The organism is Kitasatospora sp. NPDC092039 (assembly GCF_044756065.1).
Classification (GTDB): Bacteria; Actinomycetota; Actinomycetes; order Streptomycetales; family Streptomycetaceae; genus Kitasatospora.
The window spans coordinates 83240-139247 of the sequence record NZ_JBIVSD010000001.1 but is presented as its reverse complement, the minus strand read 5'-3'; the positions used below and the strand labels follow the sequence as shown (position 1 = coordinate 139247).

Genomic DNA, 56008 nt, shown 5'->3' with positions numbered 1-56008 from the left:
ACTCCCGCGGGTGCGGGGAGGAGGTCTCGGCGCGGGACTCGACGTTGCGGAGTTTCGGCTGACCCCCGCGGGTGCGGGGAGGAGGGCCTCGCCCACCTTGCCCGCGCCGCAGGCGACGGCTGACCCCCGCGGGTGCGGGGAGGAGTCGGCAGCAGCGCGTGCTGCGGCAGCCGCTCCTGGCTGACCCCCGCGGGTGCGGGGAGGAGGCGTCCGCCACCGCCGCGACGCCGGACATCGACGGCTGACCCCCGCGGGTGCGGGGAGGAGCGGGCGTGCTCCTCGCGCTTGTGCCACTCGGTCGGCTGACCCCCGCGGGTGCGGGGAGGAGGCCGCGTTGAGGCCGAGCACGCGGGCGTGGCCCGGCTGACCCCCGCGGGTGCGGGGAGGAGGCCCGGCAGACGAGCAGCAGCCGGCCGTCCTCCGGCTGACCCCCGCGGGTGCGGGGAGGAGGACGATGCAGGACACCACGGGCAGCGGCAGGGCGGCTGACTTCCGCGGGTGCGGGGAGGAGGCCTCCTGGCTGGGTGCCCGGACCGTGATCGACGGCTGACCCCCGCGGGTGCGGGGAGGAGACGACCCCGTGCTTCTCGGTGTGGATGAACACCGGCTGACCCCCGCGGGTGCGGGGAGGAGGATCAACGCGGGGTTGGCGCTGTGCTGAGCTGCGGCTGACCCCCGCGGCTGCGGGGAGGAGACGGCCAGGGCCTCGGTGATGACGGCCCGCTCCGGCTGACCCCCGCGGGTGCGGGGAGGAGAGGTGCGCGGCGCCGTCGAGCTGTCCGCCGGCCGACTGACCCCCGCGGGTGCGGGGAGGAGGCGGAGAACGCCCGCCGGGACCGCCTGGACGACGGCTGACCCCCGCGGGTGCGGGGAGGAGGACCGTCGACCGCTGGGCCTTCGTCAGCCGGTCGGCTGACCCCCGCGGGTGCGGGGAGGAGACCGGCATCACGAAGGCAACCGAGTTCTCCACCGGCTGACCCCCGCGGGTGCGGGGAGGAGAGGAAATTCGGTCAGTAGATGTAGGCCATGGCCGGCTGACCCCCGCGGGTGCGGGGAGGAGGAGCGCGGGGCCCAGTTCGAGGTGCTCAAGGACGGCTGACCCCCGCGGGTGCGGGGAGGAGCGCAGGGTGCCGGAGCGGATGAGGTCGTAGACCGGCTGACCCCCGCGGGTGCGGTGAGGAGGCTCGCCGACACCCTGATCCTCGCCGTCAAGCCGGCTGACCCCCGCGGGTGCGGGGAGGAGCCGACGACGCCGGACACGGCTGGCCCGAGCACCGGCTGACCCCCGCGGGTGCGGGGAGGAGCTCAACGTGGACGTCCCCCGCCCCACCTCGCCCGGCTGACCCCCGCGGGTGCGGGGAGGAGGCGTCCCTTCTCCGGCCGCTCGGCCTCCGCAGCGGCTGACCCCCGCGGGTGCGGGGAGGAGCACCACGCACCCCCGTCTCCGGGCGTCGTCCACGGCTGACCCCCGCGGGTGCGGGGAGGAGGTCGCCACTTCCACGCCCTGAAGATCCCCGTGCGGCTGACCCCCGCGGGTGCGGGGAGGAGCACGGCAATGTGCTCGTCCCGGACGTCCCGGACGGCTGACCCCCGCGGGTGCGGGGAGGAGAACCAGGCCCGCGCGCAGGAGGGCCGCAACACCGGCTGACCCCCGCGGGTGCGGGGAGGAGGCCCTCGCCACCATCGACCGCGGCTGGCACGTCGGCTGACCCCCGCGGGTGCGGGGAGGAGCCGAACGACATCTGGCCCGAGCCCGAGCCTGACGGCTGACCCCCGCGGGTGCGGGGAGGAGGCCGCCGGGCGCGGCGCCTTGTCGGCCGGGTCCGGCTGACCCCCGCGGGTGCGGGGAGGAGGCGCGACTTCGGCGCCGCCCACCCAGGTACGCCGGCTGACCCCCGCGGGTGCGGGGAGGAGCCGAAGAACAGATCGAGTCGGGCGCCGGGAATCGGCTGACCCCCGCGGGTGCGGGGAGGAGATGGTGTTGGCGACGAAGCTGATCAGCTGGTTCGGCTGACCCCCGCGGGTGCGGGGAGGAGAGGCCGCTAGCTTCCTGGGAACTCGATCGCCCCGCTGACCCCCGCGGGTGCGGGGAGGAGGATGCGTCGAAGCGTGTCCTCGCTTGCGCCGGCCGCTGACCCCCGCGGGTGCGGGGAGGAGCGGTTCAACTCCCGTGTCGCTCTTCGGTCTTCTCGCTGACCCCCGCGGGTGCGGGGAGGAGGCGGACTCCTTCTGGTAGGCGACCAGTACGGGCCGCTGACCCCCGCGGGTGCGGGGAGGAGGTCTCCTTCGCCTGGCCCGACGACACCCCGGTCCGCTGACCCCCGCGGGTGCGGGGAGGAGTGCCCCTTGGGCGCCTGCGACTTGGCCGCCGGCCGCTGACCCCCGCGGGTGCGGGGAGGAGGCAAGCGTATGGCCAAGAAGAAGCACCGCAAGCCGCTGACCCCCGCGGGTGCGGGGAGGAGCAGCCATGCCGGAAGTACTCTCCCGGGCCGTACCGCTGACCCCCGCGGGTGCGGGGAGGAGCGGCGGCGAAGATCTGCACCATGGTCGTTGCCCCGCTGACCCCCGCGGGTGCGGGGAGGAGCGATTGTGCGGCGAACTGACGGCCCGGCAGTTCCGCTGACCCCCGCGGGTGCGGGGAGGAGCCGTACGAAAATCGTTGGTGAGGCAGCAATAGCCGCTGACCCCCGCGGGTGCGGGGAGGAGGGCACCACCAGCACCGGCGGGATGTGCCCGGCCCGCTGACCCCCGCGGGTGCGGGGAGGAGATCAGCCCCTCGGTGCGGAGCAGGTCGAGCGCCCGCTGACCCCCGCGGGTGCGGGGAGGAGCCGAGCGCCTTGAGCAGCACGGTGACGGACTGCCGCTGACCCCCGCGGGTGCGGGGAGGAGCCGTTCTCGGTGACGGTGATGGGCGGTAGGGCCCGCTGACCCCCGCGGGTGCGGGGAGGAGGTGCCAAGGCATCCACCGTGCGCCCTTAAAAACCGCTGACCCCCGCGGGTGCGGGGAGGAGCAGACCAGCTGCACCGGTCCGCCCCGGCGGCGCCGCTGACCCCCGCGGGTGCGGGGAGGAGACCCACTGGTCGAGCGCGTAGCCGTCCAGCACCCGCTGACCCCCGCGGGTGCGGGGAGGAGGCTTCCTGACCTGCGGCGCAGCGATGGCTTTGCAATTTCTTGACCATGTTGGCGAGGCGTCTGATGCCTTGGCCAGGTCAGGTGCGCCGTTCGGTGTCGAGGTGTCAAGGATCGCTCACATGATGCCATGGGCGGTTCGGAGCCCGGGGTACGGCAGTGCGCGGGTATGGGAGGGGGCTGCCGAGCTCGACGATTGGGGCGGGAGCGGCCCAGTCCTGATCAGCGGCGGCAGGTCGGTATCCGTGTACTCGTGATGGTGGGCTCATTGCGCCTGGAGGCCGGTTCGATCGCCGAGGTCCCCGGTGCCAGGCCAGGTTCGGCGGTAGCCAAAAGTTCCAATCTAACGGGTGGCTCAGCCCGTTTGGTGGTGTCTGGATCGTTACACGAACTACCCGTCGATGCCCTCCTGGTGCCTATGAGCTCGGGTGATGCGCCTCAGCCCCCGTCCGCCGCGTCCTCGTCTGCCATCGATTCCGATGAGAGGGCCGCGAGAATTGTCAGTGGCAGCTGATACATCCTCAGGCATGAGCGAGAACAAGTCTGTTGGTGGCTTCGAGTCGGTCGATCCCGACTCCCGCCTGTGGGGTAAGAGTGCCGGCCTGCCCGGTCCGTACCCCGTGGTCTGCCACCTCCTGGACACTGCCGCCGTCGCGGGTGCGCTGTGGGACGCGGTCCTGAGCGACCGCGTGCGAACGCGGATCGCCGGGGCCATGGGCGTCAGCGAGGCCGAGGCCCGGAAGATGGTTATGCTGTGGGCCGGGCTCCACGACATCGGGAAGATCTCGCTGCACTTCCAGCAGCAGGTCACCGACGAGTTCGCGAAGCTGATGGGGGACCCGGCGTATGCGGAGGACAATCCGGCGGCGAATCGCAGCGGGTACCTGAGGCACGAGACGGCCACGCACTGGGGGCTGGTCGAGTTCTTCAGGCAGTGCGGCTATCCGCTCGGCAAGCCGGTCAAGAAGTCGCCGGCCCACCAGATCGCTCAGTTGCTCGGCGGGCACCACGGGTGCTTCGCCCCCACGCTGCAGGTGAAGGAGATCAACAGGCCGTCGGGCTACCAGCCCGCTCTCGGCACTGCGGAGGGCTGGCGGGAGCAGCGCCTCGCGCACACACACGCGGTCCGTCGGACGGTCGGGGCCGACAAGCCACTGGAGTCCGTGCTGCCCGGTGAGCTGGCGGTGGTGGTCGCGGGGCTGGTCGTGGTGGCCGACTGGTTGGCCAGCCAGGTCGACGTCATCGAGCCGCGGATGCCCGGGGAGGGCTGGAAGACCGGGGACTCAGAGCTCGCCGAGCACTTCGAGACGGCAGCCAAGGCCGCACCGGGGTGGGTCCGCGAAGCCGGTCTCGGGCGGGCGGCGTTTCCGGACAAGCCCTTCGCGCAGCAGTTCCCGTTCCTCCCGAACAAGCTGCAGGCCGACGTCGCGGAGTGCCTGCCCGGGGTGGTGAAGGGGCCCGGACTGTTGCTGGTCACAGCCCCGACCGGCGACGGCAAGACCGAGACCGCCCTGCATGCCGCCTCCGTGATCGCGAGGGCCTCGGGTGCCTCCGGGCTCTACTTCGCGCTGCCGACGATGGCCACGGCGGATGCGATGTTCACCCGGGTCCGCAGGTTCGCCGAGGACAACGTCGAGGGCGATCGCGCGCTCACGCTGCTGCACAGCATGGCCTGGCTGAGCCCCGACTACGTCCTCGGGGAGGGGGCGACGGACGGGACGGCCGTCCTGGCGGACACCGAGGCCGGCCAGTGGCTGCGCACGGGGCGTCGGGGTCTGCTCGCGCCGCTCGCCAATGGCACCGTCGACCAGGCGCTCACCGGGGTACTGCCGGTCCGCTACGGCTTCCTGCGGCTGTTCGGACTGTCGGACAAGGTGCTGGTGGTGGACGAGGCGCACGCCTACGGCCCGTGGATGCACAGCCTGCTGGTGCGGCTGCTGGAGTGGCTCGGCGCGTTCGGCGCGCCGGTCGTGCTGCTGTCGGCGACGCTGACCGGCAAGGCGGCCTCGTCCCTCGTCGACGCCTACCGACGCGGCGCGGGCTTCCGCGAGCCGTCCACGGTGGAACCCTGCTACCCGGGATGGCTGTTCGCGGACGCGGGCAGCGGAGAGGTGTCCACGCCGCGCGAGGTCGGCAGCAGCCGCGCCCGGACCCTGCGCCTGGAGACCCGCCGGGTCCACTGGGACGTCCGGGACCAGGACGTCGCGAAGAAGCCCGGACGGCAGGGGCGCCGTGAGGCCCTGCGCGAGATCCTCGCACCGGTCACCGCCGAAGGTGGCTGCGTCCTCGTCTGCTGCACCACCGTGGACGAGGCCCAGCGCACCTACCGCTACCTGCGGTCCGTCCTGCCCGAACTCGCCGCGCGCGACGGCGGCCTGCGGCTGCTCCACTCCCGCTACCCGGCCCACGAGCGGCAGCGCATCACCACCGAGTGCGAAACCGCGTACGGGAAGCCCGCGGACGACACGGCGGCGGCCACCCCGCGCGAGGGCTCGATCCTGGTGGCCACCCAGATCGTCGAACAGTCACTCGACCTCGACTTCGACCTGATCGTCTCGGACCTCGCGCCGCTCGCGCAGCTCCTGCAGCGGGCCGGCCGCGGCAAGCGCCACGAACGCCCCAACCGCCCGGCCTGGACCGGCGAGGCCGCCGAGCCGCGCATGATCGTGCTGGAACCGCTCGACGACGAGGGCCGCGTGGCAGCGCCCCGCTCCTGGGGCACCGTCTACGACGCCTCCCTGCTGCGCCGCACCAGCCTGCTGCTCGCAGATCGGTCCAGCGGTGCGGTCGAAGTCCCGGGAGACGTCCAAGAGCTCGTGGACGACGTCTACGCGGACGACTTCGGAGCTGGCCTGGAGAAGGCCGCCGCCGCGGAGCTCGACCGGATGGACGCCGAGCGCATCGCCTCGGAGGCGGCCGAGGAGCAGATGGCGGAGATCACCGTCATCCCGGCGCCGTGCGACGTGGTCGACGACCTGTCCGAGCTCAGCGAGCGCAGCTTCGTCGTCTCGGACGACCTGCTGACCACCCGCCTCGGCGCGGACAGCGGCCGTGCCGTGTGCGTCTTCGAACGGGAGCGGGGCTGGAGCCTCGCTCCCGGCCGCGATGTTCCGCTGCCCGTGGCCGCGGCGAACCGGGATGAAATCGCGTTGATCATGCGGCACACCGTGCCGCTGCCCGGCCGCTGGCTCGCCGGCCGCACGGACGAGAACGCCGTGCCGAAGGCCTGGAAGGACCGGCCCCTGCTCACCGACCTGGCCATGCTGCGCATGCGTCGTGACGGCGACCAGTGGACGGGCCGGCTGGGGGAGAGGCAGCTCATGTACTCGAACGTGGGAATATCCGAGAACTGACGTCATAGGCGCCGCACTTGACGATACGTTGGCTACGCCGGTCCCGGGCAGGGCTGTCGCCCGTCCGGGACCGGCACGACCCCCGCTCGAGCGGGGACAGGTCTGCCGACACGGCCACTTCCTAGGCGCCGCACGGCTCACCCCCGCTCGATCGCGGGGACCGCGCAGAGCCTACCCATCCTGTGCTCACCCGTACTCGCCTCGCCGGAGGCCGCATGCCATCCGCACCACTCGCACCACCCGCCTACAACCTCCTCGACGAAGCGTGGATCCCCGTCCGCTGGATCCCCGGCAAGGAGACGAACGACTCGGCGGATTCCACGACCGCCTACCCGCCCAAGGCCGGCCTGCGCGAGCTCCTTCTGCGCGCACACGAGATCGAGCGGATCGCGGTCGCCGACCCGCCGGCGCTCTCCGCGCTGTACCGCGTCCTGTATACGATCACCGCCCGTGTGACCGAACTCGACGAAGCCGGCCCCGGCGACTGGTCCGACCGCCGCTACGGTCTGGTCGACCAGGGGCGCTTCGACGAGAAGCGGATCGCCGAGTTCACCGAGTGCAACCACGGCCGCTTCGACCTCTTCGACCCCGTACGTCCCTTCCTCCAGGACCCGAGGCTGGCCGAGCAGTGCGACCAGGCGAACACCGCCGGCGTCGATAAGCTCATCACCACCCGCCCCTCGGGCAACAACCACTCCTGGTTCCAGCACGTCAACAGCACCGCTCCCGAGCTGCCCACCCCCGACCAGGCCGTCCTGCACCTGCTCGTCTGGCACTACTACGGTCCTTCCGGACGGTGCTCCAGCCGTACGGTCGGCGGCACCAAGGCGGCCAGCAGCAAGGCCGGCCCGCTGCGGAGCACGCTCTCCTACCACCCGGAGAGCGAGACGCTCTTCGAGACGCTGCTGGCCGGACTTCCCAAACCCCGCGAGAGCGTCTCCCGTGTCAGCGACCTGTGCCCGTGGGAGCGTGAGGAACTGCCCGACCCCGCAGCCGCTCCACCGCCGCTGAATGGTCCGTGCTCGGGCCTCACGGCCCGCTCCCAGCACGCGCTGCTCCTGGTGCCCGATGCCACCGGCCGGTACGTCCGCGACGTGTTCATCACCTGGGCGAACCAACTCAAGATCTCCCGCGAGGGCGACCCGTACCTGATCTGGCAGACCAGCAAGGAGGGAAACCCCTACCCCCGCCCCGCCGACTCCCGGCGCGCACTGTGGCGGGATCTGGACGCCCTGCTGCTCAACAACCCCGCGGGCACCACCCGGCCGTGCCGCCCCGAAGTGTTCCGCACCGCGCTGGAGGTCTCGGAAGACCTGAGGGTGCGCGCGCTGGGGTTCGAACAGGACGGACAGGCGAAGGACATCCAGTTCGTCGACGCGGTCACCCCACCGGTACTCGGACTCGCAGAGGACAAGGAACCCACGGTCGCGGTCGAGATCGGCCGCCTGCGCGTCCTGGGGGAGCGGTACGGGAACCGGCTCGACCGGGCCGTCAAGAAGGCCTGGGCCGGTTTCACCACGGCCCCCAAGATCCGCGACTGCACCTGGGCCGTCGACGCCGCGGCCCGCTACTGGCCCGCAGCCGAGGCCGAGTTCTGGAAGCGCCTCGACGAACGCGACTTCGACGGCGCCGCCACGGCCTTCCGCATCCTCGCCGAGGAGGCCTACGACACCGTCACCTACGGCGCACTCGGCACCATGCGCGGGGCCAAGGCCTGCACCACCGCCCGCATCGAGCTGTACGGCGGGCCGGTGAAGCGCCCGGCCAGGACCGGCGGCGCCGACGGTACCGGCCGCAACACCAGTACGGAGGACGCATGAGCACGACCAGCACCATTCCGGGGCCCGCCAAACCGGCGGACGACGCGGTCGGCACACCGAAGGAGCCCGCCCTCATCCCCTCGCTGGGGCGGGCACGTGCCTTCACCGCCAGGATCGACAAGCGCAGTCACGAGGATCCCGGTGTCCGCGCGGCCCTGCGCCGTGGCGTCGGCAAGGACCTGGACGCGGTGCCGTTCATGCACCGCTACGTGGCCTCCTGGCTCACCGACGAGCAGACGCGCAGCCGCGACGTCCAGCGCGCCTTCTACACCATCGCCTCCCTGATCGCCGCGCAGCGCCGCGACCAGTACGCCGCCGCGAAGGCCGAGACGTCGAGGAAGAACGGGTCGAAGGAGCAGCCGAAGGAGCAAGCGCAGGACGAGGAGGCGACGGCCGCCGGATCGGCGCCGGGCGCGCCCGGCGCCCCGACCGACCGCGGGGAGGAAGCGGACCCCGGGACCGCCGAGCGGATCCCTCCGCGCAGCCTCGGCCAGGCCTTCGCCGACGGTGTCATCAAAGGCGGCCAGGCAGGCGGTCTGCGCGAGACCTCGGCCGAGACCCGCCTCAACCTGCTGAGCCGGCAGAGCGTCGACGGCCTGCACCGCCACCTGCCCGGAGCCGTCCGCCAACTGCGCGGCAGCGACGTGGAGATCGACTGGGCCCAGCTCCTCATCGACCTCTGCCAGTGGCGCCGCCGCTCCGGCACCGTCAAGCGGATCTGGCTCCAGGACTACCACCGGACCCTGCAGAAGGACGGCGAGCGCCGGGCCCGCGAGCACGACGACGACCAGAGCGAGGCCGCGGACGCCGCCGAGACCGACGGCACGGACAGCGCCGCCTCCGAGGCCTGACCGCCACCCCGACCCCGTACAGGCCACCACCACGAACCATCCGACCCCCAGGAGCAGAGCATGCCCGGCCCCGACCGCACCACCGCCCGCTTCCTCGACATCCACGTCGTCCAGAGCGTCCCGTTCGCCAACCTCAACCGCGACGACAACAACTCCGTCAAGACCGTCCGCTACGGCGACACCGAGCGCACCCGCGTCAGCAGCCAGTCCTGGAAGCGCGCCGTGCGCGAGTACTTCCAGCAGAGCTTCGGTGAGCAGGCCCTGCGCACCCGCCGCATCGGCGCCCGCGTCACCCGCCTCCTCCAGGAGCAGCACGGTTGGCCCGCCGAACTCGCCCAGCGCGCCGGACAGCACGTCGCCGCCGGCAGCAGCATCAAGTTCGAGACCAAGGACTCGCCCGTCGTCACCACCAACGCCATGGTCTACGTGCCCGAGACGGCCGTCGCCGAACTCGCCGCCATCGCCCAGGAGCACCGCGCCGAGCTCGAAAGCGCCAAGGACATCAAGAAGACCAGCGACAAGAGCGTCCTGCCCAAGGAGGCCGTCGACGCCGTCCTGCGCAGCCGCAACGGCGTCATCAACCTCTTCGGCCGCATGCTCGCCGAGGTCGACGACGCGGGCGTCGACGGCGCCGTACAGGTCGCCCACGCCCTCACCACCCACGGGACCGACGTCGAACTCGACTACTTCTCCGCGGTCGACGACGTCACCTCCGCCTGGGGCGACACCACCGGCAGCGCCCACATGGGCCACGCCGAGTTCAGCGCCGGCGTCTTCTACCGCTACGCCACCGTCGACCTCGCCGACCTCGCGGCCAACCTCGGCGGCGACCGCGCCGCCGCCCGAGAGCTCGCCGCCGGATTCGCCGAGGCCTTCATCCTCTCCCTCCCGCGCGCCAAGAAGACCGCCACCGCCCCGCACACCATCCCCGACCTCGTCCACATCGCCGTCCGCAGCGACCGCCCGCTCTCCTACGCCGCCGCCTTCGAACAGCCCGTCGCCTCCCACGAGAGCGGCGGCTACGGCCCCGCCTCCCGCACCGCCCTCGCCCGCTACGCCACCGCCGCCAACAAGCTCCTCGGCAAGCGCGGCACCGTCACCGCGGCCTGGGCCAGCCTGGAGGACAAGGACCTCCAGGGTCTGGGCACCCGCGTCGACTCCTTCCCGCAGCTCATCGACACCGCCATCGACGCGGCCTTCACCACCGACCGCACCGGCGCGGACACCGCTGCCCGCCTCGACGCCGCCTCCGTCACCGCCGGGGCCGGAGCATGAGCACTCCCACGCGGGGACTGCTGCTGCGCCTGGCCGCGCCGCTGCAGTCCTGGGGCGAGACCGGCCAGTTCAACGAACGCGACACCGCGCCCTTCCCCACCCGCTCCGGCGTCGTCGGCCTGCTCGCCGCAGCCCTCGGCCGGAAGCGCGGCGAGTCCATCGACGACCTCGCCACCCTCTCACTGACGATCCGCACCGACCGGTCGGGCGTGATCCTGCGCGACCTGCACACCGTCGGCGGCGGCCTGCCCGCCGCCCGCACGGTCACCACCGCCGAGGGCAAGAAGCGCACCGGCGCCACCGCCACCCTGCTGTCCCACCGCTACTACCTCGCCGACGCGGCCTTCACCGCCGTCGTCACCGCGGCTCCCGACCGACTCGACGAGTGGGCGCAGGCGCTGCGGACCCCGCACTGGCCGCCCTACCTCGGGCGCCGCTCCTGCCCGCCCGAAGGCCCGCTGCTGCTCGGCCTGGTCGACGACCCCCTGCACCACCTCGTCCACCTGCCGATCGCCCGACGAGCCCCAGGCAGCAAGACCGTCGACATCGTTTTCCACGGCGACCAGCCGCTCGACCGCCTCGGCGACCACCCCCAGCCCGGGGACGACGACGGCAGCACCCCCGTCGGCGAGGTCACCGACGACCCGATCGACTTCCACCCCCGGCGGCGTTCCTACCGCGCCCGCCCCCGCTACCAGCGCACCCTCACCCTGCCCGCAGACCGCTGCAAGGGCCTCGCCACCGGCTACCTCACCGCCCTCGGCGACTACCTGACCCGGCACACCACCAGCCCCGAAGGCATTCCCGCATGACCCTGTGGCTCACCCGCATCGTCCCCGACCCACGCAGCCGCGACGCCCGCCGCGACAGCGCCGGCGCGGTCGACCTGCACCACCGCATGATGTCGCTCTTCCCCGACCAGGTGGCCGACGACGAACCGCGCCGCCGCCTCGGCGTCCTCTTCCGCAGCGAGTCCACGCCCGCCGGCGACCAGATCCTCCTCCAGAGCGCCGAGCGGCCCGACCTCGACCGCCTCCCCGCCGGATACGGGCAGGCCGCGACCAAGACCCTCACCCCGCTCCTCGAAGCCCTCCGGCCCGGCCTGCACATCCGCTACCGCATCGCCGCCAACCCCATCCGCAGGCCCAGCCGAGCCACCCGCGAGCTCTACCGGCTCAAAGCCGTCGTCCCCCTCCAGGGCACGGCCGCCGACGACTGGTGGGCCCGCCAGGCGGAGTCCTCCGGCCTGAACCTCGGCACCCTCCACTCCAGCCCCCTCGAAGCCGCCAAGGGCCACCGGCGCAGCGACCGACGGCCCGTCAGACACGACCGCGTCCTGTTCGAAGGCACCGCCGCCATCACCGACGCCGACCTCCTGCGCACCCGCCTCATCGACGGCATCGGCAAGGGCAAGGCCTACGGCTGCGGCCTCCTCAGCATCGCCCCCCACCGGGGGCCGCAGTGACCGCCCGCCGCCCCGACCGCGGCGGTGCCCGGCGCAGACTGGCCGCCCCCACCGTCGCCATGCTGCCCCGCATCGCCGACTCCCTCTCCTTCCTCTACCTCGACATCGTCCGCATCGTCCAGGACGACACCGGCGTCTGCGCCGAGGTCACCAGCCCCCACCGCGGCACCGAGACCGTCTACCTCCCCACCGCCGCCCTCAGCTGCGTCCTCCTCGGCCCCGGCACCTCCATCACCGCCCGGGCCCTGTCCACCCTCGCCCGCCACGGCACCACCGTCGTCATCGCCGGATCCGGCGGCGTCCGCTGCTATGCCGCCACCGTCCCCGAGTCCCTCAGCACCACCTGGCTCGAACGCCAGGCCCGCGCCTGGGCCGACGACACCACCCGCCTGTCCGTCGCCACCGCCATGTACGAGCAGCGCTTCGGCCCCGGCACCGCCCCGCCGGGCAGCAACCTCAACAAACTCCGCGGCCTGGAAGGCCAACGGATCAGGACCCTCTACCGCCTCCTCGCCCAGCAGCACCGGATCGGCCGCTTCCGCCGCAACTACGACCCGAACTCCTGGGACACCCAGGACCCGGTCAACCTCGCGCTGTCGTCCGCGAACACGTGCCTCTACGGCATCGTCCACGCGGCCGTCCTCGCCCTCGGCTGCTCGCCCGCCCTCGGCTTCGTCCACAACGGCAACCAGCAGGCCTTCGTCTACGACGTCGCCGACCTCTACAAGGCCGAACTCACCATCCCGCTGGCCTTCTCCCTCCACGCCTCCCCGCAGCCCGAAGCCGACGCCCGCCGCGCCTTCCGCGACGGACTGCGCCTGTTCCGCCTGCTGCCGCGCATCGTCACCGACATCCAGCGCCTGCTCGCACCGGGCCAGGACATCGCCCTCCCCGACCCGGAGGAGCAACTCGTCGACCTGTGGGACCCGGTCTCCGGCCCCATCCCGGGCGGGGTCAACTACGCGGGCGAGGAACTGCTGTGAGGCCGTGCCCGCGTGCCTACCCGTTCAGGAGGCAACCATGGCAGCGATGACCGTCCTGTCCGCCACCGCGGTTCCCGACCACGTACGCGGCGCGCTCACCCGCTGGCTCCTCGAAGTCACCCCGCAGCTCTACGTCGGCACCATCTCCGCCAAAGTGCGCGAGGAACTCTGGCACGCCGTCAGCGGCTGCGTCGGCGACGGCGTGGCGGTCCTGGTCCACACGGCGGCCAACGAGCAGGGATTCGAGCTGCGGACGGCGGGCGAGCAGCGGCGAAAGCCGGTGGACTTCGACGGGCTGACGCTCGTTGCGATGGCGGGGGTGCAGGTGCGCGATGGTCAAGAAACGGCAAAGCCATAGAAACGCTGCAGGTCAGGAAGGGTCCTCCCCGCGCCAGCGGGGGTCAGCCAGCAGCGGACCATGATCTCCACCGACAACGCGCGTCCTCCCCGCGCCAGCGGGGGTCAGCCGTGGGCCTTCCAGCCCGCCACGGACAGGCCGGGGTCCTCCCCGCGCCAGCGGGGGTCAGCCGTTCCGGAACCTCCCGGAACCTTTCGGGGGCTAGTCCTCCCCGCGCCAGCGGGGGTCAGCCGTGCGAGCAGGCGGAGCGTCGCGCACGGGTAGTGTCCTCCCCGCGCCAGCGGGGGTCAGCCGGTGTCCAGGAGCACGCGCCGGTCCGTGGTGACGTCCTCCCCGCGCCAGCGGGGGTCAGCCGTGGTTGGGCGTGAGCGTCTCCATGGTCAGCCAGTCCTCCCCGCGCCAGCGGGGGTCAGCCTTGGTGGCTCGGACCGCGGCCGGGGTCGGGTCCGTCCTCCCCGCGCCAGCGGGGGTCAGCCGCAGAAGCACCACGCCGTACCGGCGGAGGAGGAGTCCTCCCCGCGCCAGCGGGGGTCAGCCGCGGCGGATCAGTCGGCCCGGCCTCGGCTCGGGGTCCTCCCCGCGCCAGCGGGGGTCAGCCGTCGCCGACCATCTCGGGTGCCTGCCTGCGGGCGTCCTCCCCGCGCCAGCGGGGGTCAGCCGTCCCGGTTCAGGCCCGGGTGATGTTGTCCCAGGTCCTCCCCGCGCCAGCGGGGGTCAGCCGCACGTGGACCGCCTCAAGGAGGCCCACCAGGCGTCCTCCCCGCGCCAGCGGGGGTCAGCCGCCGGACGGGGCGACGGTGAAGGGCCAGGACGTGTCCTCCCCGCGCCAGCGGGGGTCAGCCGTCGGGGTGACTCGGCGGCGGCTGGCTCGTTGTGTCCTCCCCGCGCCAGCGGGGGTCAGCCGCCACCGGCGAACTGCGTGAGCAGGTCACGGCGGTCCTCCCCGCGCCAGCGGGGGTCAGCCGCTCGCCGAGGCCGTCGCCGAGGCCCAGAGCCTGTCTCCCGCGCCAGCGGGGGTCAGCCGAACGCGGACGAGGAGCTGTGGACGACGGTGGGGTCCTCCCCGCGCCAGCGGGGGTCAGCCGCCCACCTCACCGAAAGGCGGCACTCCATGCCTGTCCTCCCCGCGCCAGCGGGGGTCAGCCGTGGCTGGAGGGAGACGGCGCGCCGGTGCGCGGGTCCTCCCCGCGCCAGCGGGGGTCAGCCGACGTGGGGGACGTTCCTGCCTGTCGGCGAGGCGTCCTCCCCGCGCCAGCGGGGGTCAGCCGGCCCCCAGCAGCTCGCCAAGTCGGCGGCGTTGTCCTCCCCGCGCCAGCGGGGTCAGCCGGATCTCGGCCGGGATCTCCAGGCCGTTGGCGAGTCCTCCCCGCGCCAGCGGGGGTCAGCCGCGGCCCAGGCGCTCGGCGCCCAGGACCCGGCCGTCCTACCCGCGCCAGCGGGGGTCAGCCGACGGTCCCAGCCTTCGGGATCTCCCAAGTGCTGTCCTCCCCACGCCAGCGGGGGTCAGCCGGCGGCGGCGCGCTTCTCACCGGGCGGGACCTCGTCCTCCCCACGCCAGCGGGGGTCAGCCGCGGAGCCACGGCGACCCGACCGCGGTCGTGGCGTCCTCCCCGCGCCAGCGGGGGTCAGCCGCCGCCGTGCCCGCCCAGTCCGGCGGGCGCCGGGTCCTCCCCGCGCCAGCGGGGGTCAGCCGGTGCAGGGCTCGCCGTCGTTGAAGTACGGCGTGTCCTCCCCGCGCCAGCGGGGGTCAGCCGCGTAAACACGGGATCCGGCTTATCGTCGTCGAGTCCTCCCCGCGCCAGCGGGGGTCAGCCGCTGTTCGCCGATCGTCCAGCCCAGGGCGCGTAGTCCTCCCCGCGCCAGCGGGGGTCAGCCGCCGGGAGTGCCGGGGGCACCACCAGGCCGGTTGTCCTCCCCGCGCCAGCGGGGGTCAGCCGGAGCTGCGGGCCCGCGTCGAGGAGCTGCTGGGGTCCTCCCCGCGCCAGCGGGGGTCAGCCCGTCAGTGTCGTCGGTGATCTCGAGGCCGCCCGGGTCCTCCCCGCGCCAGCGGGGGTCAGCCGTCCAGCAGCAGTGGACTTTCAGGGCGGCTTGAGTCCTCCCCGCGCCAGCGGGGGTCAGCCGAAGCCCAGGTCCCGCCACGCAGCCGGGAGCACGTCCTCCCCGCGCCAGCGGGGGTCAGCCGTCCTCGAGGGCCTTGGTGAAGGCCTCTGGGCGGTCCTCCCCGCGCCAGCGGGGGTCAGCCGAAAATCGCAGGTCAGAGCACATTGCTGGCGACGTCCTCCCCGCGCCAGCGGGGGTCAGCCGGGCATCGGCGGCGCCATGGAGCAGGAGCAGATGTCCTCCCCGCGCCAGCGGGGGTCAGCCGACCACCACGAGCGCGAACACGGCAGGGCTCGCGTCCTCCCCGCGCCAGCGGGGGTCAGCCGCTGTTTGGGGCGCACATCCCGGACGACGTCGAGTCCTCCCCGCGCCAGCGGGGGTCAGCCGCAGCTCGGCATGGTGCTTATCTACGCGGCCGCGTCCTCACCGGGCCCCCGGAGGGCAGCGGATCATCGCAACGCGGGCGTTGTGACGGCACAAGGGCGGCATCGCGGCCTCGGCCCCGCGCAGCGGCCGGGGCCGGGGCCGGGGCCGGGCCGCGCCCGTGGCCCCGGTCACGCGTGGGGGACGAGGGCGACCGGGCAGTGCACGTGGTGGATGGCGGCGTGGGCGACGGGGCCGAGGTGGGCTCCGAGCAGGGTGCGGCGGATGCGGCGGCCGACGACGAGCAGGCGGGCTCCGGCCGCCGCGTCCACCAGGGCGGCGGAGCGGCTGCCCTGGATCAGGTCGGCGGTCACCGACACCTCGGGGTGGCGCTCGCGCCAGGGGTCGAGCTGTTCGGCGAAGCGGGTGCGCTCGACGGCGGAGAGTTCGCCCTTCAGCCCGCCGACGGCCTGGAGCGCCATGTACTGGCTGGAGACCGGCGGGGACCAGATGTGCACCACCCGCAGCGGGGCCCGGCGCCGGATGGCGGCGTCGAAGGCGAAGGCCAGGACGTCGTCCATCGGGTGGGTCAGGTCGAGGCCGACCAGGACCGGGCCCTCGGGTTCGGCCGCCTCCGCCCGGACCAGCACCACCGGGCAGCCCGCCCGGCGCAGTACCTCCTGGCTCACCGAGCCGACCAGGAAGCCGCGCACCGCGCCGAGGCCGCGGGAGCCCAGGACGAGCAGGGTGGCCGAGTTCCCGGCAGCCTCCAGGGCCTCGGCCGGGTCGGTCGGGACGATCGACGAGGTGACCGGGCCGGGCCCGGCCAGTGGGCGCAACTCCTCGGTCCGGAAGGCCAGTTGGTCCATCGCGTGCCGGTAGGTCTCCTCGCTGCCGACCACGTCCTGGCGCGGCCACGGCCAGGCCTGCAGGACGTCCAGCGGGCAGCCGCGGCGCCGCGCCTCGTGGGCGGCCCACTCGGTGGCGGCGAGGCTCTCGGGGGAGCCGTCATATCCGACGACGACGGGTTCGGTCGCGAGGGGTTCGGTGGCGGCGGGGTCGGTCATGGTCTGCTCCTCATCCGCGCAGGGTGTCCAGGGCGGCGTTCAGCCGCTGCGCCGCCTCGTCCGCGACGTCGCCGAGCCCGCCTCCGGGCCCCGCCAGGGTGACCATCGTCTGCGGGTCGGCTGCCTCCACCACCGTGGCGCCGCCGTCCGTCCGCACCACCACGTTGCAGGGCAGCAGCAGCCCGATGCGGGGGTCGGCCTGGAGCGCGCGGTGGGCGAGGGCGGGGTTGCACGCGCCGAGGATCAGGTAGTCCTCGATCTCCGCGCCGATCTTCTCCCGCAGGGTGGCCCGGACGTCGATGGTGGTCAGGACGCCGAACCCCTGCTCCTTGAGCGCGGCGGTGACCGCCTCCACCGCCTGCGCGAACGGCTGGTCGAGCCGTACGCCGAGACCGTAGTCCATGGTTCCTCCGTAAGAATCCGGGCCGCCCCAGTATCGGCGGGCGCCGTGCCGGCCGCCTCTCGGAGCCGACCGCGCCGGGGGCGTTCGGCCGCCCCGACGGCTGGCGGGGCCGTTGCCCCATGCGCCCGGGACAACGGGTGGCGCAGACTGCAGAGATCGGCAGGGGCCCGGCGGCGAAAGGGCGGAACATGGCTGCGGAGAGCACGCGAAGAGCCTGGTGGCGGCCGCGGTCCGGCCCGGCGGAGCGGCAACTGGCCGCGGCCGGGCTGTGCGCGCTCGTCTGCCTGGTGGCCGGCGGCCTGTGGGTCGGATACGTGCTGACCCACCTCGGAGCACCCGGGACGGCGACGCCCGTCCGCCTGCTGCCGGAACTCGGTTACGGCCTCGCGGCCGTCGCCGGCGGGGTGCTGCTGCACGCCCACCGGCCCGGCAACCAGCTCGGCTGGGTCCTCCTCGCGTACGGCACGGCGGTGATCGTCCCACTCGCCGCCCAGACCCCGCTCTGGGGGCAGGCGGCCGACTCGCACGTGGTCGGGGCGGTGGTGATCCTGGTGGGGGTGGGCTACCTCGTCGACGGCACCCTGTGGCACGCGCTGCCGTTGTGGCTGCCGTACGGGAGACTGCCGAGCAGGCGCTGGTGGTTCGCGGTCGGAGCCGTGGCCCTGTGGAGGCTGCCCCCGTCGCTCTACGTGCTCTCCGAGCCCACCGTCTTCGGCCGGCCCAATCCGTTCGCCGGCAGCGCCGTCGCGAAGTGGCTGGACGGCTTCAACGGCCGGATGCTCGATGCCCAGCTCGCCGTGTTCGTCGCGCTGACCGTCCTGGTGGTGCTGGTTCCGCTCGCCCGGATCCGCGGGGTGTCGCGGCGGCGCCGGCAGAACGTCCTGATCGCCCTCGGCGTGTACCTGCTGTGGGGTGCGGCCGACTTCGGCGACTACTTCGGACACAGCACGGCCTCGCTCGTCGCCTTCGCCGTCACCTCGGCGCTCTGGACGGTCACCCTGGCCGCCGTGGTGGTCCGGGACGGGTCCTGGCGGCTGGACCGGGCGGCCCGACGGGTGCTGGTCGGCCTGCTGGTGGCCGCCGGACTGGCCCTGGTCTTCCTGGCGGTGGCCCGGCTGCTCTCCACCATGCTGATGCCGGGCCAGAGCCTCGGAGGACTGCTGGTGGTCGCCGCGATCTTCCTGCTCGCGGTCGGTCTGCCCCGGGGCGTGCGCTGGACCTCCGGACTGGTCGACCGCTGGTACTACGGCTCGCGCGCGCAGCCGTACCAGGTGCTGCGCAGCCTCGCCGGCCGGGTCAGCCAGACCGTCGACCCACAGGAGGTGCCAGCCGTGCTGTGCCGCACCGTGAGCGACGAACTGCTGCTGCCCGGTGTGGAGTTGACCGTCGCCACGCGCAGCGGTGAGCGGTCGCTGGCCGCCGTGGGCGAACTCTCCGGCAGCGGTGAGGGCTTCCCCCTGGTGCACCGCGGGGAACAGATCGGACGGCTCACCGTCGCCCCGCGCGAGGGGCAGCGGGTGCTCGACGACAGCGACCGCGACATCCTGCGCTCGCTCGCCGACCAGGCCGCGCCCGCCGTCGCCTCGCTCCAGCTGACGGAGGACCTGCGGGCCAGCCGTGAACAGATCGTCGCGGCCCGCGAGGAGGAGCGCCGCCAGCTGCGCCGGGACATCCACGACGGCCTCGGCCCGATGCTGGCCGGGCTGCGGCTGCGCCTGCAGGGCGCCGCGGCGGTGGACGACCCGACGTGCTACGCGGTGGTACTGGACCGGGTCGCGGACGACCTCGCCACGGCGGTCCGGGAGGTCCGGCGGATCACCGACCGGCTCGGGCCCACCGCGCTGGGTGACTACGGTCTGTCACTGGCGCTGAGCCGGCTGGCCGAGACCTTCAGCGGCCCGGATCTCGCCGTCGCCACCCGGCTGGAGCCCGATCCGCTGCCGGCCCTGCCGGCCGCCGTCGAGGTCGCGGTGTACCGGATCACCGCGGAGGCGCTCAACAACGTGCTGCGCCACGCCCGGGCGGGAAGTGCCACGGTGTCCGTCCAGGTCGACGACGGGCACCTGGAACTCGACATCGAGGACGACGGGCGGGGGCCCGGTCACGGCCTTCCGGAGATCCCGGGGGTGGGGCTCCGGTCGATGTCCGAGCGGGCCGCGGAGATCGGCGGCCGTTGCACCGTGGACGCCCTGCGGCACGGTACCCGGGTGCACGCGGTGCTCCCGCGCCGGCCCGCGAGCGGCTGACCCGGCGCCTCCGACCTCAGCGCCCGAGCGCCCGAGCGCTCAAGCGGGTGAACGGGCGAGCGCCCGAGCGCCCGAGCGCCCGAGCGGCTACCGGGTCGGGCGCGGTGCAGCGGAGAGGCCCCCGGCTCGCGACGGATGGCGGCCGGGGGCGGGGGACGGGAGTTCGGAGGGAGCGAGGGGCGGCGGGTTCAGCAGTGGTTCGGCGGTGTGCAGCGGCGGTCGCTGCGCGTGCTGAGAGCCGTACCGGTGTCGGTGGTAACGGGGCGGCGCCGTCCCGCTCCCAGCGCGCCCTCGGCGCCCGGGACCGGGCACCGGCACGCTCGGGCGGCGGCGACGCTCACGGCGGCGAATACCGCGGCGGCACCGGCCGCCACCAGCGCCGCGCTGGCCGTTCTGTCGGTCATGGGGTCCTCCACGGGGTTCCGCAGGCGGTCCGCTTCGACCTGCTCCTCCATGCCACCGCCAGTAGTGCCCCAACCGCATGGGGCGACGGTCCCGTCCCGGTCCCGCCCCTGCCCCGGTCCCGTCGTGCGGGCGGCGCCACCCCACGGCGCAACCTGGAAGACGGCGGGAACGGGTTCGTTCACTAACATCGACAGTAGTCCCCGGCCATGTCGGGGCTTCAGGGAACCGCGATAGAGGAAATGCCCCGCCATTCGCGCGACCGGCCCGGGATTTCCCGGAGATCCGCGGGCGCGCGTGGAGCGACGGGACCGAGGAAAGGCGACTGAAGAAGGTGCGCAACCATGACCGCTGAGACGGATGCCGGGCACGGAACGGTGACGGGCACCCCACTGCGCCGGCGCGGCGAGGCGCTGGAGAGCGCCATCTACGAGGCGGTCCTCCAGCAGCTCACCACCGACGGCTACGCCCGGCTGACCATGGAGGGGGTGGCCGCCGCCGCGCAGACCGGCAAGGCCGCGCTCTACCGCCGCTGGCCGTCCAAGGAGGAGCTGGTCAAGGACGCGCTGCGGGCCAGCCTGCCGCCGTCCGGCCCGGCCCCCGACACCGGCAGCCTGCGCGGGGACCTGCTGGAGGTGGTCACCAGGCTGCGCGCCGCGATGTTCAGCGAGCTCGGCGCCGCGGTGCGGGCGATCATGAGCGAACTCGACCACCAGCGGGCGCACGCCTTCGTGGAGATCGTGCTGGAACGGGTGGTCCGGCCGACGACGGCGCTGATCGCCGAGGTGCTGGACCGCGGCACCACGCGCGGCGAGGTCCGCCCCGGGGCGGTCACCCCGCTGGTGACCGACCTGGTGCCGGCGCTGATGCTCTACCGGATCAAGATGTGCGGCGGGGACGCGGTCCAGCTCGACCCGGCGGAGATCGTGGACGAGTTGCTGCTGCCGATCGTCCGCGCCTGACGGAGCGGTCACCGGGCAGTGCGGCCAACGGACAGTGTGTTCATCAGCCGATGTGTTCATCAGTCGGTGCGGTGATCGGCCGGTGCGGTCGTCGGCCGAAATCCCGTGGGAATGCTCCGGGCGGAATTCCCACGGGATTTCGGCGGCCCCCCGCGGGGCTCAGGCCCCGCTGTGCCGGAGCATGTCCTCGCGCTCGACGACCTTCACCCGCTCGCGCTGCTCGGCCTCGCCGAGCGCGCGCTCGTGGGCGTCCAGCAGCTGCCAGCCCGCCCAGGTGGTGAAGCGGACGCCCTGGGCGCGCAGGTGCTCCTCGACGGCCGCCGGGTCCGGCTCGGCGGCGCCGGGCAGGCGGTCGGCGGCGTGGTCGTCCAGCAGGCAGGCGACGGTCTCGTTGGCGTCGCCCTTGGTGTGGCCGATCAGGCCGACCGGGCCGCGCTTGATCCAGCCGGTGACGTACGTGGCGGTGCGGTGCGAGCCGTCGCCGTCCAGGACCCGCCCGGCCTGGTGCGGGACGGTGCCCGAGGCCGGGTCGAAGGGCAGCTTGGGCAGCTCGTCGGAGTAGTAGCCGACCGCGCGGTAGACCGACTGCACGTCCCAGTCGGTGAACCGCCCGGTGCCGCGCACGTTGCCGGTGCCGTCGAGCTCGGTGCGCTCGGTGCGCAGGCCGACCACCCGGCCGTCCTCGCCGAGCACCTCCACCGGCGACTCGAAGAAGTGCAGGTACACCCGGTGCGGGCGGTCGCCGACGTCGCGGATCGCCCAGTTCTCCAGCGTCGAGGCGACCAGGTCGACGTGCTTGACCGCGCGGCGCTCGGCGATCGAGCCCTCGTCGTACTCGATGTCCTCGGGGGCGACGATCACCTCGATGGTGGGGGAGTGGTCCAGCTCGCGCAGCTCCATCGGGCTGAACTTGGCCTGGGCGGGGCCGCGGCGGCCGAAGACGTGCACCTCGACGGCCCGGTTGCGCCGCAGGCCCTCGTGGACGTTCGGCGGGATCTCGGTGGGCAGCAGCTCGTCGGCGGTCTTGGCGAGGATCCGGGCGACGTCCAGGGCGACGTTGCCGACGCCGAGGACGGCGACCTTCTCGGCCTCCAGCGGCCAGGTCCGGGGCACGTCCGGGTGGCCGTCGTACCAGGAGACGAAGTCGGCGGCGCCGTAGGAGCCGTCGAGGTGGATCCCGGGTATGTCCAGGGCGCGGTCGGCCATCGCGCCGGTGGAGAAGACCACGGCGTCGTAGAAGCGGTGCAGGTCGTCCAGGGCGAGGTCGTTCGGGTAGTCGACGTTGCCGAACAGCCGGACCTGGGGCTTGTCGAGCACCTGGTGCAGGGCCGTGACGATGCCCTTGATGCGCGGGTGGTCGGGCGCCACCCCGTAGCGGATCAGGCCGAACGGGGCGGGCATCCGCTCGAACAGGTCGATCGAGACACCGGGGGCCTGGGCGGCGTCGGACTTCAGCAGGGCGTCCGCGGCGTAGATGCCGGCGGGGCCGGCTCCGACGATCGCGACTCGGATCGGGCGGGGCATGACGAGTGGTCCTCCGGTCGGGCGCGGCGCAAAGGTGGTCTGAACCTTTGTAGCAAACCCTACGAATGACCAGGGAAGTAGGCGGTGGTGATCTATGACGCCATAGAGCCGGCCTATGGCTTGGGGCCGGCGGCGGGATCGGTGGACGCCTCCAGGCGCAGCGGTTCCACCGGGAAGGGCGGCACCACAGCCTGGGACCTGAGCCGAGCCGAACGACCCGAAGGGCGGCGGTCGGGGAACCTGACCGCCGCGCTTCGTTCAAGCCGCGGCGGGAACCAGGGCACGCACCCAGGCGGGGTCGGGGTTGGTGTGCGGTCGGCCGTCGACCACGACGGTCGGGACGGTCTCGTTGCCGTCGTTGGCCGCCCGGACCGCGGCCGCCGCCTCCGGGTCGCGCCAGATGTCGACCCAGTGCAGCTGTCGGGCCGACTGGCCCAGCCGGAGACGCAGTCGCAGGCAGTACCTGCAGCCGGGGCGCCAGTAGACCACCGGCCGGCCGTCGGCCGCGCTGCGGCGCCGGGCCTCCGCCGCGCCGATCGGTGCCGGGAACGGCAGCGGCGAGTGCAGGCCCGCGAGCGCCCCGAACAGCAGCAGGTGGAGCACGGCCAGACCGGGACGTCCGCCGACGGCCGTTCCGGCCGAGACGGCCGCGCCGCAGAGCGCGAACAGCAGCGGCAGCTTCCGCACACGTGTCATGACGGCCCACCCTATCCGGGAAGACGGCCGCCCCGGGGGCGGCCGGGAAACCGGGGCCGGATCGGCCCGTCGATGCCGGTGACGCTACGCGGCCGCGACGGACTGGGGGAAGGCGAAGGCCCCGTCCGGGTCGTAGCGGTGGGCCACGTCCTTCAGCCGGGGCAGGTTCCCGCCGTAGTAGGCGCGGCCCCAGTCGGGCAGCGTGCCGTCGATGTAGTTGACGTACGCGCCGTGCGCGCCGAGAGCGGCCAGCCCGTCGCGGATCCTGTTCACGGTGGTCCGGACCCGGTCCTCGCTGATCGACGTGGCGCCGGCGTAGACCTGGGCGGTGGCGAGCGAGTCGCGGTGGGGGAAGGCGGTGGCGTCGGGGGCGAGTTCGCCGACGGCGCCGCCCAGGGAGTCGAGCAGCAGGTCGACTCCGGTGCGGCCGGCCATCAGCGCCGTGACCCCCGCCGGGTCGAGCGGTGCCGGTCCCAGCACCCGGGAGACCGCGACGAAGCCGGCCCGGGGCAGGATGCCGCCCTCCCAGGTGGGGTGGCACTGGGCGACGGTGTCGTTCGAGCAGCCCGCCATGAACTTCATGGCGCCGAGGTAGTCCCTGGGGGAGACGGTGCGCGAGGCCGGGGTGGTGCCGGCCGCCGTCACCAGGCGGTCGAGCAGGGGGTTCGCGCCGCTCGGGTCGCCCACGTAGCAGCCCACGATCCGGCAGCCGGGCGGCGTGCCGCCGGTGATCTGGCAGCTGGCCCAGAGCTCGTACGGGGCCGCGGCGACCCACGGCTGCCAGGCCCCCAGCACCTGGGTCACCGAGCCGGCCGGGAAGGCGAGCACGAAGACGGTCAGGCCGGGAGCGGGGGCGGTGGCGAAGGCGAACCGGGTGACGACGCCGAAGTTGCCTCCGCCGCCGCCGCGCAGCGCCCAGTACAGGTCGGGCTCCGTGGTGGGCGCGGCGGTGAGCAGGCGCGAGTCGGCGGTGACCACGTCGGCCGCGGTCAGCCGGTCGCAGGTGAGCCCGTACTCGCGGGTCAGCACGCCGAGGCCGCCGCCCAGGGTCAGGCCGCTGACCCCGACGGTCGGGCAGCTGCCGCCCGGGAGCAGCCGGCCCGCCTCGGCGAGCGCCGCGTACACCTCGATCAGGCGGGCGCCGGCGCCGATCTCCGCAGTGCCGTCGGGCCGCACCCGGACGTCGGCCATCCGGCGCAGGTCGATCACCAGGCCGCGGGCGGGGACGCTGTACCCGAGGTAGCCGTGGCCGCCGCCGCGGGCCGCGATCGGGATGCCGTGCCCGCGCGCCACGTCCAGGCAGGCCCGGACGTCGTCGGCGGACACGCACTGCGCCACGGCGGCGGGGAGCTGGCCGTCGTTCAGCGTGTTGTAGCCGAGCCGGGCGGTCCCGTACCCGGGGTCGGCGGGGAGCACCAGCCGGGTGCCCAGGCGGTTCCGCAGCGCCTTCCAGTCGGGCGGTGCGGCCGCCCAGCCGCGGTCGCGGGGCGGGAAGGCCACGAGTGCCCGGGCGGGGGTGCCGCCGACGGACACCGCCGTGGCGGCGGCGCCGAGGGCGGTGAGGAAGCGTCGTCGGTTCAGGTTCATGGCTGGCCCTTCTCCCGGCGGCCGGCGCACGGGGCCGTCCAGCCGATCGTCACGCGGCGGCGGCGGTCGGGCCTGCGGAGCTGAGCCTTCCGGCGCACCGGATCGGGGAGGGGGAGGGGAGGGGGAGCCCGGGGCAAGGGCGGCCGCACCGACACGCACGGGCCGTGCTGTTGCTCGACTTGCCGCAGGCCGGGCGCTTGGATGGACCGGCCTGGTCAACGCCCGGACGCGGCCCGACGGCCTCCGGCAAGCCGAGGAGTCACCACCGTGCACGACACCCCCGACCCCGCCGCCGTGGCCCGCCGGATCACCGAACGGCGCGAGCAGTTGGGCCTCAGCGAGGAGGCACTGGCCAACCGGGCCGCGATGGCCCCCCGCTACCTGCGGTGCCTGCTGGACGCCGGGCCCGCGTTCGATCCGGCGGGCTTCGTCCGGATCGCCGCCGCCCTCGACAGCACCCGCGGCGAGCTGCTGTCCGGCCGAGCCGATGCCCCGCCCGGGCAGGGTTCCCCCGGTCCGCGCCCCCGGCTGCTCGCCCTCACCGAGCAGGACTGCTGGCAGCTGGTCGGCGGTCACGGGATCGGCCGGATCGCCCTGCCGGTCGAGCCCGGGCCGGTGGTGCTCCCGGTCAACTACGTGGTGGACGACGGCTCCTTCGCCTACCGCACCGGCGAGCACGACGCGGCCGCCCCGGAGGAGGGGCCGCGGTCTCCTTCCAGGTCGACCACATCGACGAGTTCCTCGGGCGCGGGTGGAGCGTGCTCGCCATCGGCCCGGCGCACTACGTGGACGACCCGGTCGAGCTGGAGCGCCTGGCCGGCCTGCCCGGCGCGGCGCCCTGGGCGGGCGGGAGGCGGCCGCGCTGGGTGCGGATCCGCCCGGAGGAGATCAGCGGGCGGCAGCTGGTCTCGGGGTGAGGCTCCGGCCATTCCGCCGGGCCCGCCTCGCGCCCGTAGTCGGGTCGGCCGCCCGGATCCGCGAAGACCGCCATGTCCCGTACCGGCGTTGGGCGTTGGGCGGCTCGCGGCCGGGGAGGAGCGCCGGGTGCGGCGGACAGCGGTCCGGCCCGTGGACGGGCGGGGCGATGACTGGTAAGCAGACCAGTGGCGGCGTGGCCGTGCCGGCCGTCGTCCGGGTCGTACCACCAGGAGAGCAGGGGCGATGCGCAGAGTTCTGATCGTCGGAGCCGGGCAGGCGGGGCTCCAACTGGCCCTGGGGCTCCAGGCCCACGGCTACGACGTGACGGTGCTGACCGACCGCGGCCCGGAGGAGGTGCGCGCCGGGCGGGTGACGTCCAGCCAGTGCATGTTCGACTCCGCGCTGCGCACCGAGCGCGCCCTCGGCCTGGACCTGTGGGCCGACCGGGCGCCGCGGATCGAGGGCGTCGGGCTGTCGGTCGCCGGGCCGCGGGGGGAGCGGCTGATCGACTGGGTCGGTCGGCTGGACGCCTACGCGCAGTCCGTCGACCAGCGGCTGAAGATGCCCGCCTGGCTGGAGCTGTTCGCCGAGCGCGGCGGCCGGGTCGAGCTGCGCCAGGTGACGCCCGCCGACCTCCAGAACCTGGCCGGCTCGTACGACCTGGTGCTGGTCGCCTCCGGCAAGGGCCCGCTGGCGTCGCTGTTCGAGCGCGACCTCGTCCGCTCCCCGTACGAGCGGCCGCAGCGCGCGCTCGCCGCCAGCTACGTGCACGGGCTCGGGCCGCGCCCCGAGCACGACTTCCCGGCGGTGCGCTGCGACGTGGTGCCGGGCGTCGGGGAGTTCTTCGCGGTGCCGGCGCTGACCGGGGCCGGGCCCTGCGACATCCTGCTCTGGGAGGCCCAGCCGGGAGGCCCGGCGGACGCCTTCGACGGGATCCGCGATCCGGCCGAACACCTTCGGGTGACACTGGAGTTGATGAAGACCTTCATCCCCTGGGAGTACGACCGGACCCGCTCCGGCGTCGAACTCACCGACGCGGGTGCCACGTTGGCCGGGCGCTTCACCCCGGTGGTGCGCCACCCGGTCGGCGAACTGCCCGGCGGTGCCGCGGTGCTGGGCGTCGCGGACGTCGTCGTCCTCAACGACCCGATCACCGGCCAGGGTTCGAACAGCGCCGCCAAGTGCGCCGCCGACTACCTGGAGGCGATCCTCGCCCACGGCGACAAACCCTTCGACCGCGACTTCCAGCAGGCCGCCTTCGACCGCTTCTGGCGGACCGCGGGCCCCGTCACCACCTGGACCAACGCGATGCTCGCCCCGCCGCCCCCGCACGTCCTCGACCTGTTCGGCGCGGGCGGCCGGGTACCGGCCGTGGCCGACCGCTTCGCCAACGGCTTCGACGACCCGGCGGACCTGGACGACTGGTTCCTCGACCCGGCCGGGGCGGCCGCCTACCTGGCGTCGGTCACGGCGGACCGCTGAGGACAGGGCAGACCGCCGAGGACACGGCGGACCGCTGAGTCACGGCAGGTCTCCGAGGTCACGACAGGGGTTCGCCGAGGTCACGGCAGGTCACCGTAGGGTCAAGCTCTTCCCAAGTCCCGTACGGGCACCCGTCGATCATGGTGGGTTCTTCTCGCCCCCTCGCGGAGGGGGATCACCACCCGGCGCGGGGCAGCGGCCGGGAGGGCGATCCGGACGACAACAGGAGAAGAGCAGTGGCGGTCGACGGGGGAAACATGGCCCAGGCTGTGATCGACACGGCGTACAACGAGCGCAAACGGCTGCACACCGGCCGCAGCCGGACCGTCGCCGTGGTCTTCTTCGGCCTGCTGATCGCCCTCGGCTTCTTCCTGGCGCTGGTGGTCGGCAAGTCGGACCCGAACACCCCGCCGACCTGCGACGGCAAGACGATGACCCGGCACAGCGAGTGCCGGATCTGGTCGAGCCGAGGAGGCGGGGGCACCTACTCCTACGACGAGATGATCGACCGGCGGGAGTCCGGCAACGGGGTGTGGCGGATCGTCGGCTTCGGCGGCGCCGGCCTGGCCGCCGTCCTGATGGTCGTCTCGATCGCCAAGCTCAACCCGAACCGCCCCTGGGGCCAGCCGGTCGGCGCCGCCTGCCCGCGCTGCCGGGAGCTCAACCTGCGCGAGAAGCACACCACCCACAGCGTCACCCGGGGCCGTACGACCTACCGCTACAGCGGCATCGTCACCCTCTGCACCCCGGCCTGCGGCTTCTCCGCGATCCGCCAGGGCTGACCTGCGGCCGGGCCCGTGTACGGGGTCTGCTTCGGGGCCCACCGCCGGGCCCGTCCTCGGGCCTGGCCTCGGCCCTGTCCTCCGGGCCTGTCGTCGGGCCCGGGGCCCGAATGGGTCCGGCCGCTCACACCGGCTACGCTCGGTCCCCGGCGGACGAGCGACGGGGTGGACCGAGTGGGCAGGTGGGAACGGGCGCTGGACGCGGCCGGCGTACGGGAGGCCGGGCTGCGGGCCGACTACGCCCGGCAGCGGCAGCAGATGGCGCGGTACCGGCGGGAGGCCGCGCTCGCCGCCGAGCTGCTGCTGCCCGCCCGGATGGTCCCGCACGTGATCGCCGCCGCCGCCTTCATGCACCGCACCGACACCCTGCTCGACAGCGGCCCGCTCGCCGAACGCCGGACGGCGTCCGCCCGCTGGCAGCGGCAGGTCACCGACAGCCTCGCCGCCGGCCGTACCGACGACCCCGAGCTGCGCCCCCTGCTGAACAGCGCCGACGCCCACCCCGTCCTGCGGGACCGGGTGCTCGACTTCCTCGCCGCGACCGCCGCCGACCTGGACTTCACCGAGTTCGCCACCGAGGAGGACTACCAGGCCTACGTCGACGGGTACTCGCTGCCCGGCTTCATGGTGGTCGCCGGCCTGATCGGCCCGGACGGCGACCAGCGCGACTACCGCGCCGCCTGCCGCACCTTCATCGACGGCAGCCAGCGACTGGACTTCGTCAACGACCTCGCCGAGGACCTCGCCGACGGCCGGCTGACCGTCCCCGAGCGGACACTGGAGGAGCACGGCGTCACCCGCGCCGACCTGGAGCGGGGCCGCGACCTGCCCGCCGTCCGGGCGCTGCTCACCGCCCTGCTCGACCGGGCCGACCACACCCTCGCCGAGGGCCGGGCCGTCGTCGACCGGGTGCCGCCCGCCCACCGGCCGATGGTCCGCTGCATCGTCGGCGTGGAGGAGCTCACCAGCGCCGCCGCCCGCGCCGACCTCGGCGCGCTGCTGCGCCGCTCGGCGAGCCCGGCCAAGCCCGCCGCGCTGCGCCTGCTGGCCCGTGAGTACCTCCGGGCCCGCCGCCTGCGCGGCTGACCCGCTTCCACATCCGACCCGGCTGACCTGCCTCGCCACCTCCGGCCCGGCTGACCGGTCCGGAGGTGGCGATCCGGTGTGTGCCGCCCCGGTGAGGGCGGGCGGAGCCGGCGTCCACAAACGGAACCTCCCTTTGTCGTAGGCGATCCGGCGAGTCCGTCAGCTCCCTGTCCCGGGCCGGACGGCCTGGCTAGCATGAGCCCGCTCAGCGAAAGGACCCATCAACACCAATCATTGGGAGGACCCCCATGAGTGCCTTGATGACCGCCGTCCGCGACGCCGGCCCGCTGGAGATCGACGAGGACGCCATCGTCTTCGAGGACGCCTTCGACGCCGACCTCACCCCGGTCGCCTGCCTCGCCGACCCGTGGGTGACCTACGTCCCGACCCGCTTCCCCTGTGAGGTCGACTTCTGATCCACCCGGATCCGGACGAACAGTGACCACGGTGGGCCGGGGAAGGACGGAAACCATGCGAACACCGCCCGACCCCGGCTCCGCCGCGGCCCCGGGACACGAGGAACTCCGGCGCCGGGTCGAGGAACTCGCCGCCCGGGCGCCCGGCCCGCACCGCCCGCCGCGCACCGACGGCCGGTGGTGGTACCTCCGGGACCCCCGGATGCCCGAGCTCGCCCACGGCTGGAAGCTGCACCTGTCCGCCCGCCCGGACGGGTTCACGGCCCTGCTGGACACGGTGCTCCCGATCCTGCTCCGCCGGGTCTGCGACGTGAAGTTCGCGATGAGCACCGAGGCGCTGTGGGAGCTCAACAGCGGCCGGCACGGCGCCGCCGCGGTCGGCAAGGCCGTCACGGTCTACCCCCGGCCCGAGGAAGTCCGTTCCCTGGGGCTGGAGTTGGCGCAGGTGCTGGCCGGCCGGGAAGGCCCCGCGGTGGTCAGCGACCGCCGGGTGCTGCCGGACGCCCCGGTGCACTACCGCTACGGGCCGTTCCGCGTCACCGACGACGAGGCGCAGGCCGGGATGACCGGCCCGGACGGCTCGCTGTTCCCCGGCCTGGCCGAGCCCCGCTACCGCCGGCCGCCGTGGGCGGACGACCCGTTCGAGGCGCCCGGCACCCCCGCCCGTACGGCGACCACCCGGGTCGGCGCCGGCCGCTACCGGATCACCGCCGGCATCACCCGCGCGCCCAGCGGCCACGTCTACCGCGCCGTCGAACTCGCCACCGGGCGCGAGGTGGTGGTCAAACAGGCCCGGGCCTTCGTCGCCGAGGACGGCGCGGGGACCGACGCGCGCGGCCGGCTGCGGCACGAGCGGCGGGTGCTCGACGCGCTGGCCGGGGTGCCCGGCGTGCCCGCGCTGGTCGACTACTTCCGGCACGGCACCGACGAGTACTTGGTCAGCGCCGCCCGCGGAGTGACCGACCTGCGCCGCGAGCTGCTCACCCGCGGACCGTACGACGCCGCTGCCGGCGCCGCCGAGGGTGGGCGGGACTGGTGGACGCTGGCGCGCCGGCTGCTGTGGGTGCTGGACGCGGTGCACGCGCGCGGCGTGGTGGTCTGCGACCTCAAGCCCGCCAACGTGGTGCTCGACCGGGACGGCCGGCCCGCGCTGGTCGACTTCGGCGTGAGCGCCCTGGCCGGCGACCGCCCGCCGGGCGCCACCGCCGGGTACGGCTTGCCGGGCGCCACCGGGCAGGACCCCACCGAGGACCACTACGCGCTGGGCACCACCCTGCACCACGCCCTCACCGGCCTCGACCCGGTGGTGATCGACCCGGACCCGGCGGTCAACCGCGACCGCACCCTGGCCTGCCTGCGCGCCGCCCTCCCGGAGCCCGGGCACCCGGCGGCGGAGCTGGTCCGGGGCCTGCTGAGCTTCGACCCGGCGCGCCGCGCCGCCGCGGCCGCCCGGCTGCGGGAGGGCACCGCACCCGCCCGCCGGAGCGCCCCCGCCGGACGGGCCACGGCCCGGCCCGCCGAGGCGCTCGACCACACCGTCACCACCTGCGTCCGGATGGCCCGCGAGCTGGTCACCGCCGACTCCGGCGCGGAGCGGCCGCGGACCCTGCTCTCGCTGTACGACGGCGCGGCCGGCCTCGGGCTCGAACTGCTCCAGCATCCGGACCGCCCGGACGCCCGGGCCGCCGCCGCCGAGCTGGCCTGCTGGACGGCCGCCCACCCCGCCCTCGACCACCTGGACGGCTCGCTGTACCAGGGCCGTACGGGCGTCGACCTGTTCCTCGCCGAGGCGGCCGCCGTACTCGGGACCGAGCCCCCGGAGCCCCGCCGGTACCAGGGAACGGGCGTGGACCAGATCGCCGGCACCGCCGGGATCGGCACCGGGCACCTGCTGCTCGCCGCCCTCGGCTCGGCGGGCCCCGGGGCGGCGTCCGGCGGCCCGGCGGCCGAAGCGCACCGCGCGGCCGCCGCCGACTGCGCCGCCGAGCTGGCCGGCCGGCCGCTGGACGACCTCGGGGAGGAGCCCAACCCCGGCACCGCGGCCCTCGCCGAGGGATTCGCGCACGGCCGTGCGGGCGTCGCCCACTTCCTGCTCGCGATGCCCGACGAGGCGTCCCGGCACACCGCCCGGCACATCGTGGAGGGCCTCGCCGCCGACCTCCCGGGCATCATGGCCGCCGCCCGCGCACCCGGGGCGACCCGCCGCTACCTGGCCTGGTGCCGGGGCCTGGCCGGGCTCGGCACCCTGCTGGTGCAGGCCGGCCGGCGGTACGGCGACGACGACCTGCTCGCGCTGGCCGCCGAGGCGGCCGACACCTGCCGGACGATCGCGCCGAGGACCGCGCAGGTCTTCCGCTGCTGCGGCCTCGCGGGCGTCGGGGACCTCTTCGTCGACCTCGCCGTGGCCACCGGCGAGGCCCGGCACTGGGCGGCCGCCGAGGACCTGGCTGGCCTGATCCTCACCCGGGCCGGCGGCCCGCCCGCCCGCCCGCTGCTGCCCGGCCGCCGGCCGGACGCGGAGGCCCGCGCCTGGGCGGTCGGCACCCCCGGCGTCACCACCTTCCTGCGCCGCCTCGCCCGGCGCGGCGGTCCGGTCCCGGGGCAGCTGCCGCTGACGTGAGCAGCCGTACGGGCCGGGCGGCGGGTCCGCCCGGCCCGGAGCCGCCTCGCCCGGCCCGGAGCCGCCTCGCCCGGCCCGGGATCGCGCCCGGCCCGAGGCCGGCCCGCGCCCGCGCCTGAGCCCGCGCCTGAGCCCGGCCCGCGCCTGCGCCCGGCCCGCGCCTGCGCCCGGCCCGCGCCTGAGCCCGGCTCGCGCCTGCGCCCGGCCCGCGCTCGCGCCCGCCCGGCGCCGTACCGCGTCGTCGGCCGAACGCGTGAGGCGCCGGAGGTGACGCCCCGCCGGGCGCGCCGTGCGGCAACAGGATGGGTACGACCCGTGCCGTCGAGGCCCGGGCGGACCCGAGGAGCACCGCATGACGACGGAGCAGTCCGGACCGATGACGCCCCAGGCGGCGATGACCCTCGCGGCGATCGCCGCCACCGCCGCCACCACCCGGCCGTCGGGGGAGCAGGTGTCGCAGCAGTGCAACCGGGCCTTCTTGGGCGTCAACCAGCTGCTGACCGACTCCTCCCTCGCCACCCGGGGCACCTGGATCCTCAACTGGATCGCGATGAGCCCGGCCAACGCCAACCTGGCCTACCTGGCGCAGAACCGCGACGGCTCCAACCAGTTCGCCGTGGTCCTGCGCGGCACCGTCGGCACGGTGACCGACCTCCTGGAGGACCTGGACGTCGGCACGGTGGTCCCGTTCGGGTTCGCGGGCTCGCCGACCGACCCGGCCTGCGTCTCCACGGGCGCGATGACGGCCTTCAGCCAGGTCCTCACCATGAACTCGGTCGGCGTCACCCTCGCCCAGGCCCTCACCGGCGCCCTCGCCAAGGCACCCGCCGACCCCACCGTCCACGTGATCGGGCACAGCCTCGGCGGCTGCCTCGCCACCATGGTCGGCGCCTACCTCCAGGCGCAGTCCTGGCCGGGGGACCCGCAGTTCGGCCTCTACACCTTCGCCGCCCCCAGCGCCGGCAACGCGGCCTTCGCGAACCACCTCTCCGAGGAGCTTTCCTGGGTCGTCAACCAGCGCTACGTCAACTGCTGGGACATCGTGCCGCTGGCCTGGACGAGCCTCGACGAGGCCAAGACGTGGTACCCCGACGAGGGCCCGAAGGCGAACGAGGACGTCCGTGCCGTCATCTCGGCGCTCGCCGGACTGCCCGGGCCCAACGTCTACGCCCAGCCGGGCCCCGCCGTCCCGCTGAACCAGCACTACGCGAAGCACGATCCGGCCGTGGTGAAAGGGTCCCTGCAGGACTTCCTGGGCCAGGTCGCCTACCAGCACGCCAACGACACCTACCTGGACCTGCTCGGCGCCCCCGCCCTGCCCTCCGGGCCGCTGGTCACCGGCATCAGCCCCGACACCGGCGGCCCCGGCACCCAGGTCACCGTCACCGGTACGGGCTTCAACGCGGCCCAGGGCGTGGCCCTGGACTTCGGCACGGTCGCCTGCCCGCGGATCGCGGTCAGCAGCGACGGCACCACGATCACCGCGTACCCGCCCGCCGGGGTCGGCGTGGTGCCCGTCCGGGTCACCACCTTCCTCGGCACCTCGCCGGCCGTCCCCACCGCGCGGTTCGCCTACGAGGGCACCGCCCCGGTGCGGGGCACCGCCATCAGTGAGGACCACGGCCGGACCGGCACCCCCGTCACCGTCACCGGCGTCAACTTCGGATCCGACGCCAAGGTCTTCTTCGGCGACAACCAGGCGGTCGGGCAGGTGGCCCCGCCGGACACGATCGCGGCCACCGCGCCCGCCCCGACCAAGGGCGTCGGCAAGCCGAAGACCGTCGACATCACCGTGCTCTCGAACGGCTGGTCCTCCCCGGCGAGCCCCGCCGACGAGTTCACCTACGAGGAGCTGGAGGGCCCGGAGCACGGGTGACGCCGGTGCCGGAACGGTCGGGCGCGGAGCGGGGACCGGGGGCCGGAAGCCCACGGCGGCCGGTGGACCGCCGGTCGAGCCGGACCGGTCCCGAGCCGCCGGGGAACGGGATCCCGGCCAAGATTCCCGAACCCGTATCCCGGCCGCCGCCCGCGGGCTAGAGTCTCCTCGGGCGGCGCGAGCCCGGGTCCGAGACCCGCCGGCGGCGCACCCACGGGGGGCCCGGCACATCCCGCAGTACTCGCTTCGCAGGCACACCGTTCCGTTCCGGCCGGCACGCCTGCCGACTCAAGGGAGAACGCCATGTCAGACACCACCGCGTCCCGCACCGAGGCCCTCGACCTTCAGGACCTCGACCTCAGCGACCTGACCGTCACCGCGCTGCGCGACACCGTCGCCCTGCCGGAGAACGGCGCTTCGTGGGGCTCCTGCTCCTGCCAGGCCTCGTCCTCCTGTGCGCAGCCGCAGGACTCGATCGCGCCGATCGTCTGACGATCGCCACCCGGGCCCGGCCCTGAGCCGAGCCTCCAGGCCCGGCACTGACCGAGCCTCCCGGCCCGGTCCTGGGCCGAGCCTCCCGGCCAGGCCTTCCGAGGCCGGCGCCACCGCACCATGACGGGCCCGGCGCGTCCACCCGACGCGCCGGGCCCGTCCCGCTCACCGCACGACCGCCGTACGGCGCGGGCGCCGGTGGGGTTCGCCGCGACGCCGGCCGGCACGGACCGTGCCATCGCAGAAGGCGCGGGCGGCCTCGGCGACGGTCGCTAGAGTGCCGCTATGACGGATGACGAACTGCGGCGGATCCGCTCCTTCCTGGTCGGCTCCGTACGTCGGCGAGCCGAGCGCACGGTCGAACTCCCGGGCGGGGTCGCGGTGTTCGACGACACCTTCGCTGACTCGTGGTCGCACAACCAGGTGCTGCTCGACCGTGCCGACGGTGCGCCGGCCGAGCTGCCCGGTCTGGTGGACGGGGTGATGGGTGAGCGGCCGTTCCGTGTGGTGACCGTGCTGGACGGGGACTTCGGGGAGGCGTGCGCCGAGCCCTTCCGGCGGGCCGGGTACCGGCACAGCAGCTACCTGGTGATGCTGCACACCGGCCCGGTCCCCACCCCCGGCGACGGGCGCGGCGTCGAGGAGGTCGGTCTGGAGGCGATCCGGGCGCCGCTCGCCGCGAGTTGGCGCGCGGCGCTCCCGGAGGCGGACGAGGAGGTGGTCCGGATGCTGGTCGACCGGCGGGCGGCCGGCCGGCGCGGGGCCGAACGCGTCCAGCTGCTCGGCGCCCGGGCCGCGGACGGCGAGGTGGCCGCCTGGACGGACCTGTACCTCGAACCCGCCCTCGGGATCGCCCAGGTCGAGGACCTGATGACCGCCGAGGCGCACCGGCGGCGCGGCCACGCCGACGCCGTCCTGGCCGCCGCGCTGCGCCGGGCGGCGGACGCGGGCTGCGGCACCCGCTTCCTGATCGCCGAGTCCGACGACTGGCCGCGCCGCTGGTACGGCCGCCGGGGCTTCGAGGTCATCGGGCGCACCCACGGCTTCGAGCGCACCTGAGGCGGCCCGGCCTCAGTCCGCGAGCCCCAGCGGGTCGGGGGCGTCGGCGAGGAGCTGGGGGCCGTTGTTGCGGACGCTGTTGACGGTGGTGGGAACCGCGCGGACGCGCAGGTCGCCGTCGGCGGGGCGGCGCAGCAGGTGGTGGAGTTCGGCCGGGTCGGTGTGGGCGGGTGAGAGCCAGGTGGCGAGGTCGTCGAGGGCGATGGTGAGGGGCATCCGGTCGTGGACGCGGCCGGCGGAGTCGGTGGCGTCGGTGGTGATGACGGTGGCGGTGGCGAGCCAGGCGAGCGGGTCGTCCTCGGGCAGGGTGCGGTCGCGCCAGAACTCGTAGAGGCCGGCCATCAGCATCACGCCGCCGGTGCTGAGGAAGTACGGCTGCTTGTACTTCTTGCGGTCGGCGCCGGCCGGGACCTCGCGCCACTCGAAGTAGCCGTCGGCGGGGATCACGCAGCGGCGGGCGGTGAAGGCCCTGCGGAAGGCGGGTTTGGTGTCGACGGTCTCCGAGCGGGCGTTGATCATGCGGGCGCCGCCGGACGGGTCCTTGGACCAGGACGGGACCAGGCCCCAGCGCAGCGGCCGGAGTTGGCGCAGGATCTCGCCGGTGTCCCGGTCGACGCGTTCCAGGACGGCCGGGACGGGGTCGGTCGGTGCGACGTTCCAGCTCGGCGCGAAGGTCTCGGCCGGGTCCCACCGGAGTTCTCCGAGCAGTGAGACGAGGTCCTGGGGCGTGGTGGTGGAGACGAAGCGGCCGCACATGGCCCCAAGCCTCCCACGCCGCTCGCTCGAAGGTGCGGCCGACGCCGTTCAGCGGGGCGCCCGCGCGCCCGGGGTGTGGCCGAAGGCGCGGCGGAACACGTCGATGAAGGCGCTGGCCGAGGCCCAGCCGCAGCGGTGGGCCACGGCGGTGACCGGCAGGCCCTCGGCGAGCAGCACCAGGGCGTGGTGCAGGCGCAGTTGGGTGCGCCACTGGGGGAAGGTCAGGCCGAGGTCGGCGCGGAACAGCCGGGAGAGGGTGCGGTCGCTGGCGCCGACGGCGCGGCCGAGTTCGGCGAGGGTGCGGCCGTCGGCCGGGTCGGCCTCCAGCAGCGCGCACAGCGCCCGCAGCAGGGGAGTGGCGGGCGTGGGCAGGTGGAGGGGGCTCTGCGGGGAGGCGCGCAGCCGGTCGAGCAGGACGGCGCGCAGCCGGGAGCGTTCGGGGCCGTCCTGTCCGGGGGTGCGGGTGTAGGCGACGATCAGTTCGCGCAGCAGCGGTTCGACGGCGAGGACGGTCGGGCGGTCGAGGCCGAGCGGGTTGTCGGCGGCGGGCAGGCCGACCAGGTGGAGTTCGAGTTCGCCGTGGGCCTGGTGGGCGTGGACGGTGCCGGCCGGGATCCACAGGGCGCGGTTGCCGGGGGCGACCCACGATCCGGCGTCGGTGGTGATGCTCAGCACGCCGCGGGCGGCGTAGGCGATCTGGTGCTCGTCGTGCCGGTGGGCGTCGATCATGCCGCCGGAGGGCAGCAGTTGGGCCCTGGTCGGGGCGACGGGGTCGTGGCGGATGTTCGGCATCACTTGGCAGATTATCGGAAGCCCGACAGGGGTGACGGGCCCGAGCATGGGCGGCATGCCGAAGCGAACCTCCGACCGCGGGTCGATCCTGCTGCTCTCCGTCGGGCACTCCTGCGTGGACGTCTACCAGGGCGCGGTGGCGGCCCTGGTGCCCTTCCTGGTGGCCGAACGCCACTACGGCTACGCCGCCGTGTCCGGGGTGGTGCTGGCCGCCTCGCTGCTCTCCTCGGTGGCGCAGCCGCTGTTCGGGGCGCTCACCGACCGCCGCCCGCTGCCCTGGCTGCTGCCGGTGAGCACCCTGCTGGGCGGCGCGGGCATCGCGCTCAGCGGGGTGAGCGGCTCGTACGGGCTGACGCTGGCGTTCGTGGCGCTGTCGGGGGTGGGGGTGGCGGCCTACCACCCGGAGTCGGCCCGGGTGGCCCGGCTGGCGGCACAGCGGGCCGGGGCCGGGCAGGGCGGCCCTGGTGTCCACCGGGGGATGGCCTGGTTCTCGCTGGGCGGCAATCTGGGCTTCGGGGCCGCCCCGCTGCTGGTCGCCGCCGTGGTCGGGACGGGCGGCCTGCGGCTGACCCCGCTGCTGGCCGTGCCCGCGCTCGCGGGCGCCGCGCTCTGCCTGCCGGTGCTGCGGGAGCTGGAGCGGCGCCGGGCGGCCGGGGCGGTGCGGGCGCCGGCGCCGGCCGCCGACGACCGGGCCGCCTTCCTGAGGCTGTCGCTGGCGGTGGTCTGCCGCTCGGTCGCCTTCGTCGGGCTGAGCACCTTCCTGTCGCTGTTCACCGCCCAGCGCCTCGGCGGCGGTCCGGCGGCGGGCACCGCGGCGCTGGTGGTGCTGTACGCGGGCGGCGCGGTGGGCTCGGTGCTGGGCGGCGCGCTGGCGGACCGCTGGGGGCGGGTCGCGGTGGCCCGCCGGTCCTACCTGGTGGCGGCGGTCGCGGTGGCCGGGGTGCTGCTGGTGCCGGGCCCGGTGCTGTACCTGTTCGTGGCGCTGGCCTCGGCGGGGCTGTACGTGCCGTTCTCCCTGCAGGTCACCCTCGGGCAGGACTACCTGCCGTCGCGGGTCGGCACGGCGAGCGGGATCACCCTCGGGCTGACGGTGAGCATCGGCGGCCTGGCGAGCCCGGCGATCGGCGCTCTCGCGGACGCCACCTCGCTGCGTACGGCGCTGCTGCCGCTGGTGCTGATGCCGGTGCTGAGCTGGGCGCTGTTCCGCACGCTGCCGGAGCCGGTGGTGCCGGACTCCGACGCCGAAGCCGGGGCCGACGCCGACGAGGACGCCGAGGCGGGTGGGCCGGCGCCGGTCAGCCGGTGACCGCCGCGACCACCTCCGCGTAGGCGTCGAACAGCCGGGGCGCGCCCGGCGCCGGGTCGGCGAGCAGCAGGGCCCAGCAGCGGGCGACCAGCGCGCGGGCCTCGGCGCCGGGCCAGGGCCGCGGCAGCAGCTCCGGGGGCAGCAGCGGGTCGGGCTCGCAGGCCTCGGTGAAGACGGCGGCCAACTCGACGGCCACGGTGAGCAGTTCGGTCTCCGACAGGCCGCCCGCGGTGAGCCGGTCGAGTCGGTCGGCGGCGAAGGCGGCCAGGCGGCGGTGGCCCTCGGCGAGCTGGTCCAGCGGCCACCAGCGGCGGGCGAGGTCCCGGGGGGCCGCGGCGTCGCCGGTGGTCAGGTCGCGGGTGCTGAGCAGGGTGAGGTTGCCGAGCACGCCCAGGGCGCCGGCCGCCTCCCGGACGTCCGGCTCCCAGGGGTGCGGCGAGACGTAGAGCCCGTTCTGCACCGGGGCGCCGCCGAGCCGCAGCAGGGCCTCGCGCAGCCCGTCGCGGGCATTGCGGTCGCGTTCGGGGACGGCGAACCCGGCCAGGTGCCAGGCGCCGTCCCAGGGGGCCTCGCCGCGGTCCTGGGCGTACATCAGGGCGAGGTACCCGACGTCCGGCTCGATCTCGCGGCGGGTCGCGGCGGTGGCGCGCAGCAGTGCCCGGCGGCCGCGGCCCTCCTGGACGAAGCGGCCGTCGGCGGTCAGGCGCTTGACGGTGAGCCGGACCTGCTGGTCGCTCATGCCGAGCCGGCCGGCCACGGCGTAGAGGTCGCCGCAGTCGACCGTGCCGTCGGCGCGGACCATCGCGTCCACCAGTACCCGGGTCGGGATCTCCTGCATGACGATCATCCTAGTGCGTTCATTTCTGCTACGGTCGTTTTCGAAACGATCGATCGAGGGGTGAGCGATATGTGGATGTCCGGCAGGCGCCGGTGGCTCTGGGGAGCGCTGCTGTCCGTGGCCGTGCTGCTGGTCGGCGTGTGCGGCTGGGTGGTGTACCAGAACGAGTACGACCTCGACGAGGAGCGCGTCACCGTCACCGGCGGCAGGCAGCCGCTCCAGGGCGTGCTGGCCAGGCCGACCGGCGGCCACGGACCGTACGGGCTGGTGGTCTTCGTCCACGGCGACGGGCCCGTCGACGCCACCCACGACACCTTCTACCGGCCGCTCTGGGAGGCCATGGCGAAGGCCGGGTACGCGACGCTCTCCTGGGACAAGCCCGGCGTGGCCGGCGCCCCCGGCGACTGGCTCGACCAGAGCATGCAGGACCGCGCCGACGAGACCCTCGCCGCGATCCGCTGGGCGAAGACCCAGCCCGGCATCGACCCGGACCGGATCGGCCTCTGGGGCGCCAGCCAGGCCGGCTGGGTGATGCCCAAGGCGGCCCGGCAGTCGCCGGACGTGAAGTTCGTGATCGCCGTGGGCCCCGCCGTCAACTGGCTCCGGCAGGGCCGCTACAACCTGCTCGCCGAACTCCGGGAGCGGCACGCCTCGCCCGAGGAGACCGCCGCCGCCGTCGCCCGCAGCGACCGCAACCTGGCCGCCCTGCGGGCCGCTTCGACCTTCGAGCAGTACCGGGCCGCCGGCGGCGACACCGAGGGGCTCAGCCCCGAGCGGTGGGCGTTCGACAAGCGCAACCACCTCTCCGACGCCACCGAGGACCTCGCCGCCCTCCGGGTGCCGGTGCAGCTCGTCCTCGGCGGCCGGGACCTCAACGTCGACAGCGACGACACCGAGGCCGGGTACCGCCGCCTCGTCACCACCCCCGGTCTGCTCCGGGTGCTGCGCCTCCAGGACGCCACCCACACCATGGTGCCCAAGGACGTCGAGGACTCCGAACTGCGCAGCACCCTCCTCGCCGTCGCCGCCCCGCGCTCGCTGTTCGCCCCCGGCTACCTCGACGGCATGCGCGACTTCCTGGCCTCGCTCGACCACCGGAAGGGCTGACCCGCGATGAAGCTGCTCGCCCTCGGCGGCGCCGGCGCGATGGGCCGCACGGCCGCCCGGGTCGCGGCCGCGCTGCCCGGCGTCCACGAACTGGTCGTCGCCGACCGGGACCCCGACGCCGCCCGCCGCGCCGCCGCCGCACTCGCCGCCGACGCACCGGTGCCCGTACGCGCCACCCGGGTCGACGTCACGGACGGCCCGGCGCTGCACACCGCCCTCGCCGGGGCCGACGCCGTGCTCAACACCGTCGGCCCGTACTACCGCTACGGCCTCGACGTGCTGCGCGCCGCGATCCGCACCCGCACCCACTACCTGGACATCTGCGACGACTGGGAACCCACCCTGGCCATGCTGGAACTGGACGGCCGGGCCCGCGCCGCCGGGGTGCGGGCGGTGGTCGGCATGGGCGCCAGCCCCGGCGTCAGCAACCTGCTCGCCGCCCGGGCCGCCGCCCGCCTCGACACCCTGACGGACCTGTACACCGCCTGGCCGGTCGACGTCGGCCCCCGGCCCGACCCGCCGGCCGAGGCGTCCCCGCCCGACCCGGGCGGCGCGGTCCCGGCCGCCGCCGTGCACTGGATGCAGCAGATCAGCGGCACCGTCGCGGTGGTCGAGGACGGCCGGCTCGTCCGGCGGCCCCCGCTGCGCCCGGTCGCCCTCGACCTGCCCGGCGGCCACCGCGGCACCGCCTACACCGTCGGCCACCCGGAACCGGTCACCCTGCACCGCGGCCTGCGGCCCGCCGGCGCCGCGGCCGACCTGATGGTGGTCAGGGCCGGGACGGCCGCCTACCTGGACGTGCTGCGCGAGGACCTGGACGCCGGGCGGCTGACCAACGAGGGAGCCGCCGCCGACCTCGACCGCCCCGCCCTGCGCCGCATCCTGCGCGCCGCCGCCCGCGCCGCCCGCTTCCGCGGCCCGGGCACCCTCCCGCCGTTCTTCGCCGCCGCCACCGGCACCCGCGACGGCCGCCCGGCGACGGTCCTCGTCCGGCTGGGGGGAGCGGACCGGCTGCTGGCCGACATGGCCGAGGCGACGGGCGTCCCCGCGGGGCTGGGGCTGGCCCAACTGCTGGACGGGACCGCGGGACGGGCGGGGGTGCACCCGCCGGAGGCGGCGATCGACGGGGACCGGTTCTTCCGGGACCTGGCGCGCGCGTGCCCGGGGGTGGAGGTGGTGGTGGAGGGGCCGTAGGGCGGGGACTCAGCCGTCGCGGGGGTCCTCCGCCGTCCACGGGCGCAGCTTCTCCGGGTTGCGGACCGCCCAGATGCGGGCTATCCGGCCGTCCGCCAGGCCGAACGCCGCCACCGTCGCGGTGACGCCGCCGGCCCGGGCGACCAGGCCGGGGCGGCCGTTGACGGACCGTTCGAGGAGCGTCAGCCCGGGGGCCTTGTCGGCCATGTGGACCAGGTACCGGGCGATCCGCTCGCCGCCCGCCACCGGGCGCAGGGCCGCGCCGGCCAGACCGCCGCCGTCGGCCGTCATCGTGGCACCGGGGGCGAGCAGGCCGACCAGGGCCGCGATGTCCCGGGCCTCCCAGGCCTCCTTGAACTGCCGCACCAGACCGGCCTGCGCGCCCCTCGGCACCGCCGGGGCCCGCGCGGCCGCGACCCGGCGGCGGGCGGAGGCGGCCAGCTGCCGGCAGGCCGCCGGGGTGCGGCCGACGATCTCGGCGACCTCGGGGAACGGGTAGCGGAACACGTCGTGCAGGACGAACGCGACGCGCTCGGCCGGGGTCATCGCCTCCAGGACGACCAGCAGGGCCATGTCCACCGACTCGTCCAGGGTGACCCAGTCCGCGGGATCGGCCGGGCCGCCACTGCCGCCGGCCGGGCCGCCGATCCACTCGCCGCGGTCGGGCAGCGGTTCGGGGACCCACTCGCCCACGTACCGCTCCCGCCGGGCCCGCGCCGAGCCGAGCAGGTCCAGGCAGACCCGGGTGGCCACCGTGGTCAGCCAGGCGCCCGGTGAGACGACGTCCTCCCGCTGCCGCCGCGACAGCCCGTACCAGCGGGCGTACGTCTCCTGCACCGCGTCCTCGGCCTCGGCCAGCGAACCGAGCAGCCGGTAGGCGAGGTTGATCAGCTGCCGCCGCTCGCCGACGATCACGCTCAGTTCCGCTTCGCTGGTCATGTCCGGTGCCGCTCCGCTCCCTGGTCCTGTTCACCCGTCACCGACCGGACCTCACACTTCGCCGGCCTGTGTCGTCGGATCAGCGGGACACTACCGACCAACCGCCGCGAGGCAGAAGAGGGGGCCGCACCATGGCCGTGCAGACCACGGCAGGGCAGCCGGTGGAAGCGTCGTCGAAGACGGTGGTGGAACAGCGCACCCGCGCCTACCTGCGGGGCTCCGTCGCGCTCCAGACCGCCGCCGTCTTCTTCCAGGCGGCCACGGCCGGCCTGTTGCTCTCCACCTCCTACGGCGAGACCCTGCACAGCGTCGGCGCCCGGGTGATGTACGGGGCCTCGATGCTGTACCTGCTCGCCGCCGTCCTGGCCTGGCGGCCGGGCGGCGGTTCACCCCGCCCGATCCTCCACGCCACCGGGTTCCTGGTGCTCGCCTCGGCCCAGGTCGTCCTGGGGGTGGCCCACGTTCCCGCGGTCCACGTCCCGCTGGGCGTGCTGATCTTCGGCCTGAGCCTCGCGGTGCTGGTGCGGATGCCGGCCGCCCGCCTCGTTCGGCGGACGGCCGGCACCCGGGACAGGTGAGGGTTCTCAGGAGCCGAGGGCCCAGCTCTGGCCGACGGCCGGGCGGGTGGTGACGGGCGTTCCGGCGGTGCCGGCGCCGGCGTCGAGGGCCAGGCCGGTGGCGACGTTGGTGACCGTGACGCCGCCGGCCCGGCCCTGGGTCAGCCGCCACTCCTGCCAGGGATTGCCGGGCGCCAGGTCGAGCAGGTAGGCGCTGTCGCCGGCCGAGGCCCCGGCGGAGAGCACGGTGTGCCGGTGCGGGCCGGTGGCGCAGCCGTCGCTGATCCGGACGGTGCCGTCGGGGTTGGAGGTGAAGGTCCACTGCTGGGCCGGGTCACCGCCGCGCCGCGGCTCCAGGTCGGTGACCGAGCCCAGCGGCGCGGTGCACGAGCCGAGCAGCGACAGCGCGAGGCCGCCGCTGGTCAGCGTGTGGTACCCGCCGTCGTCGACCACGTCCGACGGCTCGCCCGCCGACCCGGCGGTGAGCCGGTACAGGGCCGCGCCGTGCGGCGGGAGGGCGGCGCCGAGCGGCCCGGTGACGGTCGAACCCGCCCCCGTCCACAGCTCCCTGGCCCGGTAGCCGGAGCCGGCGAGGCCGAGTTCGGCGAGGCTGGTGGCGACGGTGCGGCCGGCCGAAGGGTCCTGGTTGACCAGCAGCACGGCGGTGTCGCCGTCGGCGAGCTGCCGCTTCAGCACGACCGGCGCGCGGCCGTCGGCGGGCCGGGCGCCGACCAGGGTGGCGGGCCGGGCCAGGCTGTCCTGGTCGACGGCGATCACCTCGCGGTTCTTCAGGATCGCCAGGCTCGCGTCGCTGATCCCGGTGGACCAGGTGTAGCCGTCCGCGCTGTGCCGGGACTGTGCGGCGGTGCGCAGGTCGGCGCCGGAGATCAGCGGCGCGGCGAGCATCGCGAGGATCGACGTCTCCGTCCGCGACTCGTCGTCGGTGAAGGGCTTGTGGCAGGGGCAGGTGTCGGTGGTGCCCCACAGGCCGTACGGGTCCTGCCAGCCGGCGAACATCATGTCGAGGTCGTTCCAGCTGCCCGGGCGGACGTTGCCCGGGTAGTCCAGCGCGGTGCGCAACTGCCCGTTCCAGAGCACCCCGTCGAGCTCGCTGCTCCGGTCGCCGCCGATCCGGCACAGGTGGGCGACCTGGCCGCACCAGACGCCGGTGGGCGCGTAGCCGGGGGCGTGGAAGGGGGCCGTGCCGGCGGCCCGGACCACCGGGTCGCTGCGGGCCGGGTCGTCGGCGGCGAGCAGGTACGGAACGCCGGTGTGGACGGGCTGCGCGGAGACGCTGAGGGTGACCTTCGGCCTGCCCTGGGCGGCGGAGGCGGCGTCCAGGGCGCGCTGGAACGTCTGCACCCGGGTGTAGACGGAGCGGGTCAGCTCCTTGCCCTCGCCCTGGGTGCCGTAGTCGTGGCCGTCCGGTCCGGTGATCGCCGGGCCGTACGGGCAGTCGTCGTACTTGACGAAGTCGACGCCCCAGGAGACGAAGTCGGCCGCGTCGGTGGACTCGTGGCCGAGGCTGCCCGGGTGCATCTGGCAGGTGAGGTAGGTGTCGGTGGCGTAGAGGCCGAACTTCAGGCCCTTGCCGTGCGCGTAGCGGGCGAGGTACTCGATGCCGTTGACGGTGCGCCCGTCGACGGTCCGCGCGGGGAAGTGGTCGGGGCGCGGGACGAGGTGGCCCGAGGTGGGGTCGTTGCCGGTGCCGTCGGTGCCGCTGACCGGGTTCCCGGCGTCGTCGTACAGCTGCAGGCCGCCGTCGGCGTTGCGGACCAGGTCGGTGGTCTGGCCGTCGCGGTGCCACAGCGACCAGCCGTCGTCGACGGTGACGGTGTCGTAGCCGGCCGCCACCAGTCCGTTGGCGGCCATGAAGTCGATGGTCTGGACGACCTGCTCCTGGGTGACCTCGGTGCCGAGGGAGTTCCAGGAGTTCCACCCCATCGGCGGGGTCAGGGCGTTGCCGTCGCCGAGCGCGGCGGCGGGGGCGGCCGTGCCGAGACCGACGGCTCCCAGGCCGGCGGTGGCGAGGGCGAGGGCGAGCAGGGAGGCCGCGAAACGGCGGCGGGGTCGGCGCATGTGCGCACTCCTGAGGATGTGGGGGACGTGGCGGTTCGTCAGGATGGTCTCCGGGGAGAGAACGCGGCCGGCCGGGTGGGGCCGGCCGGCCGCGGTGGTGCGGTGTGGGGGTCAGTCGGTGACGGCGGCGGTCGCGGAGCGGCCGGGGGCGATGGTCACGGTGGTGGAGGTGTGGGCCAGGCCGTCGACGGTCGTGGTGCGGGCCTCGCGCTGCTCGCCGTCGACGGTGAGGCCGGCGTGCCGACCGGGGAAGCGGGCCTCCCAGGTGAGCGGCTCGGTACCGGTGTTGGTGACGGTGCTGCGCAGCGCGCCCTCGTGGCGGACGGTCACCGTCCCGGTGCCCACCGGGATGCCCGCGACCTGCAGCCAGCCCATCGAGGCGGGCAGGCGCGAGGTGGTGGCGAGCGCGCGGCCGGCGGCGTCCGGGGTGACGCCGAGCAGGCCCTGGACGGTCTGGGCGAGCAGGGTGAACGGTACCTCGGGGTAGTCGCCGTTCAGCATGGCGCCGCTGACGTGCGGCTCCCCGACGCTCTCGTAGACGTGCCGCATCCACTTCCAGGCGGTGGCGCCGTCGTGGTTGGCGAAGAAGGCGTCCGGCAGGTAGGTGTAGGCCTCCAGGTTGGCCGAGCGCTCCGGGCCGGAGTCGGCGGCGTCGATGGCGGCGAGGTGGGCGTCCCGGCGCGGGCCCGGGTCGAGCAGCTGCTTGACGGGCATCAGCACACTGGCCTCGTAGCCCCAGCCGGTGATCGGCTTGCCGGTGGTGTCGAACCCGTGCACGACCTCGCCGGGCTGCGAACCGTCCACGCTCCACGTGGAGTTGACGTACGAACGGAGGGTCTCGGCGGCCTTCCGGTAGTCGGCGGCGGAGGCGGCGTCGCCCCGGGCGTCGGCCAGGGTCGCGGCGGCGAGGTAGGCCTGGTACTGGGCGCCGACCGCGTCGCCGGCCTCGGCGTAGGTGCGGGTGGCGTTCTCGGCGTAGCTGGCGGTGCCCGCGAAGATGCTGCGGCTGGCGGCCTGCGGGATCGGCACCCCGCCGTTGTCGACCGGGCCGGGGTGGCCGGCGATGAACGGGCCGAGGGTGTTGCGGACGTAGCGGCCCAGGCCCGGGTCCTCGGCGTAGTCGCGGTCACCGGTCCAGCGGAAGGCCTCGCCGGCCTGCTGGACGAGTTCGAACGGCGCGGGCAGCTCGCGCACGAAGCGGTCGGGGCCGCGGTAGTCGATGGCGGCGTAGCTCCGGGCGTCGAGGTTCAGCGCCCAGACCGGGTAGAACCGGTTGACGTCGGTGGCGGAGGCGGCGAAGCCGCGCAGCATGGTCTTGTTCTCGGCGTCCAGGCCGAGCAGGTGGGCGCCGACCAGCTGGTGGGCGAAGTCGCGGCTGTAGAAGGCGGACCGGAACGGGTAGCCCGCCCAGTAGGTGGCGTCGTAGGTGGTGGTGCCGGTGCCGCCGGGGTGGTTCTCGTCCTGGTCGAGCACACCGGTGGCGCCCGCCTGCTGCACCCAGCTGTTGGCCTTGGCCTTCGCCCAGTCGAAGAGGGCGACGACCTCCGGGTCGGAGGAGCTGACCACCGGGTCGTTGGGGGCGGACGGGGCGACGGCGGCGTCGTCCACGTTGACCCAACCCGTGGGCGAGGACCCGATGGTGAGGGTCAGCCGGTCGCCGGGGGCGACCGCCACCCGGGGGAGGGTGTACTTCGCGTAGAGGGGCTGCTCGGGCAGCGGGAGGGTGCGCACCACGGTGCCGTTGACGCTCACCGAGAGGCTGCCGCCGGCGCCGCCCGTCGCGATCCAGGCGGACAGGTCGTAGGAGCCCGCGGACACGGCGGTCACCTGCTGGCTCACCGCGTGGCCGGGGCCGGCGTCGAGGTAGGCGAGGCGGCTGCCGCCGTGCGGGTTGTTGGTGGCGGTGCCGGTGTGCCCGGTGAAGGTCCAGCCGGCGGAGCCCTGTTCGAAGCCGGGGTCGGCGAGGACCAGCGGCTCGGCGCGGGTGAGCGTCCAGCGGTGGGCGGGGTGGTTGTCGCAGTGGTGGTCGTGCTCCACCGGCGCCGGGTCGGCGGTGAGGCAGCCGCCGGTGCCGCGGGCGGTGAGGGTGTAGGTGCCCTGGGGCGCGCGGGAGACGGTGAAGCGCTCGGCCTCGGGGGAGCTGCCGCAGTCGGCGGTGGCGGGGCGGCGGTCCGGGCCGCCGGGGGCGCGGGGGGCGCCGAGGGTGAGGCAGCGGCCACTGGCGGCGTTGACCAGGAGGTAGTCGTTGCCGGTGCGCCGTAGCCGCCAGCGCTGGCTGAGCAGTCGCCCACAGGCCGCGCCGACCACCGGGGTGCCGGGGGCGGGCTGGGCGTACTGCGGGCCGAGGCAGCTGCCGTCCAGGGCGGAGCCGAGCCGGTAGCTGCCGCCGTCGACGAGTGGTGCTCCGGCGGCGGCCGGGGCCGGGGCGGCACCGAGGGCCTGGGCGGCGAGGACGGTCAGCAGGGCGAGACCGGTGGGTAAGGCGCGGGGGCGGGGCGGCATGGCGGAGCTACCTCCGGTCGGTGAGGGGCGAGGGCTTTGAACGTTCAAATCAGGCGGGGTGTGGATCCAGGGCTATGATGCATCGCATGTGATGGGTGACATTTCACATCGTGGGCCCGGCCACGTCAACGGGACGCGCGGTGACGGCTTCCGGGAGGCGGCCGGGAGAACGGGTGAAGGCCCCTGCCCCACGGGGGTGGGCAGCGGCCTTCACGTCCGGGCGTTGCGTGCCGGGCTCGGGGCTCGGGCTTGGTGGTGGGAGCGTTCGGCCGGGGCTCAGGCCTTCAGGGCGGCGAGCGTCTCCTCCAGGCTCGGCGCGCCGGCGCGGGGCCGGTTGAAGGGGAGCCGGGAGAGCACCGAGCCCATGGCGCAGGTGTTGGTCAGCGCGGAGAAGGCCAGCCCGCCGCCGACGGCCGCGGAGACCCAGCGGGCGCCCGGCAGGGCGAGGTCGATCAGCACGCCGGCCAGCACCAGCGAGCCGGCCACCACGCGGACCTGGCGGTCCAGCGCCCACACCCGGCGGGCACCGGCCGCCCGGTCCAGCGGGCGGCCGGCGCCCGCCCAGGCGTTGGTGCCGCCGGTGAGGGTGAGGGTCGGAACGCCGGCGTCCGCCAGCTGTCGGCAGGCGTTCTCGGCGCGCGGCCCGGCGGCGCAGACCACGGCGACCTCGCCCTGTCCGGCGGCCTCGCGAAGCGCGGCCAGGGCACGGTCGAGTCGGTCCAGCGGGACGTTCAGGGCGCCGGGGATGTGGCCCGCGGCGTACTCGCCGGGGGAGCGGACGTCGATGAGGGTGAGCTGCCCGAGGCGGGGCTGGAGCTGTTCGACGGTCAGCGGCGTGGTCATGGGGTGGGGAGTCCTCTCGGGAGGGGGCGATCGGTGGGGGAGGGGGATCTGGATCGGGGGTGCCCGGCGATCAGCTCAGCGTGGTGATCAGCATCGGCGCGGCGACGGCGAGCAGGGCGACGGCGAAGGCCTTCTGGAGGGTGCGCCCGCTGAGCTTGTCGGCCAGCCGCTTGCCGTCCCAGGCGCCGAGGATCGCGGCGCCGGTGAACGGGGCGGCCACGGCCCAGTCGATCGCGCCGGTCGCCCCGAGGCGGGGCAGCAGGGCGGCGAGCGAGTTGGCGGTGATGACCAGCAGGCTGGTGCCGACCGCCTCGGCCATGGTGAAGGCGAGCACCGAGACCAGGGCCGGTACGGCGAGGAAGCCGCCGCCGACGCCGAGCAGCCCGGTGACGGCGCCGAGCCCGGCGCCGGTCGCGGTGGAGCGGCCGGGACCTGCCGCGGAACGTTCCTGCTTCTCGGTCTTGGGCGGTACCAGCATCCGCCAGGCCGCGAGCGCCGCCAGCACGGCGAAGGCGCCGGTCAGCAGCGCACCCGGCAGACGGGCGGACAGCGCCCCGGCGGCCATGGCGGCGGGCAGTCCGGCGGCGGCGAACAGCGCGCCGGTGCGCCAGCGGACCCGGCCCGCCCGGGCGTGGGCGAGCAGCCCGGTCAGCGAGGTCGCGGCGACGATCACCAGGCTGGCCGTGGTGGCCAGCGCCGGGCTGAAGCCCAGCAGGTAGACCAGGGCGGGAACGGCGAGCATGCTGCCGCCACCGCCCAGCCCGCCCAGGGCGAGCCCGACCACCGCACCGGCGGCGAGCGCCAGCAGCAGGGTGGTCATATCACGTGCCCGGCAGCGCCGCCGGGCGTGGTGACCGGCAGCCCGGACAGCGCCCAGGCGTCCATGCCGCCGGCCACGTTCAGCACCTGGACGCCGCGCCGGGCGAGCAGTTCCGCCGCGCGCCGGGAGCGGTTGCCGGAGCGGCAGACCGCGAGCACGGTCCGCCCGGCCGCCGCGGTCGGCAGCGGGACGCCGGCGACCAGCCCGATCAGCGGCTGGTGTAGCGCGCCGGGCGCATGCCCGGCGGTGAACTCGGCGGCCTCACGGACGTCGAGCAGGACGGCGGCGCCGGTGCGGGCGAGCTCGTGGGCCTCTGCGGGGGTGGTGTGACCGGGCGTGTTCGGTCCGAGCGCGTTCGGTCCGTGGGTGTGCGGCAGCAAGGGCATGGGGTGTCTCCAGTGGTGCAGCCCGGACCCGCAGTGGGCCGGCGAATCGGGGGCGGCGCGGGCGTCCGTGCGGGCCCGGTGGCCCGAAGCGGCGGCGTGGCCTCGGCCCCGCCCGTACCGGCTCGGTGGCGGCGGCCGTCCCCCTCGATGCCCACCATAGTACCCCCGGGGGTATTATCGAAATCGTTCGGCATACCCCCGCCCGTATTGGCCCGAAGGGCCGTATGCTCGCAAATATACCGAGGGGGGGTATCCAAGACGGCGCTGTGGCGCCCGTATCCGCCCAGGAGGGTCCCCGTGTACTTCGCCCAGTTCTACCTCGACTGCCTCTCCCAGGCCTCGTACCTGATCGCCGACGAGCGCACCGGCCGCGCCGTGGTGGTCGACCCGCGGCGTGACGTGGACGAGTACGTCGCCGATGCCGAGGCCCGCGGGTTCACCGTCGTCGGCGTCGTCAACACCCACTTCCACGCCGACTTCCTGGTTGGCCACCTGGAACTGGCCGACCGCACCGGCGCCTGGATCGGGTACGGGCGGCGGGCGGAGACCGAGTACCCGATCCGCAAGCTCGCCGACGGCGAGCGGATCGAACTCGGCGACGTCACCCTGCAGATCATGGAGACCCCCGGGCACACGCCCGAGTCGATCAGCATCCTGGTCTTCGAGCAGCCCGACGACACCGTCCCGTACGGCGTGCTCACCGGAGACGCGCTGTTCATCGGCGACGTCGGCCGCCCCGACCTGCTCGCCTCCACCGGCGTCACCGCCGAGGAACTCGGCGCCATGCTCTACGACAGCGTCCACCGCAAGCTGATGGCCCTGCCCGACGAGACCCTGGTCTTCCCCGCCCACGGCGCCGGTTCCGCCTGCGGCAAGAACCTCTCCACCGAGAAGAGCTCCACCATCGGCGCGCAGCGCCTGACCAACTACGCGTGCCGGCCCATGGACCAGGACACCTTCCTCCGCATCGTCACCGCCGGCCAGTCCGCCGCCCCCGCCTACTTCGGCCACGACGCCGACCTCAACCGCCGCGAGCGCGAGCTCTTCGACCGCACCAACGCCGCCCGGCCGCTGTGCCCCGGGGGCTTGAAGGAGGCCCGTAACGCGGGCGCCGTCGTCCTCGACGCCCGCAGCCCCCAGCACTTCGCCGCGGGACACCTGCGCGGCGCCGTCAACGTCCCCCTCGACGGCCGCTTCGCCGAACAGGCCGGCACCGTCCTCACCCCCGACCGCACCCTCGCGATCATCGCCCCGCAGGACCGCGAGGACGAAGTCGTCCTCCGCCTCGCCCGCATCGGCTTCGACCACATCGCCGGCTACCTCCGCGACCCCGGCACCGCCCTGCCGGCCCTCGCCGACGACCTCACCCCCGCCAACCGCCTCACCGCCGACCAGCTGCGGACCGCCCTCGACGGCGAGCAGCCCCCCACCGTCCTGGACGTGCGCACCCGCGGCGAACGCGAAGCAGGCTCCATCGAAGGGTCCCTGCACATCGCCCTGGCCGAACTGCCCGCCCGCCTCGACGAGATCCCCGCCGACCGCCCCCTGGTCGTCCACTGCGCCGGCGGCCACCGCTCCTCCGTCGCCGCCAGCCTCCTGCGCCACCACGGCCACCCCGACGTCTCCGACCTCCTCGGCGGCTACACCGCCTGGGAAGCCCCCACCCACCCCGCCCGAGGCTGAACCCGGCCGTCCGGGCGGGGACGCCGGTGGCTCGAAGCGGGCCGTCCTCTCCGGATGCGCCCCACTGCGCGAAGTGGTCGACTCGGAACGACGGGAAGTCTCGGAGTCATCACCGAGAGGAGTCACCGCGATGCCGAAGGTATCCAGACTGTCCGCGACGAAGGTCCAGGAATTCGGGCCGGTGACCGACCGCCGCGAGGAGATGGACGGGTACACCGTCGAATTCGTGTCCTTCGCCGCCGACGCCGACCTGGACGGGCCGCTGCAGGCGCTGCCAGGCGGGGCGTGCCGGTGTCCGCACTGGGGTTACGTCATCGCCGGACGGGTGCGCTTCACCTCCGGGGACCAGGAGGAGGTGTACGAGGCCGGGGACGCGTTCTACCAGCCGCCGGGACACCGGCCGTACGTGGACGCCGGCACCGAGCTTCTGCAGTTCAGCCCGACCGAGGAACTCGTCAGGACCGAGCGGGCGATCGAGGAGTGGATGAGCCGTCAGCAGGGCGGTACGCCGTAGCCCCGGCCGTCGGTTCCGCCACGGGCACGAGGGCCCGGACGGGCTTGGCGCCGTGACGGTCCTCGGTGCCGTTACCCGGCCGGCCGGAACTGGCGCCGGTAGGTCGAGGGGCTGACGCCCATCGCCTCCCGGAAGTGGCGGCGGAAGCCCGCGACGGTCAGGCCCACCCGGCTGGCCACGACGTCGATCGGATGGTCCGCGGACTCCAGCAGCGCGGCGCCGGCCCGGATCCGCTGGCGGGTGATCCAGCGTCCCGGCGGCAGGCCGGTCGCGTCGACGAACCGGCGTTCGAACTGCCGCACCGACAGGTGCGCGACGCCGGCCAGTTCGTCGACGGCGAGCCGCCGGTGCAGGTTCTCCAGCGCGAACCGCACGGCGCTGACCACCGGGTCGTCGGCCGGCGCCCTGCCCACCGGGTGTTCCGCGAACTGGGCCTGGCCGCCCTCGCGGTGCGCGGCCACGACCATGCGGCGCGCCACGCGGGCGGCGACGTCGGCGCCGTGGTCCTTGCGGACGAGGTGCAGGCAGGCGTCGATGCCGGCGGCGGTCCCGGCGGCGGTGATGACCGATCCGTGGTCGACGTAGAGCACCGACGCGTTCACCCGCACCTCCGGATGGCGTTCCTGGAGGAGACCGGCGTGCCGCCAGTGCGTCGTCGCCTCCCTGCCGTCCAGCAGGCCCGCCGCGGCCAGGGCGAACGCGCCGCTGCAGACGGACGCCACCCGTGCTCCTCGCGCGGCGGCGGCCCGCAGCGCCTCCAGGACCGCGGGGGAGACGTCGCGGCGCACGTCCGCGACCCCCGGGACGATGACGGTGTCGGCGTGCCGGAGCCGGCCCAGGCCGTGGTGCACCACGATGTCGAAGCCGCCCACGACCCGGTGCGGCCCGGGTGTCTCGGCGCACAGCTCGAACCGGTACCACCAGTCCACGTCCAGCTCCGGCCGGGGGACCGCGAACACCTCGGCGACCGTGGCGAGCTCGAACGGGCCCATCCCGTCGAAGGCGAGGCAGGCGATCCGGTGGTGGCGCATGGCGGAATCCTAGCGGCCGCTGCCGTTTCCGACACTCTCGGGGAGCGTCCGCGAAGCCCGAACCTGGTGGCATGAAACCTGACACCACCGCTCCGCTGACGTTCGGCATGCTCGTCTTCGACGAGGTCGAAGTCCTCGACCTGGGAGGCCCGTTCGAGGTCTTCAGCACCGCCGGTCGGCTGGCCCGCACCGCCGCCGACGAGCCCCTGCTGCGCGTCCTGACCGTCGCGCCGACCGTCAGGACGGTCCGTGCCCGCGGCGGACTGACGATCGTCGCGGACCACACCCTCGACGAGGACCCGCCCTTCGACGTGCTGGTGATCCCCGGTGGCGTCACCACGGCGGTCGAGAGGGACGAGAAGGTCGTCGACTGGCTGGCCCGGCGCCGGAGGACCTCCGCGCTGACGTTCAGCATCTGCACCGGTGCCTTCCTGCTGGCCGCCACCGGCGCCCTGGACAACCGTCCGGCCACGACCCACTGGGAGGACCAGGAAGAACTCGCCCGGCGGTGGCCGGACGTCCGGTTGTGCACCGACGTCCGGTGGGTCGACGACGGCGACATCGTCACCTCCGCGGGAATCAGTGCGGGCATCGACGCCAGCCTGCACGTCGTGGCCCGGCTCTTCGGCGAGCAACTCGCCCGTCGCACCGCCCGCCAGATGGAATACCTGTGGACGGACACCCGGGCCTGAGGCGTCAGGGGCGGACGGCGCCGGGGGCTCTGCGCGCCGCCGCCCCGCCCCACCCCCGGTGATCGTGCCGACAGTCTGATGTGCATACTTGCCGGACGATCAGTAGCAGGGAGAGGTGACGACCCCGTGAAACTGGCTGAGGCGCTCGCGCAGCGCGCGGCCGCGGTGCGGCAGGTGGAGCAGTTGCGGGCGCGGGTCGTCGGCAACGCCCGCTACCAGGAGGGCGAGGAGCCGGCCGAGAACGCGGCGGAGGCCCTGGCCCAGGCCGGGGAGGTGCTGGACGAGCTGGAGCGGCTGATCCGGCAGATCAACCGGACCAACTCCACCGCGGTCATCGAGGGCGGTGGCACTCTCACCGACGCCCTCGCCCGTCGGGACGTCCTGCGGCTGCGTCACTCGGTGATCACCGCGGCCGCCGATGCCGCCTCCGGCCGTGACCAGCGCGGAGCCGTACGGCAGTTGAGGTCCGAGCTCAGGATCCTCTCCGCCCTGCCGGTCGCCGAGCTCCGTGCCCGGGCGGATCTCCTGGCCAAGGAGATCCGCGAGGTGGACACGCTGATCCAGCGCACCAACTGGGAGATCGACCTGATCGAGGACTGACCCCACGAACTGGGTGTGGGAAGCAGGTAGTCGTCAGGGAGGCGTGCACAGACCGCGGCCGGCGGTTCATCCGGCCCTTGGCGTGTGAAGAGCAGCGCAGGGGTTCGACTCCCCACCAACACCGCAGCTCAGCACCGCGTACAAGTGACGCGGCACACCGCACACCTCACCACCATGTGCGGATTCCGGACGACGAGGGCGGGAACGGGGCGCCCACACCCGGTGCGAGGGCCGTGCGCACCGCACGGCCCTCGCACCTCCTGCGGGTCGACGGGTCCGCCCGCCGCGTAAAGCACTGGACAGCCCGTCGACCGCTGGGCAAACATCTCCGCGATGAACAACGCACCCCACCCCATCCCCAAGCGCGTCCGCTTCGTGGAGCTCGGCGCCAAGGCGCTGCAGGCGCTCGCCGACGGCGACCTCGCCGGCGGCAGCGCCGAGGCCGGCGTCGCCCTCGACCCGCACTTCGTCGGCGACCGGGCCCGTCGGATCTTCGGCTACCGCGCCGGTCAGCTGGCCGAGGACCCTTCGGCCGGGCCCTGGATCACGCGGGCCGCGGTCTCCGAACCGGACGGGGTCGTCGTCGGCGACGCCGGGTTCCACGGCCCGCCGGACGAGGCCGGCATGGTCGAGGTCGGCTTCACCGTCGTGCCCGGGTACCGCCGCCAGGGCTACGCCCGGGCCATGCTGACCGCACTGCTGGCCAGGGCCGCCGCCGAACCCGGTGTCAGGACCGTGCGGGCCAGGGTCAGCTCGGACAACACCGCCTCCCTGGCCACCATCGCGGGCTTCGGGTTCACCCGCGTCGGCGAGCAGGGAAACGAACGCGACGGACTCGTCATCGTCTTCGAGGTCCCGGCGGACGCGGTGCGGACCGAGCATCCCACCGCCCCGGCGGACACGGCGGCCGTCCCGGTCACCCTCTGACGGCCGGACGGCCCTGACAGCCGGACGGCCCCTGACGGCTGGACGGCCCCTGACGGCTGGACGGCCCCACGGTGCGGGCCCGTCCGAGGCCCTGGCCGGGGTGTCGAACGGTGAGCCACCGCACCGGCCGTCCTGGTCGGACCGCCGGGTCGACAACCCCAGCCCGTCGAAACGTGCGGTCGACGTGGTCGAAGCACGGATCCCGATGGTGGCATCCTGCGCCCGACGCCCAGGCCGGTACCCGTACGACGAAGACGGAAGAAATGCATTAGTCCGTCGTGACCGGAATCCCCGACCTCCGACCTGGTCCCAGTTTCACCGTCCCCGCCCCCCTCGTCGGCCCACGCCCCTTCCAGTCCGAACGCGGCGCTCGCGGGGGCGCCCCTCACCGCCCCCGCGCCGCCGGCGAGGAGTCGGAGGTCACGACCGGAGGGAGGTCAACTCGCGCACGAAATCCATCTTGCATTATTAATCACTCGTTCGGATGCTATCTATCTTTCAGGGTGAGCCGAATGGGTAATTCACCGGCGGGGTAGTTCGTACCCCAGCGGTTGAGTCGCAGCGCGGTAGGGCGAAGGCGTCGAGCGGCTTGGGCACTAGTTCGTCACGGTTGCCGAAGCAGTCCTGGGATGAGTGGGGCCCGGGCCGTCGTGGCGGAGCTGACGTTCGCCCACCACGACAGCACCGGGAGTGTGCGCCATGCCCCCTGCCCAGAGGCGATTCGCCGACAGCGACTGCATCGCGTTGACCGGGAACGCCAATGCCGCCGACCCGCTGAAGGCCGAGGTGATCGTCGACCCGGCCGACTGCAACGCCCTCACCTGCAGCGAGTCGGGCCTGAGTGTCCCGGAAACCCACGTCACCGGTACCGCCCCCGCCGTCCCGTGCTCCGACGGCAACGACACCATCGGTGTCGTCGTCACGCCCCCGGCCGCCGGTGACTGCCCCCAGACCTACGCGGTCAGCGCCCACGCCATCATCGACCCCACCGACTGCAACGCCCTGACCTCCACCAGGTCCGGCCTGCGCGTCCCGGAAACCCACGTCACCGGTACCGCCCCCGCCGTCCCGTGCTCCGACGGCAACGACACCATCGGTGTCGTCGTCACGCCCCCGGCCGCCGGTG

The 56008-nt window shown here is 74.6% G+C and carries 45 protein-coding genes, 1 pseudogene and 2 CRISPR repeat arrays (1 of these 48 only partly in view); of the genes and pseudogenes, 30 read left to right on the top strand and 16 right to left on the bottom strand.

Going from position 1 to position 56008, the window contains the following annotated elements; all coding sequences use genetic code 11:
- Nucleotides 1-3133: direct repeats of the CRISPR family, unit length 27 nt; unit sequence GCTGACCCCCGCGGGTGCGGGGAGGAG; it reaches 247 nt to the left of the window's first position.
- A 524-nt stretch (nucleotides 3134-3657) separates the two neighbouring features.
- The 8 genes from cas3 to cas2e all read left to right on the top strand — a co-directional run bounded on the left by cas3 (nucleotide 3658) and on the right by cas2e (nucleotide 13235).
- Nucleotides 3658-6483, top strand: coding sequence for a CRISPR-associated helicase Cas3' (gene cas3, locus ACIQI7_RS00600; protein WP_401103478.1), 2826 nt, complete (start codon nucleotides 3658-3660; stop codon nucleotides 6481-6483).
- A 215-nt stretch (nucleotides 6484-6698) separates the two neighbouring features.
- Nucleotides 6699-8303, top strand: coding sequence for a type I-E CRISPR-associated protein Cse1/CasA (gene casA / locus ACIQI7_RS00595; RefSeq protein WP_401103476.1), 1605 nt, complete (start codon nucleotides 6699-6701; stop codon nucleotides 8301-8303).
- A complete protein-coding gene (casB, locus tag ACIQI7_RS00590; RefSeq protein WP_401103474.1) occupies nucleotides 8300-9154 on the top strand; it encodes a type I-E CRISPR-associated protein Cse2/CasB in 855 nt (284 codons plus the stop codon). The genes casA and casB overlap by 4 nt, the downstream gene beginning before the upstream one ends.
- A 60-nt stretch (nucleotides 9155-9214) precedes the next feature.
- Nucleotides 9215-10429 carry a type I-E CRISPR-associated protein Cas7/Cse4/CasC gene (cas7e, locus tag ACIQI7_RS00585; protein ID WP_401103472.1) on the top strand — a complete coding sequence of 405 codons (1215 nt, stop codon included), beginning with the start codon at nucleotides 9215-9217 and terminating at the stop codon, nucleotides 10427-10429.
- Complete coding sequence (cas5e, locus tag ACIQI7_RS00580; RefSeq protein ID WP_401103470.1) at nucleotides 10426-11241, top strand: type I-E CRISPR-associated protein Cas5/CasD; 816 nt, start codon at nucleotides 10426-10428, stop codon at nucleotides 11239-11241. Before cas7e ends, cas5e begins: the two co-directional genes overlap by 4 nt.
- Nucleotides 11238-11894, top strand: a complete 657-nt coding sequence (cas6e, locus tag ACIQI7_RS00575; protein ID WP_401103468.1) for a type I-E CRISPR-associated protein Cas6/Cse3/CasE — start codon at nucleotides 11238-11240, stop codon at nucleotides 11892-11894. Before cas5e ends, cas6e begins: the two co-directional genes overlap by 4 nt.
- 59 nt (nucleotides 11895-11953) lie before the next feature.
- Nucleotides 11954-12877 carry a type I-E CRISPR-associated endonuclease Cas1e gene (cas1e, locus tag ACIQI7_RS00570; protein WP_401104509.1) on the top strand — a complete coding sequence of 308 codons (924 nt, stop codon included), beginning with the start codon at nucleotides 11954-11956 and terminating at the stop codon, nucleotides 12875-12877.
- Between the two features lie 37 nt (nucleotides 12878-12914).
- On the top strand, nucleotides 12915-13235 hold the full coding sequence (cas2e, locus tag ACIQI7_RS00565; RefSeq protein ID WP_401103466.1) for a type I-E CRISPR-associated endoribonuclease Cas2e: 321 nt from the start codon (nucleotides 12915-12917) through the stop codon (nucleotides 13233-13235).
- Nucleotides 13236-13256: 21 nt separating this feature from the next.
- Nucleotides 13257-15783: direct repeats of the CRISPR family, unit length 29 nt; unit sequence GTCCTCCCCGCGCCAGCGGGGGTCAGCCG.
- Between the two features lie 106 nt (nucleotides 15784-15889).
- Here cas2e and ACIQI7_RS00560 read toward each other — a convergent pair.
- Together ACIQI7_RS00560 and ACIQI7_RS00555 are read right to left on the bottom strand one after the other, a co-directional pair.
- Nucleotides 15890-16765, bottom strand: coding sequence for a universal stress protein (locus ACIQI7_RS00560; protein ID WP_401103465.1), 876 nt, complete (start codon nucleotides 16763-16765; stop codon nucleotides 15890-15892).
- Nucleotides 16766-16775: 10 nt separating this feature from the next.
- Entirely contained in the window at nucleotides 16776-17168 is a 393-nt protein-coding gene (locus tag ACIQI7_RS00555) for a DUF302 domain-containing protein (protein WP_401103462.1), read from the bottom strand.
- Nucleotides 17169-17356: 188 nt separating this feature from the next.
- Between ACIQI7_RS00555 and ACIQI7_RS00550 the strand changes: the two genes are divergently transcribed.
- Nucleotides 17357-19414 carry a histidine kinase gene (locus ACIQI7_RS00550; protein WP_401103460.1) on the top strand — a complete coding sequence of 686 codons (2058 nt, stop codon included), beginning with the start codon at nucleotides 17357-17359 and terminating at the stop codon, nucleotides 19412-19414.
- Between the two features lie 188 nt (nucleotides 19415-19602).
- On the opposite strand, the gene ACIQI7_RS00545 is transcribed toward ACIQI7_RS00550, so the two are convergent.
- Nucleotides 19603-19818: a hypothetical protein gene (locus tag ACIQI7_RS00545; protein ID WP_401103458.1), complete on the bottom strand. Its 216-nt coding sequence runs from the start codon at nucleotides 19816-19818 to the stop codon at nucleotides 19603-19605.
- 342 nt (nucleotides 19819-20160) lie between these two features.
- On the opposite strand from ACIQI7_RS00545, the gene ACIQI7_RS00540 reads away from it, so the two are divergent.
- Nucleotides 20161-20778, top strand: a complete 618-nt coding sequence (locus tag ACIQI7_RS00540; RefSeq protein WP_401103457.1) for a TetR-like C-terminal domain-containing protein — start codon at nucleotides 20161-20163, stop codon at nucleotides 20776-20778.
- 159 nt (nucleotides 20779-20937) lie between these two features.
- Here the strand turns inward: ACIQI7_RS00540 and ACIQI7_RS00535 are convergent, their stop codons facing one another.
- From ACIQI7_RS00535 to ACIQI7_RS00525, 3 genes are all read right to left on the bottom strand, one after another.
- Entirely contained in the window at nucleotides 20938-22302 is a 1365-nt protein-coding gene (locus ACIQI7_RS00535) for an FAD-dependent oxidoreductase (RefSeq protein ID WP_401103455.1), read from the bottom strand.
- Between the two features lie 258 nt (nucleotides 22303-22560).
- Entirely contained in the window at nucleotides 22561-22998 is a 438-nt protein-coding gene (locus ACIQI7_RS00530; RefSeq protein WP_401103453.1) for a glutaredoxin domain-containing protein, read from the bottom strand.
- A gap of 84 nt (nucleotides 22999-23082) precedes the next feature.
- On the bottom strand, nucleotides 23083-24585 hold the full coding sequence (locus ACIQI7_RS00525; RefSeq protein WP_401103451.1) for an FAD-binding oxidoreductase: 1503 nt from the start codon (nucleotides 24583-24585) through the stop codon (nucleotides 23083-23085).
- 201 nt (nucleotides 24586-24786) lie between these two features.
- Here ACIQI7_RS00525 and ACIQI7_RS00520 point away from each other — a divergent pair.
- From ACIQI7_RS00520 to ACIQI7_RS00475, 10 genes and pseudogenes are all read left to right on the top strand, one after another.
- Nucleotides 24787-25248: pseudogene (locus tag ACIQI7_RS00520) on the top strand (pyridoxamine 5'-phosphate oxidase family protein); the annotation flags it as partial.
- Complete coding sequence (locus tag ACIQI7_RS00515; protein WP_401104506.1) at nucleotides 25137-25502, top strand: pyridoxamine 5'-phosphate oxidase family protein; 366 nt, start codon at nucleotides 25137-25139, stop codon at nucleotides 25500-25502. The pseudogene ACIQI7_RS00520 and the gene ACIQI7_RS00515, both read left to right, overlap by 112 nt.
- A gap of 244 nt (nucleotides 25503-25746) precedes the next feature.
- Nucleotides 25747-26985, top strand: coding sequence for a styrene monooxygenase/indole monooxygenase family protein (locus ACIQI7_RS00510; protein WP_401103450.1), 1239 nt, complete (start codon nucleotides 25747-25749; stop codon nucleotides 26983-26985).
- 257 nt (nucleotides 26986-27242) lie between these two features.
- Nucleotides 27243-27767, top strand: coding sequence for a hypothetical protein (locus ACIQI7_RS00505; protein WP_401103448.1), 525 nt, complete (start codon nucleotides 27243-27245; stop codon nucleotides 27765-27767).
- A gap of 174 nt (nucleotides 27768-27941) precedes the next feature.
- Nucleotides 27942-28853 carry a phytoene/squalene synthase family protein gene (locus ACIQI7_RS00500; RefSeq protein WP_401103447.1) on the top strand — a complete coding sequence of 304 codons (912 nt, stop codon included), beginning with the start codon at nucleotides 27942-27944 and terminating at the stop codon, nucleotides 28851-28853.
- 248 nt (nucleotides 28854-29101) lie between these two features.
- Complete coding sequence (locus tag ACIQI7_RS00495) at nucleotides 29102-29269, top strand: SflA family class IV lanthipeptide (protein ID WP_387755885.1); 168 nt, start codon at nucleotides 29102-29104, stop codon at nucleotides 29267-29269.
- A 55-nt stretch (nucleotides 29270-29324) separates the two neighbouring features.
- Entirely contained in the window at nucleotides 29325-31889 is a 2565-nt protein-coding gene (gene lanL / locus ACIQI7_RS00490) for a class IV lanthionine synthetase LanL (protein WP_401103444.1), read from the top strand.
- A 352-nt stretch (nucleotides 31890-32241) separates the two neighbouring features.
- On the top strand, nucleotides 32242-33765 hold the full coding sequence (locus ACIQI7_RS00485; protein WP_401103442.1) for an IPT/TIG domain-containing protein: 1524 nt from the start codon (nucleotides 32242-32244) through the stop codon (nucleotides 33763-33765).
- A 303-nt stretch (nucleotides 33766-34068) separates the two neighbouring features.
- Entirely contained in the window at nucleotides 34069-34257 is a 189-nt protein-coding gene (locus tag ACIQI7_RS00480) for a thiazolylpeptide-type bacteriocin (protein ID WP_387755892.1), read from the top strand.
- Between the two features lie 285 nt (nucleotides 34258-34542).
- Nucleotides 34543-35316, top strand: coding sequence for a GNAT family N-acetyltransferase (locus tag ACIQI7_RS00475; protein WP_401103440.1), 774 nt, complete (start codon nucleotides 34543-34545; stop codon nucleotides 35314-35316).
- 12 nt (nucleotides 35317-35328) lie between these two features.
- On the opposite strand, the gene ACIQI7_RS00470 is transcribed toward ACIQI7_RS00475, so the two are convergent.
- Nucleotides 35329-36072 (bottom strand): SOS response-associated peptidase, encoded by a 744-nt coding sequence (locus ACIQI7_RS00470; RefSeq protein ID WP_401103438.1) that lies wholly within the window; start codon nucleotides 36070-36072, stop codon nucleotides 35329-35331.
- 48 nt (nucleotides 36073-36120) lie between these two features.
- On the bottom strand, nucleotides 36121-36864 hold the full coding sequence (locus ACIQI7_RS00465) for an AraC family transcriptional regulator (RefSeq protein ID WP_401103436.1): 744 nt from the start codon (nucleotides 36862-36864) through the stop codon (nucleotides 36121-36123).
- A 55-nt stretch (nucleotides 36865-36919) separates the two neighbouring features.
- Here ACIQI7_RS00465 and ACIQI7_RS00460 point away from each other — a divergent pair, with 55 nt between their 5' ends.
- Nucleotides 36920-38170: an MFS transporter gene (locus ACIQI7_RS00460; protein ID WP_401103434.1), complete on the top strand. Its 1251-nt coding sequence runs from the start codon at nucleotides 36920-36922 to the stop codon at nucleotides 38168-38170.
- Here ACIQI7_RS00460 and ACIQI7_RS00455 read toward each other — a convergent pair.
- Nucleotides 38160-39008 carry a PaaX family transcriptional regulator C-terminal domain-containing protein gene (locus ACIQI7_RS00455; RefSeq protein WP_401103433.1) on the bottom strand — a complete coding sequence of 283 codons (849 nt, stop codon included), beginning with the start codon at nucleotides 39006-39008 and terminating at the stop codon, nucleotides 38160-38162. The genes ACIQI7_RS00460 and ACIQI7_RS00455 overlap by 11 nt on opposite strands.
- Before the next feature lie 75 nt (nucleotides 39009-39083).
- Here ACIQI7_RS00455 and ACIQI7_RS00450 point away from each other — a divergent pair, with 75 nt between their 5' ends.
- Nucleotides 39084-40115: an alpha/beta hydrolase family protein gene (locus ACIQI7_RS00450; protein WP_401103431.1), complete on the top strand. Its 1032-nt coding sequence runs from the start codon at nucleotides 39084-39086 to the stop codon at nucleotides 40113-40115.
- Between the two features lie 6 nt (nucleotides 40116-40121).
- Nucleotides 40122-41309 carry a saccharopine dehydrogenase family protein gene (locus ACIQI7_RS00445; protein ID WP_401103429.1) on the top strand — a complete coding sequence of 396 codons (1188 nt, stop codon included), beginning with the start codon at nucleotides 40122-40124 and terminating at the stop codon, nucleotides 41307-41309.
- A gap of 9 nt (nucleotides 41310-41318) precedes the next feature.
- On the opposite strand, the gene sigJ is transcribed toward ACIQI7_RS00445, so the two are convergent.
- A complete protein-coding gene (sigJ, locus tag ACIQI7_RS00440) occupies nucleotides 41319-42248 on the bottom strand; it encodes an RNA polymerase sigma factor SigJ (RefSeq protein WP_401103427.1) in 930 nt (309 codons plus the stop codon).
- Between the two features lie 131 nt (nucleotides 42249-42379).
- On the opposite strand from sigJ, the gene ACIQI7_RS00435 reads away from it, so the two are divergent.
- Nucleotides 42380-42826 (top strand): hypothetical protein, encoded by a 447-nt coding sequence (locus ACIQI7_RS00435; RefSeq protein ID WP_401103425.1) that lies wholly within the window; start codon nucleotides 42380-42382, stop codon nucleotides 42824-42826.
- 6 nt (nucleotides 42827-42832) lie between these two features.
- On the opposite strand, the gene ACIQI7_RS00430 is transcribed toward ACIQI7_RS00435, so the two are convergent.
- The 5 genes from ACIQI7_RS00430 to ACIQI7_RS00410 all read right to left on the bottom strand — a co-directional run bounded on the left by ACIQI7_RS00430 (nucleotide 42833) and on the right by ACIQI7_RS00410 (nucleotide 49435).
- Nucleotides 42833-44884, bottom strand: coding sequence for an alpha-galactosidase (locus tag ACIQI7_RS00430; RefSeq protein ID WP_401103423.1), 2052 nt, complete (start codon nucleotides 44882-44884; stop codon nucleotides 42833-42835).
- Nucleotides 44885-44995: 111 nt separating this feature from the next.
- Nucleotides 44996-47386, bottom strand: coding sequence for an RICIN domain-containing protein (locus ACIQI7_RS00425; protein WP_401103421.1), 2391 nt, complete (start codon nucleotides 47384-47386; stop codon nucleotides 44996-44998).
- A 276-nt stretch (nucleotides 47387-47662) separates the two neighbouring features.
- On the bottom strand, nucleotides 47663-48229 hold the full coding sequence (locus tag ACIQI7_RS00420; protein WP_401103419.1) for a rhodanese-like domain-containing protein: 567 nt from the start codon (nucleotides 48227-48229) through the stop codon (nucleotides 47663-47665).
- A gap of 70 nt (nucleotides 48230-48299) precedes the next feature.
- On the bottom strand, nucleotides 48300-49049 hold the full coding sequence (locus tag ACIQI7_RS00415) for a sulfite exporter TauE/SafE family protein (RefSeq protein WP_401103417.1): 750 nt from the start codon (nucleotides 49047-49049) through the stop codon (nucleotides 48300-48302).
- Nucleotides 49046-49435, bottom strand: a complete 390-nt coding sequence (locus tag ACIQI7_RS00410; protein WP_401103415.1) for a rhodanese-like domain-containing protein — start codon at nucleotides 49433-49435, stop codon at nucleotides 49046-49048. The genes ACIQI7_RS00415 and ACIQI7_RS00410 overlap by 4 nt, the downstream gene beginning before the upstream one ends.
- 297 nt (nucleotides 49436-49732) lie before the next feature.
- On the opposite strand from ACIQI7_RS00410, the gene ACIQI7_RS00405 reads away from it, so the two are divergent.
- The gene (locus ACIQI7_RS00405; RefSeq protein WP_401103413.1) at nucleotides 49733-51118 is read left to right on the top strand and encodes a rhodanese-like domain-containing protein; all 1386 of its coding nucleotides are present in this window, start codon (nucleotides 49733-49735) and stop codon (nucleotides 51116-51118) included.
- A gap of 130 nt (nucleotides 51119-51248) precedes the next feature.
- Nucleotides 51249-51632, top strand: a complete 384-nt coding sequence (locus ACIQI7_RS00400; protein WP_401103411.1) for a cupin domain-containing protein — start codon at nucleotides 51249-51251, stop codon at nucleotides 51630-51632.
- A 71-nt stretch (nucleotides 51633-51703) separates the two neighbouring features.
- Here the strand turns inward: ACIQI7_RS00400 and ACIQI7_RS00395 are convergent, their stop codons facing one another.
- Entirely contained in the window at nucleotides 51704-52663 is a 960-nt protein-coding gene (locus tag ACIQI7_RS00395; RefSeq protein ID WP_401103409.1) for a helix-turn-helix domain-containing protein, read from the bottom strand.
- Between the two features lie 71 nt (nucleotides 52664-52734).
- On the opposite strand from ACIQI7_RS00395, the gene ACIQI7_RS00390 reads away from it, so the two are divergent.
- From ACIQI7_RS00390 to ACIQI7_RS00375, 4 genes are all read left to right on the top strand, one after another.
- The gene (locus ACIQI7_RS00390) at nucleotides 52735-53355 is read left to right on the top strand and encodes a DJ-1/PfpI family protein (protein ID WP_401103407.1); all 621 of its coding nucleotides are present in this window, start codon (nucleotides 52735-52737) and stop codon (nucleotides 53353-53355) included.
- 126 nt (nucleotides 53356-53481) lie between these two features.
- Nucleotides 53482-53955, top strand: a complete 474-nt coding sequence (locus tag ACIQI7_RS00385; protein ID WP_401103405.1) for a DIP1984 family protein — start codon at nucleotides 53482-53484, stop codon at nucleotides 53953-53955.
- 333 nt (nucleotides 53956-54288) lie between these two features.
- Nucleotides 54289-54882: a GNAT family N-acetyltransferase gene (locus ACIQI7_RS00380; RefSeq protein WP_401103403.1), complete on the top strand. Its 594-nt coding sequence runs from the start codon at nucleotides 54289-54291 to the stop codon at nucleotides 54880-54882.
- A 699-nt stretch (nucleotides 54883-55581) separates the two neighbouring features.
- Nucleotides 55582-56008, top strand: a 427-nt coding sequence (locus ACIQI7_RS00375) for a hypothetical protein (protein ID WP_401103400.1), incomplete at its 3' end; no start/stop codon positions are given.

Bases quoted from the DNA above. Each gene is read 5' to 3' on its own strand.
- ACIQI7_RS00400 (WP_401103411.1), top strand. From the start codon at position 51,249: ATGCCGAAGGTATCCAGACTGTCCGCGACGAAGGTCCAGGAATTCGGG.
- ACIQI7_RS00465 (WP_401103436.1), bottom strand. From the start codon at position 36,864: ATGCCGAACATCCGCCACGACCCCGTCGCCCCGACCAGGGCCCAACTG.
- ACIQI7_RS00450 (WP_401103431.1), top strand. From the start codon at position 39,084: ATGTCCGGCAGGCGCCGGTGGCTCTGGGGAGCGCTGCTGTCCGTGGCC.
- ACIQI7_RS00560 (WP_401103465.1), bottom strand. From the start codon at position 16,765: ATGACCGACCCCGCCGCCACCGAACCCCTCGCGACCGAACCCGTCGTC.
- ACIQI7_RS00485 (WP_401103442.1), top strand. From the start codon at position 32,242: ATGACGACGGAGCAGTCCGGACCGATGACGCCCCAGGCGGCGATGACC.
- ACIQI7_RS00525 (WP_401103451.1), bottom strand. From the start codon at position 24,585: ATGAACCTGAACCGACGACGCTTCCTCACCGCCCTCGGCGCCGCCGCC.
- casA (WP_401103476.1), top strand. From the start codon at position 6,699: ATGCCATCCGCACCACTCGCACCACCCGCCTACAACCTCCTCGACGAA.
- ACIQI7_RS00470 (WP_401103438.1), bottom strand. From the start codon at position 36,072: ATGTGCGGCCGCTTCGTCTCCACCACCACGCCCCAGGACCTCGTCTCA.
- ACIQI7_RS00545 (WP_401103458.1), bottom strand. From the start codon at position 19,818: ATGACCGACAGAACGGCCAGCGCGGCGCTGGTGGCGGCCGGTGCCGCC.
- ACIQI7_RS00415 (WP_401103417.1), bottom strand. From the start codon at position 49,049: ATGACCACCCTGCTGCTGGCGCTCGCCGCCGGTGCGGTGGTCGGGCTC.
- ACIQI7_RS00480 (WP_387755892.1), top strand. From the start codon at position 34,069: ATGTCAGACACCACCGCGTCCCGCACCGAGGCCCTCGACCTTCAGGAC.
- cas3 (WP_401103478.1), top strand. From the start codon at position 3,658: ATGAGCGAGAACAAGTCTGTTGGTGGCTTCGAGTCGGTCGATCCCGAC.
- ACIQI7_RS00430 (WP_401103423.1), bottom strand. From the start codon at position 44,884: ATGCGCCGACCCCGCCGCCGTTTCGCGGCCTCCCTGCTCGCCCTCGCC.
- ACIQI7_RS00425 (WP_401103421.1), bottom strand. From the start codon at position 47,386: ATGCCGCCCCGCCCCCGCGCCTTACCCACCGGTCTCGCCCTGCTGACC.
- cas1e (WP_401104509.1), top strand. From the start codon at position 11,954: ATGCTGCCCCGCATCGCCGACTCCCTCTCCTTCCTCTACCTCGACATC.
- ACIQI7_RS00445 (WP_401103429.1), top strand. From the start codon at position 40,122: ATGAAGCTGCTCGCCCTCGGCGGCGCCGGCGCGATGGGCCGCACGGCC.
- ACIQI7_RS00540 (WP_401103457.1), top strand. From the start codon at position 20,161: ATGACCGCTGAGACGGATGCCGGGCACGGAACGGTGACGGGCACCCCA.
- ACIQI7_RS00395 (WP_401103409.1), bottom strand. From the start codon at position 52,663: ATGCGCCACCACCGGATCGCCTGCCTCGCCTTCGACGGGATGGGCCCG.
- ACIQI7_RS00535 (WP_401103455.1), bottom strand. From the start codon at position 22,302: ATGCCCCGCCCGATCCGAGTCGCGATCGTCGGAGCCGGCCCCGCCGGC.
- ACIQI7_RS00435 (WP_401103425.1), top strand. From the start codon at position 42,380: ATGGCCGTGCAGACCACGGCAGGGCAGCCGGTGGAAGCGTCGTCGAAG.
- ACIQI7_RS00420 (WP_401103419.1), bottom strand. From the start codon at position 48,229: ATGACCACGCCGCTGACCGTCGAACAGCTCCAGCCCCGCCTCGGGCAG.
- cas7e (WP_401103472.1), top strand. From the start codon at position 9,215: ATGCCCGGCCCCGACCGCACCACCGCCCGCTTCCTCGACATCCACGTC.
- ACIQI7_RS00495 (WP_387755885.1), top strand. From the start codon at position 29,102: ATGAGTGCCTTGATGACCGCCGTCCGCGACGCCGGCCCGCTGGAGATC.
- sigJ (WP_401103427.1), bottom strand. From the start codon at position 42,248: ATGACCAGCGAAGCGGAACTGAGCGTGATCGTCGGCGAGCGGCGGCAG.
- ACIQI7_RS00455 (WP_401103433.1), bottom strand. From the start codon at position 39,008: ATGCAGGAGATCCCGACCCGGGTACTGGTGGACGCGATGGTCCGCGCC.
- ACIQI7_RS00510 (WP_401103450.1), top strand. From the start codon at position 25,747: ATGCGCAGAGTTCTGATCGTCGGAGCCGGGCAGGCGGGGCTCCAACTG.
- ACIQI7_RS00460 (WP_401103434.1), top strand. From the start codon at position 36,920: ATGCCGAAGCGAACCTCCGACCGCGGGTCGATCCTGCTGCTCTCCGTC.
- lanL (WP_401103444.1), top strand. From the start codon at position 29,325: ATGCGAACACCGCCCGACCCCGGCTCCGCCGCGGCCCCGGGACACGAG.
- ACIQI7_RS00555 (WP_401103462.1), bottom strand. From the start codon at position 17,168: ATGGACTACGGTCTCGGCGTACGGCTCGACCAGCCGTTCGCGCAGGCG.
- ACIQI7_RS00530 (WP_401103453.1), bottom strand. From the start codon at position 22,998: ATGACACGTGTGCGGAAGCTGCCGCTGCTGTTCGCGCTCTGCGGCGCG.
- ACIQI7_RS00475 (WP_401103440.1), top strand. From the start codon at position 34,543: ATGACGGATGACGAACTGCGGCGGATCCGCTCCTTCCTGGTCGGCTCC.
- cas6e (WP_401103468.1), top strand. From the start codon at position 11,238: ATGACCCTGTGGCTCACCCGCATCGTCCCCGACCCACGCAGCCGCGAC.
- cas2e (WP_401103466.1), top strand. From the start codon at position 12,915: ATGGCAGCGATGACCGTCCTGTCCGCCACCGCGGTTCCCGACCACGTA.
- ACIQI7_RS00550 (WP_401103460.1), top strand. From the start codon at position 17,357: ATGGCTGCGGAGAGCACGCGAAGAGCCTGGTGGCGGCCGCGGTCCGGC.
- casB (WP_401103474.1), top strand. From the start codon at position 8,300: ATGAGCACGACCAGCACCATTCCGGGGCCCGCCAAACCGGCGGACGAC.
- cas5e (WP_401103470.1), top strand. From the start codon at position 10,426: ATGAGCACTCCCACGCGGGGACTGCTGCTGCGCCTGGCCGCGCCGCTG.
- ACIQI7_RS00390 (WP_401103407.1), top strand. From the start codon at position 52,735: ATGAAACCTGACACCACCGCTCCGCTGACGTTCGGCATGCTCGTCTTC.
- ACIQI7_RS00380 (WP_401103403.1), top strand. From the start codon at position 54,289: ATGAACAACGCACCCCACCCCATCCCCAAGCGCGTCCGCTTCGTGGAG.
- ACIQI7_RS00410 (WP_401103415.1), bottom strand. From the start codon at position 49,435: ATGCCCTTGCTGCCGCACACCCACGGACCGAACGCGCTCGGACCGAAC.
- ACIQI7_RS00505 (WP_401103448.1), top strand. From the start codon at position 27,243: ATGGCCCAGGCTGTGATCGACACGGCGTACAACGAGCGCAAACGGCTG.